At 36.5% G+C, this 57,671-nt stretch carries 48 protein-coding genes and 3 pseudogenes (1 of these 51 running past the window's edge); all 51 read left to right on the top strand.

Annotated elements, in window-relative coordinates; translation table 11 throughout:
- A protein-coding gene (flhF, locus tag ACTQ5K_RS07125) for a flagellar biosynthesis protein FlhF (protein WP_031534520.1) crosses the window boundary here: on the top strand, positions 1–977 show its 3' portion. Its footprint begins 214 nt before the window's first position; the window shows 977 of its 1,191 coding nt (coding positions 215–1,191); the start codon falls outside the window, past its left edge; the stop codon is at positions 975–977.
- Between the two features lie 2 nt (positions 978–979).
- Positions 980–1,858, top strand: a complete 879-nt coding sequence (locus ACTQ5K_RS07120) for a MinD/ParA family protein (protein ID WP_441993803.1) — start codon at positions 980–982, stop codon at positions 1,856–1,858.
- A 12-nt stretch (positions 1,859–1,870) separates the two neighbouring features.
- Positions 1,871–2,980, top strand: a complete 1,110-nt coding sequence (locus ACTQ5K_RS07115) for a protein-glutamate methylesterase/protein-glutamine glutaminase (RefSeq protein ID WP_031534523.1) — start codon at positions 1,871–1,873, stop codon at positions 2,978–2,980.
- A 21-nt stretch (positions 2,981–3,001) separates the two neighbouring features.
- Positions 3,002–5,065, top strand: a complete 2,064-nt coding sequence (locus ACTQ5K_RS07110; protein WP_031534524.1) for a chemotaxis protein CheA — start codon at positions 3,002–3,004, stop codon at positions 5,063–5,065.
- 179 nt (positions 5,066–5,244) lie between these two features.
- Positions 5,245–5,721 carry a chemotaxis protein CheW gene (locus tag ACTQ5K_RS07105; protein WP_035415917.1) on the top strand — a complete coding sequence of 159 codons (477 nt, stop codon included), beginning with the start codon at positions 5,245–5,247 and terminating at the stop codon, positions 5,719–5,721.
- A 2-nt stretch (positions 5,722–5,723) separates the two neighbouring features.
- The gene (locus ACTQ5K_RS07100) at positions 5,724–6,362 is read left to right on the top strand and encodes a chemotaxis protein CheC (protein ID WP_031534528.1); all 639 of its coding nucleotides are present in this window, start codon (positions 5,724–5,726) and stop codon (positions 6,360–6,362) included.
- Positions 6,355–6,852 carry a chemotaxis protein CheD gene (locus ACTQ5K_RS07095; RefSeq protein ID WP_081836533.1) on the top strand — a complete coding sequence of 166 codons (498 nt, stop codon included), beginning with the start codon at positions 6,355–6,357 and terminating at the stop codon, positions 6,850–6,852. The genes ACTQ5K_RS07100 and ACTQ5K_RS07095 overlap by 8 nt, the downstream gene beginning before the upstream one ends.
- 568 nt (positions 6,853–7,420) lie before the next feature.
- Positions 7,421–7,561 carry a hypothetical protein gene (locus ACTQ5K_RS07090; RefSeq protein ID WP_204375760.1) on the top strand — a complete coding sequence of 47 codons (141 nt, stop codon included), beginning with the start codon at positions 7,421–7,423 and terminating at the stop codon, positions 7,559–7,561.
- Between the two features lie 13 nt (positions 7,562–7,574).
- A complete protein-coding gene (locus ACTQ5K_RS07085; RefSeq protein WP_031534531.1) occupies positions 7,575–8,339 on the top strand; it encodes a FliA/WhiG family RNA polymerase sigma factor in 765 nt (254 codons plus the stop codon).
- A gap of 18 nt (positions 8,340–8,357) precedes the next feature.
- Positions 8,358–8,666, top strand: a complete 309-nt coding sequence (locus tag ACTQ5K_RS07080) for a hypothetical protein (protein ID WP_031534533.1) — start codon at positions 8,358–8,360, stop codon at positions 8,664–8,666.
- 9 nt (positions 8,667–8,675) lie between these two features.
- Positions 8,676–9,239, top strand: a complete 564-nt coding sequence (locus ACTQ5K_RS07075) for a hypothetical protein (protein ID WP_031534535.1) — start codon at positions 8,676–8,678, stop codon at positions 9,237–9,239.
- 150 nt (positions 9,240–9,389) lie between these two features.
- Positions 9,390–10,091: a 30S ribosomal protein S2 gene (rpsB, locus tag ACTQ5K_RS07070; protein WP_031534537.1), complete on the top strand. Its 702-nt coding sequence runs from the start codon at positions 9,390–9,392 to the stop codon at positions 10,089–10,091.
- 197 nt (positions 10,092–10,288) lie between these two features.
- Positions 10,289–11,173, top strand: a complete 885-nt coding sequence (gene tsf / locus ACTQ5K_RS07065; protein WP_031534538.1) for a translation elongation factor Ts — start codon at positions 10,289–10,291, stop codon at positions 11,171–11,173.
- A gap of 93 nt (positions 11,174–11,266) precedes the next feature.
- Complete coding sequence (gene pyrH / locus ACTQ5K_RS07060) at positions 11,267–12,001, top strand: UMP kinase (protein ID WP_031534539.1); 735 nt, start codon at positions 11,267–11,269, stop codon at positions 11,999–12,001.
- Positions 11,994–12,551 carry a ribosome recycling factor gene (frr, locus tag ACTQ5K_RS07055; RefSeq protein WP_031534542.1) on the top strand — a complete coding sequence of 186 codons (558 nt, stop codon included), beginning with the start codon at positions 11,994–11,996 and terminating at the stop codon, positions 12,549–12,551. The genes pyrH and frr overlap by 8 nt, the downstream gene beginning before the upstream one ends.
- Before the next feature lie 711 nt (positions 12,552–13,262).
- Complete coding sequence (locus tag ACTQ5K_RS07050) at positions 13,263–14,039, top strand: isoprenyl transferase (RefSeq protein WP_031534544.1); 777 nt, start codon at positions 13,263–13,265, stop codon at positions 14,037–14,039.
- A 17-nt stretch (positions 14,040–14,056) separates the two neighbouring features.
- Positions 14,057–14,839: a phosphatidate cytidylyltransferase gene (locus ACTQ5K_RS07045; RefSeq protein ID WP_031534546.1), complete on the top strand. Its 783-nt coding sequence runs from the start codon at positions 14,057–14,059 to the stop codon at positions 14,837–14,839.
- A 38-nt stretch (positions 14,840–14,877) separates the two neighbouring features.
- Positions 14,878–16,020: a 1-deoxy-D-xylulose-5-phosphate reductoisomerase gene (gene dxr, locus ACTQ5K_RS07040; RefSeq protein WP_031534547.1), complete on the top strand. Its 1,143-nt coding sequence runs from the start codon at positions 14,878–14,880 to the stop codon at positions 16,018–16,020.
- A 15-nt stretch (positions 16,021–16,035) separates the two neighbouring features.
- On the top strand, positions 16,036–17,301 hold the full coding sequence (gene rseP, locus ACTQ5K_RS07035) for an RIP metalloprotease RseP (protein WP_031534548.1): 1,266 nt from the start codon (positions 16,036–16,038) through the stop codon (positions 17,299–17,301).
- A 120-nt stretch (positions 17,302–17,421) separates the two neighbouring features.
- Positions 17,422–19,128 (top strand): annotated as a pseudogene (locus ACTQ5K_RS07030) (proline--tRNA ligase).
- 156 nt (positions 19,129–19,284) lie between these two features.
- Positions 19,285–22,203: pseudogene (locus ACTQ5K_RS07025) on the top strand (PolC-type DNA polymerase III); the annotation flags it as partial.
- A gap of 737 nt (positions 22,204–22,940) precedes the next feature.
- Positions 22,941–23,159 (top strand): hypothetical protein, encoded by a 219-nt coding sequence (locus tag ACTQ5K_RS07020; protein WP_031534554.1) that lies wholly within the window; start codon positions 22,941–22,943, stop codon positions 23,157–23,159.
- A gap of 179 nt (positions 23,160–23,338) precedes the next feature.
- A pseudogene (locus ACTQ5K_RS07015) lies at positions 23,339–24,742 on the top strand (PolC-type DNA polymerase III); the annotation flags it as partial.
- Positions 24,743–25,018: 276 nt separating this feature from the next.
- Complete coding sequence (rimP, locus tag ACTQ5K_RS07010; RefSeq protein ID WP_192840931.1) at positions 25,019–25,492, top strand: ribosome maturation factor RimP; 474 nt, start codon at positions 25,019–25,021, stop codon at positions 25,490–25,492.
- 98 nt (positions 25,493–25,590) lie between these two features.
- Positions 25,591–26,721 (top strand): transcription termination factor NusA, encoded by a 1,131-nt coding sequence (gene nusA, locus ACTQ5K_RS07005; RefSeq protein ID WP_031534559.1) that lies wholly within the window; start codon positions 25,591–25,593, stop codon positions 26,719–26,721.
- Between the two features lie 15 nt (positions 26,722–26,736).
- The gene (rnpM, locus tag ACTQ5K_RS07000) at positions 26,737–27,021 is read left to right on the top strand and encodes an RNase P modulator RnpM (RefSeq protein WP_031534561.1); all 285 of its coding nucleotides are present in this window, start codon (positions 26,737–26,739) and stop codon (positions 27,019–27,021) included.
- Positions 27,018–27,320 (top strand): YlxQ family RNA-binding protein, encoded by a 303-nt coding sequence (locus ACTQ5K_RS06995; protein WP_016201165.1) that lies wholly within the window; start codon positions 27,018–27,020, stop codon positions 27,318–27,320. The genes rnpM and ACTQ5K_RS06995 overlap by 4 nt, the downstream gene beginning before the upstream one ends.
- 19 nt (positions 27,321–27,339) lie before the next feature.
- Positions 27,340–29,511 (top strand): translation initiation factor IF-2, encoded by a 2,172-nt coding sequence (infB, locus tag ACTQ5K_RS06990; protein ID WP_441993802.1) that lies wholly within the window; start codon positions 27,340–27,342, stop codon positions 29,509–29,511.
- Positions 29,508–29,789, top strand: coding sequence for a DUF503 domain-containing protein (locus ACTQ5K_RS06985; RefSeq protein WP_441993801.1), 282 nt, complete (start codon positions 29,508–29,510; stop codon positions 29,787–29,789). Before infB ends, ACTQ5K_RS06985 begins: the two co-directional genes overlap by 4 nt.
- A gap of 21 nt (positions 29,790–29,810) precedes the next feature.
- The gene (rbfA, locus tag ACTQ5K_RS06980) at positions 29,811–30,176 is read left to right on the top strand and encodes a 30S ribosome-binding factor RbfA (protein WP_031534565.1); all 366 of its coding nucleotides are present in this window, start codon (positions 29,811–29,813) and stop codon (positions 30,174–30,176) included.
- Between the two features lie 317 nt (positions 30,177–30,493).
- A complete protein-coding gene (gene truB / locus ACTQ5K_RS06975) occupies positions 30,494–31,411 on the top strand; it encodes a tRNA pseudouridine(55) synthase TruB (RefSeq protein WP_031534567.1) in 918 nt (305 codons plus the stop codon).
- A 78-nt stretch (positions 31,412–31,489) separates the two neighbouring features.
- A complete protein-coding gene (gene ribF, locus ACTQ5K_RS06970; RefSeq protein WP_031534569.1) occupies positions 31,490–32,437 on the top strand; it encodes a bifunctional riboflavin kinase/FAD synthetase in 948 nt (315 codons plus the stop codon).
- A gap of 316 nt (positions 32,438–32,753) precedes the next feature.
- Positions 32,754–33,023 carry a 30S ribosomal protein S15 gene (gene rpsO, locus ACTQ5K_RS06965; protein WP_016201171.1) on the top strand — a complete coding sequence of 90 codons (270 nt, stop codon included), beginning with the start codon at positions 32,754–32,756 and terminating at the stop codon, positions 33,021–33,023.
- Positions 33,024–33,252: 229 nt separating this feature from the next.
- Positions 33,253–35,373, top strand: a complete 2,121-nt coding sequence (gene pnp / locus ACTQ5K_RS06960) for a polyribonucleotide nucleotidyltransferase (RefSeq protein ID WP_235247679.1) — start codon at positions 33,253–33,255, stop codon at positions 35,371–35,373.
- Between the two features lie 197 nt (positions 35,374–35,570).
- Positions 35,571–36,527: a polysaccharide deacetylase family protein gene (locus ACTQ5K_RS06955; protein ID WP_031534572.1), complete on the top strand. Its 957-nt coding sequence runs from the start codon at positions 35,571–35,573 to the stop codon at positions 36,525–36,527.
- Positions 36,528–36,871: 344 nt separating this feature from the next.
- A complete protein-coding gene (locus tag ACTQ5K_RS06950; RefSeq protein ID WP_031534573.1) occupies positions 36,872–38,110 on the top strand; it encodes a M16 family metallopeptidase in 1,239 nt (412 codons plus the stop codon).
- A gap of 467 nt (positions 38,111–38,577) precedes the next feature.
- Positions 38,578–39,474 (top strand): dipicolinic acid synthetase subunit A, encoded by an 897-nt coding sequence (dpaA, locus tag ACTQ5K_RS06945; RefSeq protein ID WP_235247678.1) that lies wholly within the window; start codon positions 38,578–38,580, stop codon positions 39,472–39,474.
- 2 nt (positions 39,475–39,476) lie between these two features.
- Positions 39,477–40,073 (top strand): dipicolinate synthase subunit B, encoded by a 597-nt coding sequence (gene dpaB / locus ACTQ5K_RS06940; protein ID WP_031534577.1) that lies wholly within the window; start codon positions 39,477–39,479, stop codon positions 40,071–40,073.
- Between the two features lie 208 nt (positions 40,074–40,281).
- Entirely contained in the window at positions 40,282–41,328 is a 1,047-nt protein-coding gene (asd, locus tag ACTQ5K_RS06935; protein WP_031534579.1) for an aspartate-semialdehyde dehydrogenase, read from the top strand.
- A gap of 365 nt (positions 41,329–41,693) precedes the next feature.
- Positions 41,694–42,911 carry an aspartate kinase gene (gene dapG, locus ACTQ5K_RS06930; protein ID WP_031534580.1) on the top strand — a complete coding sequence of 406 codons (1,218 nt, stop codon included), beginning with the start codon at positions 41,694–41,696 and terminating at the stop codon, positions 42,909–42,911.
- Positions 42,912–42,958: 47 nt separating this feature from the next.
- Complete coding sequence (dapA, locus tag ACTQ5K_RS06925; RefSeq protein WP_031534581.1) at positions 42,959–43,822, top strand: 4-hydroxy-tetrahydrodipicolinate synthase; 864 nt, start codon at positions 42,959–42,961, stop codon at positions 43,820–43,822.
- Positions 43,823–44,120: 298 nt separating this feature from the next.
- Positions 44,121–45,458 (top strand): amino acid permease, encoded by a 1,338-nt coding sequence (locus ACTQ5K_RS06920; RefSeq protein WP_235247677.1) that lies wholly within the window; start codon positions 44,121–44,123, stop codon positions 45,456–45,458.
- A 194-nt stretch (positions 45,459–45,652) separates the two neighbouring features.
- Positions 45,653–47,326 carry a ribonuclease J gene (locus ACTQ5K_RS06915; protein WP_235247676.1) on the top strand — a complete coding sequence of 558 codons (1,674 nt, stop codon included), beginning with the start codon at positions 45,653–45,655 and terminating at the stop codon, positions 47,324–47,326.
- Between the two features lie 431 nt (positions 47,327–47,757).
- On the top strand, positions 47,758–48,498 hold the full coding sequence (locus tag ACTQ5K_RS06910; protein WP_441993800.1) for a ClpP family protease: 741 nt from the start codon (positions 47,758–47,760) through the stop codon (positions 48,496–48,498).
- Positions 48,495–48,707, top strand: a complete 213-nt coding sequence (locus ACTQ5K_RS06905) for a YlzJ-like family protein (RefSeq protein WP_031534588.1) — start codon at positions 48,495–48,497, stop codon at positions 48,705–48,707. Before ACTQ5K_RS06910 ends, ACTQ5K_RS06905 begins: the two co-directional genes overlap by 4 nt.
- A 97-nt stretch (positions 48,708–48,804) precedes the next feature.
- Positions 48,805–51,138: a DNA translocase FtsK gene (locus ACTQ5K_RS06900; protein ID WP_441993799.1), complete on the top strand. Its 2,334-nt coding sequence runs from the start codon at positions 48,805–48,807 to the stop codon at positions 51,136–51,138.
- Positions 51,139–51,519: 381 nt separating this feature from the next.
- Positions 51,520–52,251, top strand: a complete 732-nt coding sequence (locus ACTQ5K_RS06895) for a GntR family transcriptional regulator (RefSeq protein ID WP_031534591.1) — start codon at positions 51,520–51,522, stop codon at positions 52,249–52,251.
- Positions 52,252–52,312: 61 nt separating this feature from the next.
- Positions 52,313–53,380 (top strand): BMP family lipoprotein, encoded by a 1,068-nt coding sequence (locus ACTQ5K_RS06890; RefSeq protein ID WP_031534593.1) that lies wholly within the window; start codon positions 52,313–52,315, stop codon positions 53,378–53,380.
- Positions 53,381–53,635: 255 nt separating this feature from the next.
- On the top strand, positions 53,636–55,165 hold the full coding sequence (locus ACTQ5K_RS06885) for an ABC transporter ATP-binding protein (protein WP_441993798.1): 1,530 nt from the start codon (positions 53,636–53,638) through the stop codon (positions 55,163–55,165).
- Entirely contained in the window at positions 55,165–56,223 is a 1,059-nt protein-coding gene (locus tag ACTQ5K_RS06880) for an ABC transporter permease (protein ID WP_441993797.1), read from the top strand. The genes ACTQ5K_RS06885 and ACTQ5K_RS06880 overlap by 1 nt, the downstream gene beginning before the upstream one ends.
- Entirely contained in the window at positions 56,224–57,186 is a 963-nt protein-coding gene (locus ACTQ5K_RS06875) for an ABC transporter permease (RefSeq protein ID WP_251627942.1), read from the top strand.
- Positions 57,187–57,671: the final 485 nt, after the last annotated feature.

Below are 57,671 nucleotides of genomic sequence, written 5' to 3'. Positions count from 1 at the left end.
ACGAGGTGCGGCATCCAATATTAATAAAAGAACAACCACCTAACACAAAATCTTTTGATCAACCTAGTATAGATCAGTCAGTGAATGGGAAAGGGAGTGCTGATTATCCGGATATCGTAAAGCAACTTGATGAAATTAATCAACATGTACAAGCATTTGGAGACTTAAGTAGCAATGTCTCCTTCTCCATCCCTACTCCTATAAAAAAAGTAGTGCACCAATTAGCAAAACATGAAATAGAAAAATCCATTAAAGACAGATTGGTTAAAGAACTTGTGGCTAAATGGTATGCAGCAGGGGAAAATGTACAAGAACCTGATGTTTTTAAATGGGCACAACAGCTTCTATTAACGGAAATTTCCTCCTATTCCTTTGGAGAAATCTCTTTATCCAAAAAATATATTAATGTAATTGGTCCTACCGGTGTAGGAAAGACAACAACTTTAGCAAAAATAGCAGCAAATATAATTTTAAAGCAACAAAAAACGGTAGGCTTTATTACGACAGATACATACAGGATTGGAGCGATTGAACAGCTTAAAACATATGCAACTATTTTGGATGTTCCCCTTGAGGTTTGCTATTCGATGGAAGATTTTGAAAACGCAACAAGGAAATTAGAAAATTGCGATATTATTTTAATTGATACAGCAGGAAGAAATTTTCGAAATAAAAAATATGTTGAAGATTTGATGCAAGTTGTCGATTATAAAAGAGAAATGGAAACATTGCTTGTTCTATCGTTGACGGCAAAGCAGAAAGACTTAGAAGAGATATATCAACAATTTTCAGCAATTGAAATCGACTCATTTATTTTTACAAAATTAGACGAAACGTCTTCTTATGGAGCAATGATCAATTTAATCGTTTCATGCAAAAAGGGTGTTGCCTATATTACGACAGGGCAGAATGTTCCTGACGATATTATCCAAGCAACGCCAATAGAGCTGGTAAATAAAATAATTGAGGTAGATTAAGGATGACAGATCAGGCTTCAATCTTAAGAAAAAAAATCGAGCAATTGAATACAAATCGTAAAAATCAGTCCAATCACAAAACATTAGCCATTATAAGTGGAAAAGGTGGGGTTGGGAAATCAAATTTTTCTCTTAATTTTGCCCTCACGTTACAAAAACGGGGCTACCGTACATTGTTAATTGACATGGATATAGGAATGGGCAATATTGATATTTTAATGGGAACCCAATCTCGTTTTACAATCGTTGATTTTTTTAGAAATAATATCGGCTTTGAGAATATTATTACAAAGGGGTTCGAGGGACTAGATTATATTGCAGGTGGTTCTGGACTTAGTGATTTTGTTAATATCGAGGAGGAGAAGCTTGAAAGTTTCTTTCAGCATTTTCATATGTTGTTAAGCCAATATGATTATATCCTCCTTGATATGGGAGCAGGAATCAGTACGGATTCCTTAAAATTCATATTATCTGTTGATGATTGTATTGTCATCACTACGCCGGAACCGACATCGATAACAGATGCTTATGCAGCGATGAAATTCATTCATACGAGGAACAATACACTTCCATTGTATCTTGTCGTTAATCGTACGATAACGAAAAAAGATGGAGTGGAGACACTCCAAAAGCTTAGTCAAGTAGTGAAACAATTTTTACATCGAGATCTTATTAACCTAGGCTATATTCCAGATGATACAAATGTTGCACAGGCTGTCAGAAAACAAATTCCTTTCGTCTTTTTTAATGAAAAATCAGAAGCATCTAAAGCTTTGCGTGAAATTGCCGATAGATATGGTAAACAACAGTTTACAGAATCTCATCTAGTTAATAGACACTCTTTTGTGTCAAAATTAAAAAGGTTTTTGTTTGAAAGGTAGTTGGGGATTAAAGTGGAGAAAATAAAGGTTCTCGTTATTGACGATTCTGCATTTATGCGGAAGCTAATTACTGATTTTCTTTCTGAAGACACGAGAATAACCGTTATTGGCACCGCTAGAAATGGCGAGGATGGCATTAAAAAAGTCAAGGAATTAGCTCCTGATGTGGTAACTCTTGATGTTGAGATGCCAGTATTAGATGGACTAAGTGCTTTAAAGAGAATGATGGCAGAGCATCCTGTACCAGTTCTAATGCTTTCAAGTATAACGAAGGCGGGAGCGGAAAGTACCATTCAGGCAATGCAGGCAGGTGCAATTGATTTTATTACAAAGCCATCTGGTTCTATTTCTCTAGATTTATATAAAGTAAAGCAGGAATTAATAGAAAAAATAATTTTGGCAAGCAATGTAAAGCGAAAAACATTAATAAATCTCTCTAATGAAGGAAAAAAGACTATTCCTTCACAATCTTCTTATAGTAAAATGGAACCAAGCGAAGAAAAAGAGAAAGTAGTACAAAAGATAGGTTTTTCAGATAAATGGATGAAACCTATGAAAAAAGTAGTGGTTATTGGAACATCGACAGGTGGTCCAAGAGCGTTGCAAAAAGTTTTAACTAGTTTACCAAGTGATATAGAAGCACCGATTTTAGTCGTTCAGCATATGCCAGCAGGATTTACCCGTTCGCTTGCAAATCGCCTTAATACGTTATCGGCGATTACAGTAAAGGAGGCCGAACATGGCGAAATTATCCGTAATGGTGTTGCCTATATCGCGCCAGGTGGTTTGCATTTAAAGGTAAAGACAGCTGGAGGTCATACAGCCATTGTGTTGGACGAAGCAGCACCTCTAAACGGTCATCGGCCATCAGTAGATGTAATGTTTGAGTCTGTTAGCGAATTGAAAGCCTATGCAAAAATTGCAGTTATTATGACTGGTATGGGTTCTGATGGTACAGAGGGTTTAAAGAAATTAGCAAGACAAGGCTATCTAAAGGCTATCGCTGAGTCGCAAGAAACATGTATAGTTTTTGGAATGCCTAAAACAGCTATTGCCACGAATTATATAGATGATATTCAAAAGGTAGATCAAATTGCGGAAACTATTATGAAATATGTATAACGTCAAGGGATGTGAAGCAAGGTGGAAATGAGTCAGTATTTAGAAGTTTTTATTGAAGAGAGTAAAGAACATTTACAAGCATGTAATGAACATCTATTAGAATTGGAAAAGGATCCTGAGAATTTACAAATAGTAAATGAGATTTTCCGTGCAGCCCATACTTTAAAAGGGATGTCGGCGACAATGGGGTATGAGGACTTAGCAAGCTTAACCCATCAAATGGAAAATGTGCTTGATGCAATCAGAAATAAGAAGATTGTTTTTTCTCCAGAAATATTGGATGTCATTTTCTTAGCTGTCGATGATCTTGATGCGATGGTAGAATCAATTGCTAGTGGTGGAGACGGAAAGAGAAATGTAGAGGAAGTTGTTGAAAAGCTTGTTCAAATCGAAAAAGGTGAACCGATAAATCAACTTAAGAAAGCGGAGGTTGAGGTTGCCGCTACTACTATAGAAAAAGCTCCAGCAAGAGAAAATCATTATGATCAATTTGAAACGACCGTATTACAACAATCAGCAGATCAAGGTTTTTTTACTTATGAAATTAATATTACATTGAAAAGCGACTGTTTATTAAAAGCTGCAAGAGTATATATGATTTTTGAAGCTTTAGAATCATTAGGAGAAGTTGTTAAATCGGTGCCAGCTGTAGATGAGCTAGAGGAAGAAAAGTTTGATTATGACTTTATGGTAACTCTTATATCAAAAGAAGCAGCTAATAAAATAGAAACATCTATCATGAAAGTTTCAGAAGTAGAAAAGGTAGAAGTAAGAGAGTTTTTTGCAACTAGTATATCAGGTAAGCAAGCAGACCAATCTACAACTGAAATGAATGTGGTGGAGGAAGGGCAGGAAGAAAAGAAAAATACTCCTGTTGCAGAAAATGATGCTCCTGCAGAAAATAAGCAGCCAGAGAAACAAACGGCGACTAAAATTTCGAATAAGACCATTCGTGTTAATATTGAGCGTTTAGATATTTTGATGAATCTTTTTGAGGAGCTTGTTATAGACAGAGGAAGATTAGAGCAAATATCTTCTAATCTCAAAGATCAAGAGCTGCATGAAACCGTGGAGAGAATGTCAAGAGTAACAGGAGACCTGCAAAATATTATTTTGAATATGCGAATGGTTCCTGTTGAAACCGTGTTTAATCGTTTTCCAAGAATGGTAAGACAGCTTGCTCGTGATTTAAATAAGAAAATTGACTTGCAAATCATTGGTGCTGAAACAGAACTCGATCGTACGGTTATTGACGAAATTGGCGATCCGTTAGTTCATTTAATCCGCAATGCGCTTGATCATGGAGTGGAAACACCAGAGGTTAGAAGAGCAAATAATAAACATGAAGAAGGGACAGTCGTTCTTCGTGCATATCATAGCGGGAACCATGTTTTTATTGAGCTCGAAGATGATGGAGCAGGGATAAATAAAGAGAAAGTTCTTTCTAAAGCTATTAATAAAGGCATTGTTTCAAAAGAAATAGCTAAGACATTAACGGATTCGCAAATTGCTGAACTTATTTTTGCATCTGGGTTTTCTACCGCAGACCAAATCTCAGATATTTCGGGACGTGGCGTAGGACTTGATGTTGTAAAAAATACAATAGAATCTTTAGGTGGTTCCATCACAATCGAATCAGAAGAAGGAAAAGGATCGCTATTCTCTATTCAATTACCATTAACCCTATCGATTATTTCTGTAATGCTAGTAGAAATTCAAGCTGAAAAGTATGCCATTCCATTGTCATCGATTATTGAGACAGCCATTGTTTATAAAAAGGATGTAATGCATGCCCATAATCAGACAGTCATTGATTTCCGAGGTAAAGTGGTTCCATTATTATTCTTAAAAGATATTTTTGATGTTCCATCAACAAAAGCGGAAAGTGAATATTATTCAGTTGTTATCGTAAGAAAAGGAGAAAAACTCGCAGGTCTTGTTGTGGATGGATTTATCGGACAGCAAGAAGTTGTATTAAAGTCATTAGGTGCTTACCTTTCAAGTGCATATGCAATATCTGGGGCAACCATTTTGGGTGATGGACAAGTAGCACTAATAATGGATTGTAATGCATTAATTAAATAATTCTCTTATAAAAGATGTATGTCTATGTAGCAAACATAATACCCATTAATATGGCAAACACATCAAATGGTGGAAATGTTAATGCATGCTATAAAATGACATAAAGCATCACTTAGGTGATGATAAAGACTCTTTGGCTTTAGTATGTAGATAAGGTTAATTGGAGAGGGATGAAAAAGATGAGTGATGCAGTTTCAACAGACGAAAAATTAATAATATTTGAATTGAAAGGAAAGGAATATGCTATTTCTGTCAATGAAGTCATGTCCATTGAAAAGAATATGCATATTACTAGAATTCCAAATATCGCTCCTTTTGTTAAAGGTGTGATTAATTTAAGAGGAGTAGTAACGCCGATTATTGATTTACGGCTTCGGTTTAATTTGGAAGAAATTCCTTACACAGAAAGTACAAGAATCATCATTATTATGTTAGAAGATATGGAAGTAGGCATTATTGTTGATTCAGCCAATGATGTTGTAGATGTAGATACTGCTTTATATGAGCCAGCTCCAGAAACCATTAATGGGGATGAGGTTGATTATATTAAAGGGGTAGTCAAGCTTGATAAACGTTTACTAATTCTTGTAGATTTAGAAAAAGTGTTTGACCGCACTATTTTAAGAAATTATTCTACTACTAAAAGTGATGAATAAGCATGGGTTATATAAATGATATTGATTCAATGAAGCTTGATGTATTAAGAGAAATTGGTAATATTGGGGCAGGACACGCTGCAACCTCTTTGTCAAAGCTCCTTAATAAAAAGATTGATATGAAGGTGCCTGATGTTCAAATTGTAACATTTGATGAAATGATGGAAATGGCTGGAGGGGCAGATAATATTGTTGCAGGAGTTTTCTTAAGAATAGAGGGCGATGTTCCTGGAAGTATGTTCTTTATTCTTCCTATCGAGCAGGCAACTAAATTTGTCCAGGATATGATTGGAGATACTTCTGTTAACTTTGCACTGCCATATGATGAGTTATCTATTTCAGCATTACAGGAATTGGGAAATATTTTATCTGGTTCCTATTTATCTTCCTTATCCGATTTCACGCAGCTATCCTTATATCCATCTGTTCCAGCGCTTGCCATTGACATGGTTGGCGCGATTGTTACATATGGATTAGTCGAACATTCACAAGTAAGCGATTATGCAATTGTCATCAATACAGAATTGAATGGAGAAGATATTAAGCTTTCTGATACTGTAAATGGACATTTCTTTTTATTGCCTGATCCAGACTCTTTTAGCACATTATTTCAGTCATTAGGAGTGAAAGATGGTGACTGAACAGACTACAGTGATAAAAGTTGGAATTGCTGATATGAATGTGGTACATCCTCCTAACACGATTCGAACCTCAGGACTCGGATCCTGTGTAGGAATTGTATTATATAGTCCAATGAAATCTATTGCTGGATTAGCACATATCATGCTGCCAGAAGCGTCTATTTCAAAATCTGGAACTATAAATAAGGCTAAATTTGCAGATACAGCGATTATTGAATTAGTGGAACGTTTAGAAGGGTTAGGGGTAAAAAGACATTCCTTATTAGCCAAAATTGCTGGCGGAGCGCAAATGTTTCAGTTTAATGGAACAAGCGATGTTATGAGAATAGGTCCTAGAAATGTAGAAGCAGTGAAAAATACATTGGAAGCATTAAGGATTAAAATAGTTAGTGAAGATGTAGGGGGGAATAGCGGAAGAACAATTGAATTTTCCCCAGCTACCCATCAATTAACGATTCGTACGGTGAACAAAGGAATACATATTATCTAAGTTGGACGAAAGTAGTTTGTTTAATGAACCGAATAGGAGTGAAGAATAAGACTGTCTCTCGTTAAAAAGAATTCCTATTCTATAGGTTATTCTTTGTTAAGAGCTAGTCTTTTTTTGCTGCTTTTTTATTGAATAAATACTATAGCAGTTTAACTGGAATGCTCCCATCGAGATTCTGTGAACATATTGTGGCCGAAAAGAAAACTTCTTATTTTTGAAGCAAATTTATAATAAGTCTTTATACCTATTTTTTGTAGCGGTATTAGAAAGGATAGATAAAAAATCATGTCTTCTGCTAAAATCAATAGTGAAATATATACATAAAAAGGGACGAAGTATCTTAATTATAATTCTTATTTTTTTGCTGAATGGATAGGAATGTAAAGGATAAAAATAAAAAGCACGAAAATGAAAAAATGGGACGACCTATTCTCTGTTCCTACTCCTAAACATAAGTAAGACTCTCACTTCTTGCTTTTTATAATTCAAAAGATAACAGGGAGACGAACCGTCCTTACATGTCCGAGGATTCAGCTGACCATTAGTGGGAGAAGGGGAAAGCCTGCTGATGAGTGTTCATTTTAGTGAATGGCTTTATAAATGTAGTTTTCTTGTAGAAAAAGGAAAGGAAAGAATGAAAGTCTCTTTCTCCTTTACGATTATAGACAGAAAAGATTTAGTGCGAATGTTAATGTTCACTGTTTTTTAGAGGAGGGTATTTAATGGCCAATGAGTCAACAACAGAAGAAAAGCAAGCATGGGAATTGTGGATTAGTTCGAGAGATCAAGAAGCAGGCAACCAGTTAATAAAGAAGTATATGCCTTTAGTTAGTTTTCATGTGCAAAGAATATCCATAGGATTACCGAAAAGTGTGTCGCGAGACGAATTAACGAGCCTCGGGATGATGGGTTTATATGATGCTTTACAACGATTTGATCCAAATAGAGACTTAAAGTTTGATACATATGCATCTTTTCGGATTAGAGGAAGTATTATTGATGGCCTTCGGAAGGAAGACTGGTTATCAAGGGGGACAAGGGAAAAGTCAAAGAAGATTGAAGCCGCAATTGAAAAACTGGAACAAAAATTAATGAGAAATATCACTGCACAGGAAGTTGCTGATGAATTAGGCACAAGTGTTGAAGAAGTGTATAGTACGATGAATGAACACTTTTTTGCCAACGTGCTATCTATTGATGAGCAGCTAAATGAGGGGGAGGAGAAAGAGGCACAAAGTTTTTCAATCCGAGATGATAAAACCATTATTCCAGAAGAAAAAGTTATCAAGGATGAATTAGTGCAAGAAATGGCAGAAAAAATTCAGGAGCTAAATGAGAAAGAACAGCTTGTTATTAGTTTGTTTTATAAAGAGGAATTAACGTTAACGGAAATTGGACAAGTAATGAATTTATCCACTTCAAGAATATCGCAGATACATTCAAAAGCTATCTTTAAATTAAGGCATTCTTTAGAAAAAGTAATCTAATGAAATGGGTGAAGGCATATGAGTTTGAAGGCAATAGAAATGCAAGTTGCTCTACCAAGAACTTATGATGCAGGAAAGCTTCAAGAACAACAAGATCAGAAACATCAGCAAATGTATTCTTTCGCTGCCAAAGAAGCTGGAAAAGAAGAGGAAAGAAAAAGAATAACGGTCATAAAGGGAGAAGGAAAGGGAAAAGTCAATTCTAATAAAAAGGGAGATAAACACCTTCACGAACAAACAAGGAGTGAAGAAAAGAAGGAGTTTAACGAAATAGAGAATACCACGATACACCCATATAAGGGACAAAGTATCGACTTTAGTGGATAGAGGGATAAAATGGTTAACTTTTTACTTTTTTTAAGCATTACATTAAATTTAATCGCTATACTTAGTATTGTCATTTTATATCTTAGACAAAATCGGTTTGTCGACATAGAAAAAGAACAGAAAAAGAATATAGAGGAAATGGAAGAAATAATTTCTACCTTTATATCGGAAATTAAAGAGGATAATGAACAGTTTATCGAAAAGCTTTATTCATTCCAACCTAAAGTAATACAACAGGAGAAGCGAGAGGAAAAAGAGATGGATGATGCGACAAACGTTGACTTTAAGCCGAAAGAGTTGAAAGGGAATAAAGCCATGTTAAATGTATATAAAAATACCTCTCCTTCTCCGTCTGAACGAGAAAATAATAAAGAAGATAGACTAGAGAAGGAAGATATGGAAGAGCTGTTGAACTTAATCCTTCCGCCAGAGAAAGAAAAGAAGGAAAAGTCTATTGCTGAATTAGCCTCTGAGATGCAAGCAGAAGGAAAAAGCATTGAGGAAATAGCGAAAACATTAAATAAAGGGAAGACAGAAATGGAGCTACTCCTTAAATTTAGACAAAATTCGTAAATATACTTGATTGTATGTAGTACATATGCTATATTAACAAATGGTGTTAATACACACGCTTTTGGATTTAATCATTGGTGCTGTATTATTTACAGTTTTGATTAAAAATGAAAAAAGCGGAGGAAATCAAAACCATTAGGAGGAAAAAACATGTCAGTTATTTCAATGAAACAATTACTTGAAGCTGGTGTACATTTCGGTCACCAAACTCGCCGTTGGAACCCAAAAATGAAAAAATATATTTTCACAGAGCGTAACGGCATTTACATCATCGACCTTCAAAAAACAGTTAAAAAGGTTGAAGAAGCTTATAACTATGTGAAAGAATTAGCTGGAAACGGCGGTACAGTTCTTTTCGTTGGTACGAAAAAGCAAGCACAAGATTCAGTTAAAGAGGAAGCTATCCGTTCTGGTCAATACTATGTAAACCAACGCTGGTTAGGTGGAACTTTAACTAACTTTGAAACGATTCAAAAGCGTATTGCTCGTCTTAAAGATATCGAAAGAATGTCTGAAGATGGCACTTTTGAAGTACTTCCTAAAAAAGAAGTAGTTCAATTAAACAAAGAGCTTGAGCGTTTAGAAAAATTCCTAGGCGGAATTAAAGATATGAAGAAGATTCCTGACTGCTTATTCATCGTAGATCCACGTAAAGAACGTATTGCAGTTGCAGAAGCTCATAAATTAAATATTCCAATCGTTGGTATTGTTGATACTAACTGTGATCCAGACGAAATTGATGTTGTTATTCCTGCGAATGATGATGCAATCCGTGCTGTTAAATTATTAACTGCAAAAATGGCAGATGCAATTCTTGAAGCTAAACAAGGCGAAGAAGTAACTTCTGCTTAATAGAACCGCATGACTTGTTACGAATGAGTTTAGGATCAATTTGATTGAACTTAATGGATAATAAGTATTTGTTTAGGGACTTGTGGAAAAGGTGATAAAGAGCATCCCTCTTATCACCTTTTTTTCAAGCATCCTGCTTAAAAGTGAAATAAAATGGTAAAAAAAATAATACATAAACCTTAAGGAGGCAAATTACTATGGCTGTTACAGCTCAAATGGTAAAAGAACTACGTGAAAAAACTGGTGCTGGAATGATGGATTGTAAAAAAGCACTTACTGAAACGAATGGAGATTTAGATAAAGCGATTGACTTCTTACGTGAAAAAGGTATTGCAAGTGCTGCTAAGAAAGCAGACCGTGTAGCTGCTGAAGGTTCAACTTATATCGCTGTAGAAGGTAATGAAGCAGTTATTCTTGAAGTAAACTCTGAAACTGATTTCGTTGCGAAAAACGAAGGTTTTCAAAACTTAGTAAACGAACTTGCTACACATTTATTAGCAACTAAACCTGCAACTGTAGAAGAAGCACATGCTTCAAACATTACGGAAGGTACAACAGTTGAATCACATATCAATGCAGCAATCGCTAAAATCGGTGAAAAATTATCTCTACGTCGTTTTGAAATCAAAACAAAAACAGATAATGATTCATTTGGTGCTTATCTTCACATGGGCGGACGCATTGGTGTTCTAACTGTATTAGAAGGAACTACTGATGATTCTGCTGCTAAAGATGTTGCGATGCACATTGCTGCATTAAATCCTAAATATGTATCTCGTGACCAAGTTTCTCAAGAAGAAGTGGCACATGAGAAAGAAGTATTAACACAACAAGCGCTTAACGAAGGAAAACCAGCTAAAATCGTTGAGAAAATGGTTGAAGGCCGCTTAAGCAAATATTTTGAAGATGTATGTGCACTTGATCAAACATTTGTTAAAAACCCTGACCAAAAGGTTCGTCAATTTGTAGAATCTAAAGGTGCTACTTTACGTGAATTCGTTCGTTACGAAGTGGGAGAAGGAATCGAAAAACGTGAAGATAACTTCGCTGAAGAAGTTATGAACCAAGTAAATAAGAAATAATAATAAATAAATGATTGATTAATTCATGTTATCATAGGGGGCACCACGGTGTTCCCTATTTTTCAAGATATTTCAAATATAGCGGAGGTTTCCATGAGTAGTAATCCAAAATATAAACGTGTTGTTCTGAAATTAAGTGGTGAAGCATTAGCTGGTGAAGCTGGATTTGGTATCAATCCAAGTGTAATCAAAAACGTAGCACAGCAAGTGAAGGAAGTTGCAGATCTTGGTGTAGAAGCGGCTGTAGTTGTTGGCGGTGGAAATATTTGGCGCGGTAAAATCGGGGAAGAAATGGGAATGGACCGAGCGAACGCTGATTATATGGGAATGCTTGCTACTGTTATGAATTCATTGGCACTTCAAGATAGTTTAGAGCAAATGGGCATTGAAACACGTGTACAATCTTCAATTGAAATGAGACAGGTAGCGGAGCCTTATATTAGAAGACGTGCCATTCGACATCTTGAGAAGAAACGTGTTGTGATTTTTGCTGCAGGAACTGGAAACCCTTATTTCTCAACAGATACAACAGCTGCCCTAAGAGCTGCTGAAATAGAGGCAGACGTTATTTTAATGGCAAAAAATAATGTGGACGGTGTATATTCAGCAGATCCGAAAGTAGATAAAACTGCAACGAAATTTGAAGAACTTACTTATTTTGATGTGATTAAAGACGGTCTTGCAGTAATGGATTCAACTGCTTCATCATTATGTATGGATAATGACATTCCGTTAATCGTGTTCTCTATCATGGAAGACGGCAATATTAAGAGAGCGGTAATGGGTGAGACAATTGGAACAATCGTGAGGGGGAAAAATAATGCCTAAACAAGTTATTGCAAATACAAAGGAAAAAATGAATAAAGCGATTCAAAGCTATTCACGTGAGCTTGCAAGTATTCGTGCAGGTAGAGCTAATGCTTCCTTATTAGATCGAATTACAGTAGATTATTATGGTGCACCAACACCAATCAATCAAATTGCTGGTATTAGTGTTCCAGAAGCTAGGTTGCTTGTAATTCAACCGTATGATAAAACGATTCTTGGAGATATTGAAAAAGCAATTCTTAAATCTGATATTGGATTAAATCCTTCAAACGATGGAAGTGTTATCCGTCTTTCTATTCCAATGCTTACAGAAGAGCGTCGTAAGGAATTAGTAAAGAACGTGAAAAAAGAGTCCGAAGAAGCGAAAATTGCTATTCGTAATATCCGCCGAGACGGTAATGATGATCTAAAGAAATTAGAAAAAAACGGCGAAATCACAGAAGATGCACTACGCGGCTTTAATGAAGATATCCAAAAATTAACGGATGAATTCATTAGTAAAGTTGATGCGTTAACAAAAGAAAAAGAAAAAGAAATTTTAGAAGTATAACACTGCAAGGTACTAAGGTGTATTCTAATGAGAATTCTTTAGTTGATTCTTACAGCAATGGACACTAAACTTCTGCGGGAAGAGAGGGAAGTGGAAAAATCCCTGCAAGCTATAAGCCAAGGAGGCGCTCCTCCCATTTCTCTCCAAAAAAGCAAGTGTGTCTGGAGCGGAAATCAACGAGATTTGTTTATATGTTGATGAAACCCTCTACTATATAGGGGGTTTTTTTCTTCATCAAATTCATGTCTTTCTTTTCTAAAATTACTTTTTGTCTATTTAAGAGTAAGTTGTTTAAAGCAGATAAGAGAGGGAATAACTTCCTCCAGCTAGCAAGAATAGTGTTAAGTGATTACGTATAAATAAATCAATTTGAAAAGGATCAAAATTGTCCAAAATATTAATTTTTGTCCAAAAATAGCCAAAACTAGCTAGTTTTTTAATTCTTAGTTGCTTAAGCTGACTATTTTCCTATAATATAGAAAGGGAACTTATTGTGTTATCTTACTAGGGGATATGATAGGTTTATGGACACGAAGAATTTAATAGAAAAGTCGATCCTTGTATTATGCAATATCGTTATTATGATGATTATCTTAAAGCTAGTTGTTTAGTAGAGAATATAAACAGATACAGTTTAAATCATATACTGTATACATATAATCACTGTTAATAGTAAGATACGAAAGGGATCTATTTTGGAGGAGCTATTTTATGTTTAACAAAATAAGGTTATGGAAAAAGAAACCAATTTCTTCTAATTTCCAAGACCGCATATCTGCATTAAAAATGCGAAATATTCCAGAGCATGTTGCGATTATCATGGATGGTAATGGGCGATGGGCGAAAAAAAGAAAATTGCCGAGAATTGCTGGACATCATGAAGGAATGAAATGCGTTAAGCGGATTACAACCATCGCAAATGATCTTGGAATTAAAGTGTTAACTCTATATGCCTTTTCTACAGAAAATTGGAAAAGGCCAAAATCGGAAGTGGATTATATACTGTCCCTTCCAGAACAATTTCTTGGTACATTTTTGCCGGAATTAATAGAGAAAAATGTTCGTGTAACAGCGATTGGCTATACAGAGGGATTGCCTGAGTCTACACTTAATGCCTTAAATCGTGCTGTGGAACAAACAAAGCATAATACTGGTCTTCAATTAAACTTTGCCTTGAATTATGGTTCTCGAGCCGAAATCATAGACGCTGTTAAAGGTGTTGTAAAAGATAGTCAATCGGGGAAAATAGAGATAGACAACTTATCAGAAGAAATGTTTGCCTCTTATTTAATGACAGAAGAGATAATAGAGCCTGATTTATTAATTCGTACAAGTGGGGAAATAAGAATAAGTAATTTTATGCTATGGCAAATAGCTTATTCGGAACTTTATTTTACAGAAGTCTTATGGCCAGATTTTAGTGGCCAACATTTAATAGAAGCAATCGAAGAATTTCAAAACAGACAACGCCGTTTTGGCGGTGTCTGAAGAGAGTTGGTTTAGAGATGAAGCAAAGAATAATTACAGCAATTATTGCAATAGCCGTATTTTTGCCGTTCGTTTTAATCGGAAAGCTACCACTGGTACTTTTCACTTTTCTACTAGTCGGAATCGGCATATTTGAAATGTTTCGGATGAGAAAAATACCGTTTCTTTCTATTCCGGGAATTATTTCTTTAGTTACTGTATGGTTGATGGTACTACCTAACCATTATTTAAATATCACAAAAGTTGAAATAGGATTAATCGCTGTTTTATTGTATTTAACGTATATGGTTTTTTCTAAAAATAAATTTACATTTGATGATGTCGCATTTTCGATATTGGCTGTTATTTACATAGGAACTGGATTTCATTTCTTTATTGAAATTAGAGAAACACAATTAGCGTATCTTATTTATTCGTTATTTATTATTTGGGCAACAGACTCTGGGGCTTACTTTATAGGCAGAGCTATTGGAAAGCGAAAATTATGGCCAGAAATCAGTCCAAATAAAACAGTCGAAGGATTTGTTGGAGGGATTATCAGTGCTTTAGTGGTAGGGGTTCTATTTAGTGTGTTTGGCTACATAGAATGGTCTATAGGCTTTGCTTTTACTACCATTATCTTATCCATTTTTGGACAAATTGGGGATTTAACAGAATCAGCTTTAAAGCGCCATTATGATGTGAAGGATTCTGGTAGATTATTACCAGGACACGGTGGGATTCTGGATAGGTTTGATAGCCTTATCTTTGTCTGGCCACTGCTTTATTTTATCTTTGAACGATTTCTTGATTTAATTTAAAATAAAAGGTAGGAAATAATGGGTGTAGGAGTGAGGTAGTGAAGTATATTAGTTTGCTTGGGGCGACTGGATCGATTGGAACACAAACGTTGGATGTTATTAAAAATCATCCTGATATGTTTCAATTAGTTGCCTTTTCATCAGGAAGAAATTTAGAACTTACAAAAAAGATTATCGAAGAATTCAGACCATCACTTGTTTCCGTTTCAGAAAAAAGCGATTATGAGCAATTAAAACAAATTTTTCCGACCATTCATTTAAGCTATGGAATGGAAGGTCTAACGGAAGTAGCTGTCTTTGATAAAGCAGATATACTAGTTAATGCAGTAATTGGTAGTGTTGGGCTACATCCAACCTTACAAGCAATCGAAGCAAAAAAGGTTATAGCGATCGCAAATAAGGAGACATTAGTAACAGCAGGGCATATTGTGATGGAAGCTGCTGCAAAATATAATGTACCTATTTTACCAGTTGATAGTGAGCATTCGGCTATTTTTCAATGTTTACAAGGGGAAAATCAAAAGAATATTGAGCGCCTAATCATTACAGCCTCGGGTGGGAGCTTCCGAGATTTAAGCAGAACAGATTTAGAACAAGTGACAGTAGAAGATGCTTTGAATCATCCGAACTGGTCAATGGGTGCAAAAATTACGATAGATTCTGCAACAATGATGAATAAAGGATTGGAAGTAATTGAAGCACACTGGTTATTTGGGCTTCCGTATGAGAAAATAGATGTATTATTACATAAAGAAAGTATCATCCATTCGATGGTAGAATTTCATGATAGTAGTGTGATTGCTCAATTAGGGACACCAGATATGCGAATACCAATCCAATACGCCCTTTCCTATCCAGAGCGCCTTTCTGTTGCGAATGGGAAACGATTAGATTTGGCTACAATAGGAAAATTGCATTTTCAAGAAATGGATATGGAGAGATTTAAATGTCTTCATTTTGCTTATGAGGCAGGAAAAGCAGGCGGCACATTGCCAACCGTTTTAAATGCAGCAAATGAAGTGGCGGTTCAAAAGTTCTTAAATAACGAAATTAGCTTTCTGCAAATTGAAGACTTAATCGAAAAAGCACTAAATAGTCATCAGAATATACTAAACCCTAGTCTTGAAGTGATCCAAGAGGTTGACTTAGAAACAAGAAAAAGAGTAAGCACACTTCTATAAAAAGGTGGTTAAATTTTGTATACAGTTATAGCTTTTATCATCATTTTTGGTGCGTTAGTATTTTTTCACGAATTAGGGCATTTCGTTTTAGCTAAGCGTGCAGGTATTTTATGCCGTGAATTTGCAATTGGAATGGGACCTAAAGTTCTTTCCTTAAAAAAAGGAGAAACCGTATATACGATTCGTCTTCTACCAATTGGTGGCTATGTCCGTATGGCAGGGGAAGATCCAGAAATGGTCGATATTAAACCTGGCCATCGAATCGGTTTAATCCTAAATGAAAAGGAAGAAGTAACCAAAATCATTATTAATAATAAAGAGAAGTATCCAAATGCACGTGTTATTAATGTTGAGGATGCTGATTTAGAACATAAGCTCTTCATTAAAGGCTATGTTGAGGATGACTTGGAGGAAAAACTGCTTGTTTTTCCTATTAAAAAAGACGCGGTCTTCGTTGAGAATGGTGTTGAAACACAGATTGCGCCATATGACCGTCAGTTTGCAAGTAAGTCATTAGGACAACGAACGCTTGCTATTTTTGCAGGTCCTGCCATGAACTTTGTACTAGCTTTCCTTATTTTTATCGTTATCGCTCTATTACAAGGGATTCCTTCGAATGAAGCTAAGCTTGGTAAGCTAACAGATGATGGGGTAGCAATTAGTGCTGGGTTACACGAAGGTGATAATGTAATAAGTATTGATGGCCAGTCGGTTGGATCATGGAAAGAAGTTGTTTCTATCATTCAAAAGAGTCCAGGGGAAAATTTAGAATTTCTTATTGATCGTAATGGACAAGAAATGACGATTGATGTTACACCGAAGGAAACAGAAGTAGATGGGAAAACAATTGGGCTTGTTGGTGTATACAGCCCAATGGAAAAATCCCCATTAAAATCTATTCAATATGGAGCAACACAAACCTATACATGGACGAAAGATATTATTGGAGCAGTTGGAAAACTAGTAACAGGCCAATTTTCGATTGATGCATTAGGTGGTCCTGTAGCTATTTATCAATCAACAGATACTGTTGCTCAATCAGGCGTCTATTCCTTAATGAATTGGGCGGCTGTCTTAAGCATTAACTTAGGAATTATGAATCTACTTCCATTACCTGCATTGGATGGTGGACGCCTATTATTCTTTGCAATCGAAGCAGTTCGCGGTAAACCAATTGACCGACAAAAAGAAGGGTTGGTCCATTTTATTGGATTTGCTTTACTCATGCTGTTGATGATCGTTGTCACTTGGAATGATATCCAACGATTTTTTATACAGTAGGATACTTTTCATTCCCCTTTTATAAGGGGAATGTTGTTTTGTGGAGAAAAAATCAATCTAATCTATAGCTTTCTTCACAATAATAACAAACACATAAAAATATTAGAGGTGCAAACATAGATGAAGCAAAGTAAAATGTTAATACCAACATTAAGAGAAGTACCAGCAGATGCTGATATTAAAAGCCATCAGTTATTATTAAGAGCAGGATATATTAGACAAAATGCAAGTGGTATCTATTCCTATTTGCCACTAGCAAATAAAGTAATAAAGAAAATTGAACAAATTATTCGCGAAGAAATGGATGCTGCAGGAGGAGTAGAACTTTTGATGCCTGCCTTGCAACAAGCCGAATTATGGCAGGAATCAGGCAGATGGTTTACTTATGGACCAGAATTGATGCGTCTTAAAGACCGCAATAGTCGTGAATTTGCATTAGGTGCAACCCATGAAGAAGTCATCACAAGCTTAGTTCGTGACGAAGTAAAATCGTATAAACGTCTGCCGCTTACCCTTTATCAAATCCAAACGAAATTCAGAGATGAGAAAAGACCACGTTTTGGAATCTTGCGCGGCAGAGAGTTTATTATGAAGGATGCATACAGCTTCCATTCTTCCCATTAAAGCTTAGGGGAAGTTTATGATGCGATTTTCAAAGCATATTGCAATATTTTCGAGCGTTGCGGCTTAAATTATCGTGCAGTTATCGCAGACAGTGGTGCAATGGGCGGGAAGGATACCCATGAATTCATGGTATTATCTGATGTAGGAGAAGATACTATTGCGTATTCTACGGAATCTAATTATGCTGCAAATATTGAAATGGCTCCTGTTATTAATTCCTACGAAAAAATGAACGAGCCTGCAAAAGAACTAGAAAAAGTAGAAACGAAAGAGCAGAAATCAATTGAAGAAGTTTCTTCTTTCTTAAATGTAGCAGCAGAAAAATGCATTAAATCTCTTTTATTTAAAGTAGATGAAAAGTTTGTTCTAGTATTAGTTCGTGGAGACCATGAAGTAAATGATATAAAAGTGAAAAACTTATTAGAAGCAAATAGTGTAGAATTAGCAGATCATGCAGATACGGAAGCTGTTTTAGGAAGCAAGATTGGTTCATTAGGTCCAATTAATGTAAAAGATGTAGAAGTAATTGCCGATCATGCTGTGAAAGCAATTGTTAATGGTGTTTGTGGGGCAAATGAAGAGCATTTCCACTATGTGAATGTGAATCCTGAACGTGATTTTGCGGTTGATCAATATGCAGACATCCGTTTCATTCAAGAAGGGGACCTTTCACCAGACGGAAAAGGCACAATTACTTTTGCAAAAGGGATTGAAGTAGGACATGTCTTTAAGCTTGGTACTCGATATAGCGAAGCAATGGGTGCAACATATTTAGATGAAAATGGCAGAAGCCAGGCGCTTATTATGGGCTGCTATGGAATTGGTGTATCTAGAACGATGGCAGCAATTGTAGAGCAATTTAATGATGACAGAGGAATTGTATGGCCAAATACTATAGCTCCATTCGATGTTCATTTAATCACTGTCAATACAAAAGACGAAGCACAAAATGAATTAACAGATAAATTATATGCATCATTAAAAGTAAATCGTTTTGATGTATTAGTCGATGACCGCGCTGAGCGTGCTGGTGTGAAATTTGCTGACTCTGATTTAATTGGTTTACCAATTCGAATAACAGTTGGGAAAAAAGCATCTGAAGGAATCGTAGAAGTGAAAGTGAGAAGTACAGGAGAAATGCTAGAAGTTCATGAAAGCGAGCTTGCAGCTACCATTCTTCGCTTAACACAAGTAGAAGGATAATTGAAAAAAGATAAAAAGAAAAAGATTTAGCCAATTGCTAAATCTTTTTCTTTTTGTGTATTCGATTGTATGCTAAACTGCATTAAGTAAAAGAACAGATTTTCTGTGCTATAATTATTTTTATAGAATTTAGTAAGATTGGAAGGAGCGACATAAATGAGTGATATACAGGGGAAAGTAGATCGTTTCCAGATTTTGTTGCAGCAATTGCAATTCACAGACGATCAATATATTTCCCATTTTCGCAACGCCAGCATTGAAAAAATTGTTGTCGAAAAGCGATCCAAGAAATGGCATTTTCATTTTTTGTTTGACGATATCATTCCATTTCAAGTCTATCAATTATTTACTGCAAAGTTAAGAAGTAGCTTTTCTCATATTGCTACTATTACGTATGATATTCGAGTAAGAAATGGAATCGTCACAGATGTATTAATTCGTGACTATTGGTCTGCATGTATAGAGGAAATGCAAGGAATCTCTCCACCGCTTTTAAAATTATTAAATGAGCAAGTGCCTCAATTTAATGGAAATAAGCTAACCATTCAAGTGAGAAATGAAATGGAAGGTTTAGCGATTAAACGAAAATATGCTAACTTGATTACCGATGCCTATCAATATTTTGGTTTTCCTGCAATGAGTTTAGATACAGAAATTGTACAGGAAAAATCGAATTCAGAGTATGAACAATTTTTACTAGCGAAGCAAAAAGAGGACGAGGAAAGAGGAAAGCAAGCATTATTAGACATTCAGAAGATGGAAGCTGAAAAAGAAGCCGGCGATTCTCCAATACCTAGTGGTCCATTAACAATTGGATTAACGATTAAGGATGATAGTGACTATCGCCGTATGGAAGAGATAGTGGATGAAGAAAGACGTGTGACGGTCCAAGGCTATGTCTTTTTTGCTGAAACAAAAGAGCTTCGTAGTGGACGGACACTTCTAACCTTTAAAATTACAGATTACACAAGTTCTATTCTCGTAAAAATGTTCTCTCGTGATAAAGAAGATGCAGCACTTTTCCAATTAGTCAAAAAGGGTATGTGGCTCAGAGCACGTGGAAGTATTCAAAATGATACCTTCGTTCGTGATTTAGTGATGATTGGAAATGATTTAAATGAAATAAAGGCTGTTGAACGGAAAGATACAGCAAAAGAGGATGAAAAGAGAGTAGAATTGCATCTTCATACTCCAATGAGTCAAATGGATGCAGTTTCATCTGTTGCTACACTTGTTGGGCAAGCGAAAAAATGGGGGCACAAAGCGATAGCTATCACAGACCACGCTGTTGCGCAATCATTCCCAGAAGCGTTTGGAGCTGGAAAGAAAAACGATGTCAAAATTCTTTACGGAGTAGAGATGAATCTAGTGGACGATGGTGTACCGATTGCCTATAATCCAAAGGATATCGTGCTAGATGATGCCACGTATGTGGTATTTGACGTTGAGACAACAGGACTTTCAGCCGTATATAACACGATTATTGAGCTTGCAGCAGTGAAGATTCATAATGGGGAAATCATTGATCGATTTGAGTCATTTGCAAATCCGCATCATCGCCTTTCTGCGACAACGATAAATTTAACCGGTATTACTGATGATATGGTAGAAAGTGCACCTGAAATTGATATTGTCTTACGTAAGTTTGCAGAGTGGACAGGCGATAGTATTTTGGTTGCCCATAATGCTTCGTTTGACGTTGGGTTTTTAAATGTCGGTTACCAGAAAGCGGGATTGCCAAAATCGACAAATGCGGTCATTGATACATTGGAATTAGGTAGATTCTTATATCCGGAAATGAAAAATCACCGGTTGAATACATTAGCGAAGAAATTTGATATTGAATTAACCCAGCATCACCGCGCGATATATGATGCAGAGGCGACGGGGTATCTTGCGTTGAAAATGCTGAAGGATGCTTCTGAAAAGGGAATTCTTAATCATAATCAATTAAATGATAATATGGGGCAGGGAAATGCATACCAAAGAGCTCGTCCTTATCACTGTACCGTCCTTGCACAAACCGAGGTTGGCTTAAAAAATCTATTTAAGCTCGTATCAATTGCCCATATTAATTACTTCTATCGTGTTCCCCGTATTCCGAGATCTGTGTTGGAAAAATATAGAGAAGGTTTGCTAGTAGGCTCAGCCTGCGATAAAGGGGAAGTCTTTGAAGCGATGATGCAAAAGGCTCCTGAAGAAGTAGAAGATATTGCCCCATTTTATGATTATTTAGAGGTAATGCCAAAAGAGGTTTATGCTCATTTAATCGAAATGGAGCTAGTGCAAGATGAAAAAGCATTAGAAGAAATAATCGGTAATATCGTAAAGCTAGGCGATAAATTAGACATACCTGTTGTCGCAACGGGAAATGTTCATTATCAAAATCCAAATGATAAGATTTATCGAGAAATTTTGGTTGGATCACAAGGTGGAGCGAATCCACTGAATCGCCATAAGCTTCCAGATGTACATTTTAGAACAACGAATGAAATGTTAGACTGTTTCACCTTCCTCGGCAAAGAAAAGGCAAAGGAAATAGTCGTCACAAATACAAATAAAATCGCTGATATGATTGATGTCATTAAACCAATCAAGGATGATCTTTATACACCAAAAATTGAAGGCTCTGAAGAAGAAATGCGGGAAATGAGCTATGGAATGGCAAGACGGATTTATGGGGATGAACTTCCTGAAATCGTAGAAGCCCGTTTGGAAAAAGAACTGAAGAGTATTATTGGTCATGGATTTGCCGTTATTTATTTGATTTCTCATAAACTCGTGAAAAAATCATTAGATGATGGATATTTAGTAGGTTCCCGTGGATCTGTTGGTTCTTCTTTTGTCGCCACGATGACAGAAATAACCGAGGTAAACCCACTTCCTCCTCATTATATTTGCGCAGAATGTAAATATTCGGAGTTCTTTAATGATGGTTCTGTTGGTTCTGGATTTGACTTGCCGGATAAAAATTGTCCTAACTGTGGGGCGCGGTTGAAGAAAGATGGTCATGATATTCCGTTTGAAACGTTCCTTGGATTTAAAGGGGATAAGGTACCTGATATTGATTTGAGTGCGCCACGTTATCAATTGAAAAGATTGGTCACTAGCTTTTGCTAGGAGAACTGTTAACTCAAAGTGTGGAATGATAGGGTAACGCCTTGAAACACACTCACTGAATCTGCGGCAAGCGAAGGAAATAATGTAAATAGTTAAACTCGTTTGAAGCCCGCTAAAGTCGGCTGAAGTTTACCCTAACACATAATGGTGAGGCAAGACCCTAATAGAGTTGTAAACGATAGGCCGGGTGTCTACAAAACTTCTATGGTTAGTATGGATAGAGTTATCTGGACGAATCCTCGACTGACTCTTCGTGAATGTCACTAAGTAGAAATGCTTAGGGGTCCTAATAGGACTTTCTAGTGTGGATGAGTAAACGTTAGGTTATGAAAATCCATATAGCTTTATAGGAGCTATCAAGCTAGACGGAGTTTAGAGGAAACCTACGGAAGTATGTATAGATAGAGTTAACGGAACGTGGGAAGCTTCGGAGACTTGAGGTGATTACACACCGATTGAAAGTCGTTCTTCAAAAAGCTCAGCTTGAGTATAATGAAGATTTGTCGAAGTGGCAGTAAAGCCGTAGTACCGATTGTAGGAACTGCTGATGACGACCAAATATACTGAATAGGTCCGAGGGAAAAACAGTTCTGAGGGAAGGGCTTGAGTAGTCTTTTACGATACAAATCCTACACAAGTCAGTATTCTTGTATGACTAAATAGAAACGAAAGCCTTTCTTGGAGGTGATTAGTTGGCTGACTTAATGGTTCAAAAGCTAAGAAATAACGAATATTTCAATGTTCAAGACACATTTGACCATTTGTATGCTGAAAGTAAAAATGGAAGGTATTTTAATAAGCTGTACGATTTAATCATCTCAGAAGAAAATATTCTTCTCGCTTTCCAAAACTTGAAAAGGAACACTGGAAACAGAACAACTGGTCAAACTATTATCATGTCAATACACTAGACGCCAAAGCATTAAAGAAACTCAATGCACTACGCAAGGTAGTAGGATTCCGAGCGGTAGTGATCTAATTATCGTAAATATAAAGACGATAGAGCGCCGTATGACACCGAAAGGGTCACGTACGGTGTGGGGCAGGGGAAAAGCTAGAGATGACATCAAAGGCTTACCTATTGCCATATTTTTCCGGTGAATATCAGCCAATCGCCCATAACTATACAAAAGTACTGTTTGGTGATGAGTATGTATACCGTGCAGGAACAATAGGTACTGTAGCTGATAAAACAGCATATGGTTATGTTAAGGCATATCAAAACGATAATAATTTGCAAATTCGCGGTGCGGAAATTGACCGATTAGCATCTGGCTGTACGGGTGTTAAGCGAACAACTGGACAGCATCCAGGGGGAATCATTGTTATTCCGGATTATATGGATGTTTATGACTTTACGCCGATTCAATTTCCAGCAGATGATCGAAATTCCGAATGGAAAACAACCCATTTTGATTTCCATTCTATCCATGATAATGTACTGAAGCTTGATATTCTAGGACATGATGATCCGACTGTTATCAGAATGCTTCAAGATTTAAGTGGGATTGACCCTAAGACAATTCCGACAGATGATCCAGAAGTAATGAAAATATTCAGTGGTACGGAGTCACTTGGGGTAACCCCAGAACAAATTTATTGTAAAACAGGTACATTTGGTATCCCTGAGTTTGGAACAAAATTTGTTCGACAAATGCTAGAAGATACAAAGCCGACAACGTTTTCTGAGTTAGTACAGATATCTGGTCTATCTCACGGTACAGATGTTTGGCTAGGCAATGCCCAAGAACTTATTCATAATAATATTTGTAACTTAAGTGAAGTAATAGGATGTCGTGATGACATTATGGTTTATCTAATCTATCAAGGACTGGATCCAAGTTTCGCTTTCAAAATCATGGAAAGTGTGCGTAAAGGGAAAGGTCTATCAGATGAGATGGAAGAAGAAATGAGAAAGAACGAAGTACCAGAATGGTATATTGATTCTTGCAAAAAGATAAAATATATGTTCCCGAAGGCGCATGCCGCTGCTTACGTATTAATGGCAGTAAGGATTGCTTATTTCAAAGTGCATCATGCATTGCTTTATTACGCTGCATATTTCACTGTTCGTGCCGATGATTTTGATGTTGATGCAATGGTGAAAGGCTCCCATAGTATTAAAGCAGTAATAGATGATATAAGTGCAAAAGGGTTAGACGCATCAACGAAAGAGAAGAACTTATTAACTGTAATGGAGCTAGCCTTTGAAATGGTAGAAAGGGGCTATTCCTTTAAAAAGGTTGATTTATATAAATCTAGTGCTACTGAATTTATTATTGAAGGTAATTCTCTTATTCCACCATTCAATAGTATCCCAGGATTGGGAACAAATGCTGCAATAAATATTGTGGAAGCTAGAAAAAATGGGGAGTTTTTATCAAAAGAGGATTTACAGCAACGGGGAAAAGTTTCTAAAACCATTATGCAATATCTTGACAATCACGGTTGCTTGGCAGATATGCCAGACCAAAATCAGCTTTCCTTATTCTAATAGATTTTTTAGAAGTCGGAAGAAACGTTGTAATAACGGACTTTCATTTGCATAAATGAAGCGGTTATGGTATAGTTTAATTGGAAATACTAAGGATAACTTTCGCGAATGGAGAGTGGGGCAACCCACTCTTTCCTGTTTGTATTAGGGTTTTTTCCTAAAATCAGAAGTGAATGGTATCACACTAATTTGAGAATTGAGCAACAAGTGTACATATTTTAGTTTACTAAGTTGACTCTAAAAACATAATAAGGTTCCTTGCTTAAGGAGGGAAAAATTTTGAGCAAAGTAACACAAATAGTGGAAGAAATGGCACATCCCATTTTAGATGAACTACATTTAGAATTAGTAGATGTTGAATATGTAAAAGAGGGACCAAACTGGTTTTTACGTGTTTACATTGACAAAGAAACTGGCGTGGATATTGATGAATGTGCAGTTGTTAGTGAAAAACTAAGTGAAAAGCTAGATGAAGTCGATCCGATTTCAGAGAACTACTTTTTAGAGGTTTCTTCCCCTGGAGCAGAACGACCATTAAAAAAAGACAAAGATTTCGAAAAGGCAATCGGGAAAAATGTTTATATTAAAACATATGAACCAATTGAAAACGAAAAAACCTTTGAAGGAATCTTAACAGCTTTTGATGGAAAAATGGTGACAGTCGAAGTCAAAATAAAGACAAGAAAGAAAACGATTGAGATCCCATACGAAAAAGTTGCTAAAGCAAGGCTTGCAGTTACTTTTTCATAATTTATAAAGGACCTTAATTAAGAAGCTTTAAGAAAAAGCTTCGCTAACTTACGGTCATTTCATTATTGATAATAGAGAATAAAGGGGGATACACGCTCATGAGCAGTGAATTAGTTGATGCTCTAGTGTTACTTGAAAAAGAAAAAGGAATATCACGAGAAGTGATCATGGATGCAATGGAAGCGGCATTGATCTCTGCTTATCGCCGCAATTTTAACCAGGCACAAAATGTGCGAATTGATTTGAATTTAGGTGCAGGTTCTATGCGTGTATTTGCTAGAAAAGAAGTAGTAGATGAGGTATTTGATCCACGTCTGGAAATTTCTTTGGAAGATGCACAAAAAATTAATCCGAACTATGAAGTAGAAGATATTGTGGAATTAGAAGTTACACCAAAAGATTTTGGTCGTATTGCAGCGCAAACTGCAAAACAAGTAGTTACACAAAGAGTTCGTGAGGCAGAAAGAGGAATTATCTATTCCGAATTTATCGATCGCGAAGAAGACATCATGACAGGGATTGTTCAACGTCAAGATAGTAAATTTATTTATGTAAGCTTAGGAAAAATTGAAGCAATCTTGCCTACAAATGAACAAATGCCAAATGAACATTATAAACCACATGATAGAATCAAAGTATTCTTAACAAAAGTGGAAAAGACAACAAAAGGTCCACAAATCTTTGTTTCTAGAACACATCCAGGTTTACTAAAAAGATTATTTGAGATGGAAGTGCCAGAAATTTATGATGGCACAGTAGAAATCAAATCGGTTGCTCGTGAAGCTGGTGATCGTTCCAAAATTTCCGTTCATTCAGAAAATGAAGAAGTAGATCCAGTAGGTTCATGTGTAGGTCCTAAAGGAACTCGTGTGCAGACGATTGTAAATGAGTTAAAAGGGGAAAAGATTGATATTGTTAAGTGGTCTAGTGACCCAACAGTATTTGTCGCAAATGCATTAAGCCCTTCAAAAGTATTAGAAGTAATTGTGAATGAAGAAGACAAAGCAACTACTGTGATTGTTCCAGATTATCAATTGTCATTGGCAATTGGTAAGAGAGGCCAAAATGCACGCTTAGCAGCGAAGCTTACTGGCTGGAAAATTGATATCAAATCTGAATCGGAAGCAAGAGAAGTTGGAATTTATCCAACAGAAAATTCATTAATTAAATTTGATGATGAAGTAGAAGAAGAGGATGATTTTCGTTTAAGCACGGAAGATTTCGAGTGATAGAGGTGAATGTGTGTGAACAAACCAAGAAAAGTACCAATGCGTAAATGTGTTGCTACCGGTGAAATGAGGCCGAAAAAAGAATTAGTTCGCATCGTTCGTTCCAAAGAAGGGGATGTATCCGTCGATTTAACAGGGAAAAAATCCGGTCGTGGAGCATATCTTTCATTGGATAGAGAAGCAGTACTATTAGCCAAGAAGAAGAATATTCTTTCTAATCAGCTAGAAGTTACAGTAGATGATTCTGTCTATGAGGAGCTGTTAGAACTAATAGATAAGGAGCAAAGACAATCCAAATGAACGATAACAAGTGGATGTCATTACTTGGCTTAGCAAATCGAGCACGGAAAATAACCTCAGGTGAGGAATTGACCGTAAAAGAAATTAGAAGCGGTAATGCAAAGCTAATATTATTGTCGGAAGATGCGTCACAAAACACGACAAAGAAAATCACGGATAAGTGCCGTTCCTATAAAGTACCAGTGAAGCTTGTTTCAAATAGGGAAATCCTCGGGAAAGCAATAGGGAAAGAGCAAAGAGTGGTTGTCGCTGTTTTGGATAATGGATTTGCAAAAAAACTTTTAACGCTGCTCGATTAATTCTAGCGGGGGTGAAATGATGAGTAAAGTGCGAGTATACGAATACGCAAAACAATATAACATTTCAAGCAAGGATGTTATTGCTAAATTAAAAGAGATGAACGTAGAAGTCTCAAACCATATGACAACATTGGAAGAGGAAGCAATAAAAAAACTAGATCGTGTATATAATAAAAAGAACGAAGAAAATAAGCCAAAAACACCGGCTCAAAAAGCGGTTGCTAAAAATATCGCAGACGAGTATGAAAAAGAAAGCGATGAAATGGCTGAAAAGGGGAAAGTAAATCAATCTGTGAAAAATACTAAAGATAATAAACCAGGGTTTAATAAACCAAAAAACAATAACAACAATAATAACAAAAATAGAAATAACAATCGCAAAGGGAAGCAAAATGCTGCTCCAGTTGCTCCACCTGCTCCGAAAAAAGAAAAAGAATTACCAGAGAAAATTACATTCAGTGAGTCTTTAACTGTTGCTGAATTAGCAAAAAAATTACATCGTGAACCATCTGAAATCATCAAAAAATTATTCCTACTTGGTGTAATGGCAACGATCAACCAAGAATTAGATAAAGATGCGATCGAGTTAATCTGTACAGATTACGGGGTAGAAGTTGAAGAAGAAATTAAAATAGATACAACGGACCTAGAAGTATACTTTGCAGATGATGAAAATGCAGAATTAATAGAGCGCCCATCTGTTGTTACAATCATGGGACACGTTGACCACGGGAAAACAACATTACTTGACAGTATCCGTAATACAAAGGTAACAGCAGGAGAAGCTGGTGGTATTACCCAGCATATCGGTGCATACCAAATTGAGGAAAATGGCAAGAAAATTACGTTTCTTGATACACCAGGACACGCAGCCTTTACTACAATGCGTGCACGTGGTGCGAAAATTACAGATATCACCATTCTTGTTGTAGCTGCTGACGATGGTGTTATGCCACAGACAATCGAAGCAATCAACCATGCGAAGGCTGCTGAGGTTCCTATTATTGTGGCAGTCAATAAAATGGATAAACCAACTGCAAATCCTGATCGAGTAATGCAGGAATTAACAGAACATGGATTAGTACCAGAAGCTTGGGGTGGGGAAACTATCTTTGTTCCACTTTCCGCATTAACTGGTGAAGGTATTGATTCTTTACTGGAAATGATTTTATTAGTAAGTGAAGTAGAAGAATATAAAGCTAATTCAAATCGTAATGCAGTTGGAACTGTTATTGAAGCAGAGCTAGATAAAGGGAAAGGTTCTGTCGCAACTTTACTAGTTCAAAATGGTACATTGCGCGTAGGAGATCCAATTGTAGTTGGAAATACATTTGGTCGCGTTCGTGCAATGGTTAACGATTTAGGTAGACGTGTGAAATCAGCAGGACCATCAACACCTGTTGAAATTACTGGTTTAAACGAGGTTCCACAAGCTGGTGATCGATTTGTTGTCTTCAATGATGAGAAAACAGCAAGACAAGTCGGAGAAGCTCGTTCTACACAAGCAATTCAAGCTCAAAGATCAGAAAAAACAAGAATCAGTCTTGATAATCTGTTTGAACATATGAAACAAGGGGAAATGAAAGATATTAATATCGTTCTTAAAGCCGATGTTCAAGGTTCAGCAGAAGCATTAGCTGCCGCTCTTTATAAAATTGAAGTAGAAGGCGTAAATGTTAAAATTATTCATACTGGTGTAGGTGCCATTAATGAATCAGATATTACACTTGCAGCTGCATCTAATGCAATTGTTATCGGATTTAACGTTCGACCTGATGTTAATGCGAAAAGAGCTGCAGATGCTGAAGAAGTAGATGTACGTTTACACCGTATTATCTATAAAGTAATTGAAGAAATCGAAGCGGCAATGAAAGGGATGCTTGACCCTGAATTCCAAGAAAAAATTATTGGTCAGGCTGAAATTCGTCAAACTTTCAAGGTTTCTAAAATCGGTACGATTGCAGGTTCCTATGTAACAGACGGAAAAATTACAAGAGATAGCGGCATTCGCTTAATCCGTGACGGTGTTGTAATTTTTGAAGGCGAAATCGATGCATTAAAACGTTTTAAGGACGATGCAAAAGAAGTAGCTCAGGGTTACGAGTGTGGGATTACAATCAAAAACTTTAACGATGTTAAAGAAGGCGATATTATCGAAGCATATGTTATGGAAGAAATTGAGCGTAAATGATAATTGGTTTAATGACAGTGGAATGCATTATTTATGATGCCCACTCATTAAAAGAAAAGCGGGCGGTCCTACAAAGGATTATGACCCGCTTAAAGCAAAAATACAATATCTCTATTTCAGAGATAGACTTTCAAGATACTTGGCAAAGAACAAAGATTGCTATCGTTACAGTTGCTTCTGCACGTGTCTCCGTTGAAGGTGTGTTGCAGCAAGCACAGCAGTTTATCGATTCTTTCCCAGAAATAGAGAGAACGGTAACAGATATAGAATGGCTTTAATAAAATGAGGTGAATTGCGCGATGAGTCTAAGACCAAATCGTGTTGGTGAACAAATGAAGAAGGAATTGGGCGAGATTATTACTCGTAAGATAAAAGATCCTCGCATCGGCTTTGTAACCGTTACAGATGTTAACGTTACAGGTGACCTTCAACAAGCAACTGTGTATATTTCCGTACTTGGCGATGAGGAACAACGTGAAAATACACTAAAAGGATTAGCAAAAGCGAAAGGTTTTATCCGTTCAGAGATTGGACAACGCATTCGTTTACGCAAAACTCCTGAGATTACTTTTGAATTTGATGAGTCGATAGATTACGGAAATAGAATTGATACATTATTGCATCAAATCGCAAAAGAAAATCCGTCTAGCAACGACGAAAGATAAGATGTAAAAATAAGTATGCTCCTATCGGACTTTTTCCATGATGGTTATGGATATGGACGATAGGAGTTTTTTTATAGAGGCTTAAATAAAGTTAACTTTCGAACAAAGCGCGTTGATTTCCGTTACAGGAACTTGCTTTCCGCGGGGAGGGATGAGAGCCTCCTCGGCTTTGCCTGCGGGTCTCTTATTTCCCTCATCTCCCGCAGGAGTCAAGTTCCCTCAATCAACTCAGAATTTTAAATGACATTACAAGTAAAGAGCAAGATCTATTTTCGCATTAATTATTTAAATTTATAAATGAATAAAGGATGAGGTATATGGAAGGGATTTTACCGTTATGGAAGCCGAAGGGGCTTACTTCGCATGATTGTGTTTTTCGTTTGCGAAAGATATTACATATGAAGAGGATTGGTCATACTGGCACACTCGATCCAGATGTAACAGGGGTATTGCCGATTTGTTTAGGAAGAGCGACGAAAGTAGCGGAATATATAACAGATGCTGGCAAAGAATACGTAGGAGAAGTAACGATAGGCTACTCTACTACTACAGAAGACCGTTCTGGAGAAAAGGTAGAGGAAAAGGAAGTAACAGAAACGATTACGAGAGAAAGAATCGAGGCAATATTACAAGAATTAACAGGGACAATTACGCAAACACCGCCAATGTATTCTGCCGTAAAAGTAAATGGAAAAAGGCTTTATGAATATGCAAGACAAGGATTAGTGATTGAACGACCTTCAAGACAAGTGACTATTTATTCTTTAGAATTAATAGAAGAATGGAAAGAATTAAAGGGTGATATCGTATCCTTTCGATTTAAAGTAAGCTGCAGTAAAGGAACATATATCAGAACGCTCGCTGTGATGATTGGAGAAAAATTAGGGTATCCTGCCCATATGTCAGACTTAAGTCGAACACGTTCTGCAACATTTACGGAAAAAGAATGTGTGACCTTTGAAGAGCTTGAAGAATATGTAGAAAAAGGGATTGTTGATAAGCTTATTTATCCGATTGAAGACGCGCTTTTACATTTGCCGAAATATGAAATAAATGATACATTAGCAATGAAGGTACGAAACGGAACGGTATTAGAAACTCCTGCTCATTTAGTAGAAGAACAGGAGCCAATTGTCATTCAAACAACAACAGGTGAAGCGTTAGCTATCTATGTTCAGCATCCAACAAAAAATGGTTTAATAAAACCGTCAAAAATATTGAAAATTTTGGAATAGTGAATAATGCGTCGTACACCTTGAAACAGTGTGACAAAAGGGATAAAGAAATTAGAGCTAGAAAAGGTGAGTAGCGTAGTGAAAATAGTTAGAATCAATCATTCAGAACGAAATAAAGAGCAAGATTATCCGCCAATTTCCATTGCGTTAGGTTCTTTTGATGGTGTACATCTTGGTCACCAAAAAGTAATCGGAGAAGCAAAAAATATAGCAGATCAAAATGGATGGAGCAGTGCTGTTATGACGTTCGATCCCCATCCTTCTATCGTGCTAGGTGGAAAAACGAAAAAAGTAGAGTATTTAACCTCTTTTGAATCCAAAGTGGAAGAATTAGCAAAATTAGGAATTGATTATTTATTCATTGTTGATTTCACTATTGAATTTGCTAGTTTGCCACCGCAAGAATTCGTAGATACGTATTTAATTGACTTAAATGTGAAGCATGTTGTAGCAGGTTTTGATTATACTTATGGCAAGAAAGCTCAAGGAACGGCTGGAACACTTTCGGAACATTCACGAGGTAAATATGAAACAACCATTATTGGAAAAGAAACCATTGGGGGAGAGAAAGTAAGTTCCACATTGATTCGTTCCCTTATTAATAATGGAGATATGGAAAAAGTTCCTTCCCTATTAGGCAGATATTATACGATAAAAGGCACTGTCATTCATGGCGATAAGCGGGGAAGAACAATCGGTTTTCCTACAGCAAACGTAAAGCAAGCAAGTGATGTTATTTTGCCACCACTTGGTGTATATGCGGTCCGATTATTAGTAAATGGAAAGTGGTATGAAGGGGTATGTAATTTAGGCACAAAACCAACCTTCACTCCAGAAGAGAAAACAGCCAGCATTGAAGTCCATATTTTCGATTTCCATCAAGACATCTATGGACATTCCGTAACAGTAGAATGGCATAAACGAATCAGAAGTGAACAAAAATTCAATGGAATCGATGAACTAGTAGCCCAAATAGAAAAAGACAAGCAAACGGCATTACAATATTTTTATGATAACGCACAATAAGAAAAAAATGAAAGTAATACGGAATATTCTAAATAGATTTGGAAATACTGGTTAAATATATTCCAACAGGTAAATAGAAAGAAACAAGTAATAGTAAGGAAACTTTTATTTGTTTCTATTAGAATCGATGTTTGGCCAGACTCTCTTTTGTGTTCTTTGCTTATTTTAAAAAATAAAAGGTTATGTCTTGATTTTTCACAAGAAAACAGGTATTCTTAAATACGTACTAAAAACAACCTTTGCTTGGCAAATCGAATCACCAACGTTTTGCTCGGTAAATGGGGATTAGTGTAATAGAAATAGGAGGTGAAACAGGATGGCAATCACTCAAGAACGTAAAAACGAACTTATCAATGAGTACAAAACGCATGAGAACGATACTGGATCTCCAGAAGTTCAAATCGCTGTCCTTACTGAGTCAATCAATAACTTAAATGAACATTTACGTACACATAAAAAGGATCATCACTCACGTCGTGGTCTTTTGAAAATGGTAGGTAGACGTCGTAATCTTTTAACTTACCTACGTAATAAAGACGTTCAACGTTACCGTGTTTTAATTAACAAACTTGGTCTACGTAGATAGTTAAAAAAGCGGGATATTTTTCCCGCTTTTTTATTGTAAATAAATGCGAATCTAACATATGGTTTCTATAGATTACATAAATTAATTTCGTTTTTTAGTTACATAAAATGTGTATACTAGTAGAAGAGAAAATTTAAAGGTAGTATTCTTTATTTTATAAAATAGTAGGTTTTAGGTAGTATTTAACCGGAAACCTCCATGAAGTGAATGAGTAGAGAGGGGTTTATGAATGGGACAAGATAAGCATGTCTATTCCATTGACTGGGCTGGAAGAAAGCTTACAGTCGAAATTGGACAATTAGCAAAACAAGCAAATGGCGCAGTACTTGTACGATATGGTGATACTGCTGTATTAAGCACAGCGACTGCTTCAAAAGAACCGAAAAACTTAGACTTCTTTCCATTAACAGTAAACTATGAAGAACGCCTATATGCAGTTGGTAAAATCCCAGGTGGCTTTATAAAAAGAGAAGGACGTCCAAGCGAAAGAGCGATTCTTGCAAGCCGTTTAATCGACAGACCGATTCGACCATTATTTGCTGATGGCTTCCGTAATGAAGTGCAAGTAGTCAGCATGGTTATGAGTGTGGATCAAGATTGTACATCTGAAATGGCAGCAATGTTTGGGTCATCACTCGCATTATCTGTTTCTGACATACCATTTGGCGGTCCAATCGCTGGTGTATATGTTGGAAGAATCGATGGCGAATTTGTAATCAATCCTACAGTAGAACAAGCAGAGAAAAGTGATATTAATCTTGCTGTTGCAGGTACAAAGGATGCAATCAACATGGTTGAGGCTGGTGCAGATGAAGTGCCAGAAGAAGTAATGCTTGAAGCAATTATGTTTGGTCATGATGAAATTAAACGTCTAATTGCTTTCCAAGAAAAAATTGCTGAAGAGATTGGCAAAGAGAAAACGGAAGTTGTTCTATACGAATTGGATAAAGACATCGAAGCAGATGTGCGCGCATTATGTGAAAACGAAATGCTAGAAGCCATTCGAGTACAAGAAAAGCATGCTCGTGAAGCAGCTATTAAAGTGGTAAAAGATTCTGTTATTGCAAAGTATGAAGCAGAAGAAACAGAAGAAGAAGAATTAAAGCAAGTGAAAGCAATTTTAGATAAATTAGTGAAAAATGAAGTTCGCCGTTTAATTACGGAAGATAAAGTTCGCCCAGACGGACGTGGATTAGAAGAAATCCGCCCACTATCTTCAGAAGTTCATTTATTACCAAGAACACATGGTTCTGGTCTGTTCACTCGTGGACAAACGCAAGCATTAAGCATTTGTACATTAGGTGCTCTAGGAGACGTACAAATCTTGGACGGTCTTGGAGTAGAAGAAGAAAAACGGTTTATGCATCACTATAATTTCCCTAACTTCAGTGTTGGTGAAACAGGACCAATGCGTGGACCTGGACGAAGAGAAATCGGCCATGGCGCACTAGGGGAAAGAGCCTTAGAACCGATCATTCCTTCTGAAAAAGACTTCCCATATACTATTCGACTTGTATCAGAAGTATTAGAATCCAATGGTTCTACTTCACAAGCTAGTATTTGTGCAAGTACGCTTGCTATGATGGATGCTGGGGTGCCAATTAAAGCACCAGTTGCAGGTATTGCAATGGGTCTGATTAAATCTGGTGAACACTACAGTATTTTAACAGACATACAAGGAATGGAAGATCATTTAGGAGATATGGACTTTAAAGTTGCTGGTACTTCTAAAGGGGTTACAGCACTTCAAATGGATATTAAAATTGATGGACTATCTCGTGAAATTTTAGAAGAGGCATTACAGCAAGCAAAAATTGGTCGTATGCAAATTTTAGAATCCATGATGGCAACAATCAATACTCCTAGAGAATCTTTATCTTCTTATGCGCCAAAAATCTTAATGATGTCTATTAACCCAGACAAAATTCGCGATGTAATTGGACCAAGTGGTAAACAAATCAATAAAATCATTGAAGAAACTGGAGTTAAAATTGATATCGAGCAAGATGGTACAGTATTCATTTCTTCTATTGATGATGAAATGAATAACAAAGCAAAACAAATTATTGAAGATATTGTTCGTGAAGTAGTTGTCGGACAAATGTATCTTGGCAAAGTAAAACGAATCGAGAAATTCGGTGCATTCGTTGAAATCTTTAACGGAAAAGACGGCCTTGTTCATATTTCTGAGCTTGCTGAAGAAAGAATTGGCAAAGTAGAAGACGTCGTAGCAATCGGTGATGAAATCCTTGTGAAAGTAACAGAAATTGATAAACAAGGAAGAGTTAACTTATCACGCAAAGCGGTTTTAAAAGAACAAAAAGAACAAGCTGAGAATGCTAAAAACTAACTAAATAACAAAAAGAAAAAGATGACTTTGATAAAAGCTGTTAATGGTTTAACAGATATTTTATCAAGTCATCTTTTTTTGTGGAATGAAATGATTCATCTTGAACCAAAATAAAAAATAAGGATAAGCAATGTCCATATTTCTGCGTTCTACCTTGTCCTTGATTATCATATTGTAATAACTAGGGGGGAAAGGTGATGAAGAAAATAGTTTCACTAGTAGGGATTGTTGTTGTCTCTTGGTTTTTAGTTAATAATCCTTTAGCAGATACATATGTTAGCACCTTGCAAGAAAAATCAGTAACCGTAACAGCAAATGGTTCCTTATACACAACTATTAGTGAAAAAGCAAAAGAGTTTGAAAAAGCACCAATAGATGCAAAGTTAGATCCAGTATGGAAAGCAATTCCTGGATTAAACGGGCTAAAGGTCGATATAGATGCATCATATAAAAATATGAAAAAAGAGAAGAAATTCAATGAACAAAAATTAGTTTTCCAACAAGTGAAACCAGAAATTACTTTAGCTGATTTGCCGCCTGCTCCTATTTATAAAGGAAATCCAGACAAAGAGACAGTTAGTTTTATTATAAATGTAGCATGGGGCAATGAATTTTTGCCTGATATTTTAGCTACCTTGAAAAAACATCATGTGAAGGCTAGTTTTTTCTTAGAGGGTAGATGGGTTCAAAAAAACCCAGATCTTGCAAAAATGATTGCAGAAGCTGGGCATGAAATCGGAAATCATTCCTATACACATCCTGATATGAGTAAAATTAGTAGCAGCAAAATTCATGAGGAAATAGTTAAAACAAATGATGTGATAGAAGCAACAACAGGAGAGCAAGTCACGTTGTTAGCACCACCAAGCGGATATTTTAATAATGAAGTAGTAAAGATTGCAGATCAGCAGAAGTTGAAAACAGTAATATGGTCTGTAGATACAATCGATTGGCAAAAACCAAGCCCAGATACATTGCTTAATCGAGTTCTTGCAAAAATCCATAATGGGGCACTTATCCTCATGCACCCTACAGAAGTAACGACAAATAGTCTCGAGCGATTAATTATTGAAATTGAGAATAAAGGGTATAAAATTGATACGGTTAGTGACATGCTTAGTGAGGAGCGGGAAAGCTATAATACAAAAAAATAGTAGTTCCATCCATCTTATAGTATTCTATAAGATGAAATGTATTTTAAATGCTGTTGCTTTATTTTTATGAAGGCTTGAATTAATGGATGTGTAAGGAATAGTTTCTTCGGGAATGAAGGAAATGGGAGCGGCGCCAGTAAAGCGGAAATCAACAGGGAGCATACGAAAAGTAAAAATAACATACTTATCTTCTCTTCATACGGGAATGAAACGTTATTCATCTTTTAAACCTTCCTATGTTATGATTATAATCAAACAATGTTTTGGAAAAAATAAGAGGAATAAGATATACTAGCAGTCGCAGCTATATTTAACAACTTGGTAGAAGAACAGGAGGAACATAATTGATCAAAAGATATACTTGCCAAAATGGAGTAAGAATAGTATTGGAAAACATTCCAACCGTTCGCTCTGTAGCTATTGGCGTATGGATAGGAACAGGATCACGGAAAGAGGATGAAAAAAATAATGGTGTATCCCATTTTTTAGAGCATATGTTTTTTAAAGGAACAAAAACACGTAGTGCAAGAGAAATAGCAGAATCATTTGACAGTATTGGTGGTCAAGTAAATGCTTTTACTTCAAAGGAATATACTTGCTATTATGCAAAGGTGTTGGATACACATGCTGATATGGCATTAGAAGTGTTAGCAGACATGTATTTTAACTCAACTTTTGATGAAGAAGAGTTAAAGAAAGAGAAAAATGTTGTATATGAAGAGATTAAGATGTATGATGATACACCAGATGATATTGTCCATGATTTATTAAGTCAGGCAATCTATGATAAACATCCATTAGGCTATCCAATTTTAGGTACAGAAGAGACGCTTGCTACCTTTAATGGAGATACGTTAAGAGAATATATGTTTAATCATTATACACCAGATAATACAGTTATTTCGATTGCTGGAAATATTACAGATACATTTATTTCCCAGGTAGAGAAGTATTTTGGAACATATGAAGCGGGTAAATCAGAAATAGAAATTGTGAAACCTTCTTTCCATGCCAATAATTTTTCTCGAAAAAAGGAAACAGAGCAAGCCCATCTATGCCTAGGCTTTAATGGATTACAAGTGGGCGATGAGAAAATGTATACACTTGTTTCCTTAAACAATATTCTCGGTGGTAGTATGAGCAGTAGACTGTTCCAAGATGTTCGTGAGCAAAAAGGCTTAGCTTACTCGGTTTTCTCTTATCATTCTGCATACCAAGATAGCGGGATTGTAACAATATATGGCGGTACAGGAGCAAAACAGCTAGATGAACTATTTGATACGATTCAAAGTACGCTTGCTACCTTGAAAAAAGAAGGAATTACTGAAAAGGAGCTTCTAAATAGTAAGGAGCAATTGAAAGGTAGCTTAATGCTAAGTTTAGAGAGTACAAATAGCCGAATGAGCAGAAATGGCAAAAACGAATTATTATTAGGTAAACATCGTTCCTTGGATGATATTATTGCTGATATAGACCGAGTTACGAAAGCGGATGTCGATCAAATGGCAAAAGATATTTTCACTGACACATTCTCTGTGTCTTTAATCAGCCCAGACGGACAACTGCCAAAACCACTTCAATAAATGGCACTACATATATAAAATAAAAACTAGGAAACAGAATTTATTTCTGAATTCCTAGTTTTTTTGTGCCCCTACCTTTGAACTAGTAGATTGCTTTCTACAACGAAATGATGGCATTGTTTCGTTTTGTCCTCCATTCTATCCGCTTTTACAACTTCCCGTGGGTAACTTATTTTATGAAGGTAATGAAGAACAGAAAGATAAAGGGATGCATAAATCGAATTAGATGAGAAATTTTGAAGTAAAAAAGGCTTTTAAGTAGCGGACGCTCGAGCTAGTTCGATTAGAAACTAGGACAGGAAGGTTACGAAGCTTTCCCTTCTTAGTTAGTTGTTCTAAATAAAGAAGAAATCCTTCTTTTTGAGGAATTCCTCGAAACAACTCACCTAATAATATGTAATCACATAAGATGTTGAAGTAGCGAGCTATGAAAACAGGATCTTTAAAAAAAAGAAGGTGAAATATTCATGCTGAAAGGGATGAAAATCGCGGTTACCGGCGGTGATGCAAGGCAGCTAGAAATTGTTCGCAAGTTAACCGAACAAGAGGCAATCCTTTCATTAATTGGGTTCGAGCAGTTAGACCATGCATTCACCGGAGCTACAAAAGAAAAAATCGATAACGTAGATTTTTCGAAAATAGATGCTATTATCTTACCCGTTAAAGGTACCGATTTAAATGGGCAAGTTGATACAATCTTTTCGAACGAAAAGGTTTTTTTAACAAAAGAAATACTAGAAAAAACCCCAGAGCATTGCACCGTATATTCAGGAATAACGAATGAATATTTAAATTTGCTAATTAAAGAAACAAACCGAAAACTCGTTCAATTATTTGATCGAGATGATGTAGCAATATTAAATTCCATTCCAACAGTAGAAGGTACGATTATGATGGCAATCCAACATACAGATACAACGATTCATGGTTCTAAAGTAATCGTGCTAGGGCTAGGACGTGTAGGAATGAGTGTTGCTCGAACTTTCCACGCATTAGGTGCGAAAGTAAAGGTTGCAGCTAATCAAAGTGAACATATTGCACGCATTATAGAAATGGGATTAAGCCCTGTACATTTAGATGATTTACAAATCGCGGTGGAAGAGATCGATATATGTATCAATACGATTCCCCATCTTGTCGTAACTTCTGATGTCATTGAAAAAATGCCTCTACACACTTTGGTGCTCGATTTGGCATCTAAACCAGGTGGAACGGATTTTCAATATGCAGAAAAAAGAGGGGTTAAGGCATTACTTGCACCAAGTTTACCAGGAATTGTAGCCCCGAAAACAGCAGGGAATATACTCGCAGATGTCTTAGCTCAATTACTTGCTGATCAACCGCAACAAGGAAAGGAGAAATAAGCATGAGTAGTTTACAAGGAAAAAGAATAGGATTTGGAATTTCAGGATCCCACTGCACATATGCAGAAGTAGTACCACAGGTAGAGAAATTAGTATCACTTGGCGCAGAAGTAGTACCAGTTGTCACAGGAAATGTTAAAAATACAGATACTCGTTTCGGCAAGGGGAAGGATTGGGTTAGCAAAGTAGAAGAAATAACTGGGCAGCCAATAATCGATAGCATCGTAGCAGCAGAGCCTCTTGGACCGAAAGCACCACTCGATTGTATGGTAATCGCTCCATTAACAGGAAATAGCATGAGCAAATTTGCTAATGCTATGACAGACAATGCAGTACTAATGGCAGCTAAAGCTACATTAAGAAATCAAAAACCAGTTGTGTTAGGAATATCAACAAATGATGCATTAGGATTAAACGGCATGAATCTTATGCGCTTGATGGCAACAAAGAATATTTTCTTTATCCCATTTGGTCAGGATGATCCAGAAAAAAAACCAAATTCCATGGTAGCAAGAATGTCTATGCTTGCAGAAACAATTGAAGCAGCATTAGAATATAAACAGATTCAGCCAGTAATTGTAGAGAAATATTTAGATTAACGAGTGTTTTTTTATAATCACCGATAAAACAAGGCGCTTTTTGTAATCCAATTGGAGCTCTTTAGCGCCAATCGGTGTTTTTTGAAAGAATCTGATAAAAGTTTCTTTTATTGCTGCTTGAATATGTTAAAATAGATAATATTATTTAAGGCGGTGCATGACGCTAGCCTATTATTATTAGAGAAAGCCTTTGGAAGGAGAACCATTAATGGATCAATTAAAAGGATATAACGTAGCAGTAGTTGGAGCAACAGGGGCTGTTGGTCAGCAAATGATCAAAACATTAGAAAGCAGAGATTTTCCTATTTCAACATTAACACTTTTGTCTTCAAAACGTTCAGCAGGGACAAAAGTTCTTTATAAAGATAAGGAAATAGTTGTACAAGAAGCAACTCCAGAAAGCTTTAAAGGAATCGATATTGCGCTATTTAGTGCAGGTGGCGGGGTTTCAAAGGAGCTAGCACCACATGCGGTAAGACATGGAGCAATTGTTGTTGATAATACAAGTGCATTCCGTATGGACAAAGATGTGCCATTAGTAGTACCAGAAGTAAATGAAGAAGATCTTCGCAACCATAACGGAATTATTGCAAATCCGAACTGTTCTACTATTCAAATGGTCGTAGCTCTACAACCATTGAAAGAAAAATATGGACTATCTAAAGTATTAGTGTCGACATATCAAGCTGTGTCTGGATCAGGAGCAGCAGCAGTAGAGGAATTAAATAGCCAAACGCAAGCGATTCTTAACAACGAAGCATTTGAGCCAAAAATTCTTCCAGTTAAAAGTGATAAGAAACATTATCAAATTGCTTTTAATGCGGTTCCGCAAATTGATGTGTTCACTGAAAATGGATTTACTTATGAAGAAATGAAAATGATTAACGAAACAAAGAAAATCATGCATGCAGAGGACTTAAAAGTTGCGGCAACATGTGTACGTATACCAGTTGCAACAGGTCATTCTGAATCTATTTATTTTGAATTAGACAATGACCAAGTAACAGCTTCAGAAATAAAAGAGTTATTACAAGTTTCTCCTGGCATTGTGCTACAAGATGATCCGAATAATCAAATCTATCCAATGCCTGCAGATTGTGTAGGGAGCAATGATGTTTTTGTCGGACGTATTCGTCAAGATTTAGACGTGAAGAACGGATTTCATATGTGGGTAGTATCAGATAACTTATTAAAGGGTGCCGCATGGAACTCTGTTCAAATCGCAGAAAGCCTAATTAAATTAGGACTTGTATAAGTAAATTAAGAAAGGCAAGACTTAAAAAGGATTAGAATGCAGGAAAATGCCTGTAAGTAGAGTTCTAATTTTTCTACATACAGGAAGTACAAGTTTGGACACAGCAATATACGCATCGTTTCCAAAATCTTGTCTTTCTTAACAAATGAGTATTTTTAGAAGAAAGAGATCCTTTTTTTAACGAATACTACAATTAAATGGCTCAAAGCTTAACTAGAGTCAAACAACAAGGGATCCTCCTAGTAATATGATGTCTGAGGTGAATCTAATCTATAGAGTTAAGGATTTTGAGAATCCTCCAATTGTTCTAGAAAAAGGCACCCTTATATTTACACTCATTTAGAAAGTGTTCAGAGGTGTTTACTGTGAAAATAATGGTTCAAAAATTTGGTGGAACATCCGTAAGAGATGAAAAAAGCCGAATTCAAGCAAAAGATCATATTAAAGATGCATTAAGTGAAGGGTATAAAGTGGTTGTAGTTGTTTCAGCAATGGGCCGTAAAGGAGAACCATATGCAACGGACACACTATTATCATTAGTTGGCGGAGCAGAAACAAGTATCAGCAGAAGAGAAAATGATTTGCTAATGTCATGCGGCGAAATTATTTCAAGTGTTGTGTTCACACAGCTATTGCTAGAAAATCAGATTTCAGCTACAGCTTTGACAGGTGCTCAAGCTGGATTTAAAACGAATAATGATTTTACGAATGCAAGAATAATGGAAATGGACTGCAGCCGTATTCTACAAGAATTGGAAAACCATGATGTAGTCGTGGTAGCTGGCTTTCAAGGAGCAGCACTAAATGGAGATACGACAACATTAGGAAGAGGCGGAAGTGATACTTCAGCAGCCGCTTTAGGATCTGCCCTAAACGCAGAATATATTGATATATTCACAGACGTAGAAGGAATTATGACAGCTGATCCAAGAATTGCTGAAAATGCTCGACCATTATCAGTGGTCACGTATTCAGAGGTATGTAATATGGCATACCAAGGGGCAAAAGTAATACATCCGCGAGCAGTGGAAATTGCGATGCAGGCAAAGGTGCCAATTCGAATTCGTTCTACGTATTCAAAAGGTACTGGTACCCTCGTTACATCTAGTAATGCAGAGAACAGAGGTAGCGACATTAAAGAAAGACCTGTTACTGGTATTGCGCATGTAGCGAATGTAACACAGATTAAAGTATTTGCAAAAAAAGATCAGTATGATTTGCAGGCACAAGTATTTAAAGCAATGGCAAATGAAGAAATAAGTGTCGACTTTATCAACATATCACCAAACAGTGTTGTCTATACCGTAACAAATGAAATGACCAATAAAGCAATAGCTGTTCTTGAAAATATGGGCTACGAACCTGTTATGGAAAGAGAGTGTGCGAAAGTTTCAGTAGTTGGTGCTGGAATGGCCGGTGTACCAGGTGTTACATTTAAAATTGTGACGGCACTATCAAATAAAGGAATTCGAATCCTACAATCAGCTGATAGCCATGCAACGATATGGGTCCTTGTGAAGCAGGATGATTTAGTAAACGCGGTGAATGTACTACATGATGCGTTTGAGCTAGAAAAAGAATAGAATAGATATAGATACGACAAGATCGAGATGAGAATAGGAGTGGAACGATGGGTTTATTTGGTAGGGTGTCAACGGCCATGATTACACCATTTGATGCCAAGGGACATATAGATTTTCCAAAAACAACACAGTTGATTAATCATTTAATTGAAAACGGAACGGATTCTTTAGTAGTAGCTGGTACAACTGGAGAATCACCCACATTATCCAAACAAGAGAAGATTGCGTTATTTAAACATGTGGTAAAGGTAGTGGAAAAGAGAGTTCCAATTGTTGCAGGAACAGGTAGTTATAACACATATGAGTCCATCGAATTGACGAAACAAGCTGAACTTGCAGGTGTGGACGCTGTTATGGTAGTTGGACCATACTATAACAAGCCAAACCAAGAGGGATTGTTTCAGCATATTAAAGCAGTTGCAGAATCTACAAAACTACCCGTTATGATATATAATATTCCAGGTCGTTCTGTTGTTAATATTGAACCAGATACTATTATTCGATTGTCTGAAATTGAAAATATAGTAGCAGTAAAAGAAGCTAGCGGAAATTTAAATAACATCACGAAAATTATTGCGTCAACCCCAGATGATTTTTACGTTTACAGTGGCGATGACGGTTTAACATTACCGTTATTATCTGTAGGGGGAACAGGAATAATCTCTGTTGCGTCCCATATTATCGGCAAAGAAATGAAAGAAATGGTGAATTCTTTCTTAGCTGGGAATATAGAGGAAGCTTCAAAAATGCATCAGAAATTACTTCCGCTTATGTTAGCCTTATTTAAAGCACCTAACCCTGTGCCTGTAAAAACGGCGCTTCAATTAAAAGGATTTGATGTTGGTTCTGTTCGATTACCATTAGTTCCTTTAACAGAGGAAGAACGCAAAGAACTAGCAGAATTTTTATAAGGTGTTAGTCTTTATCCGCAATTAGGATTAACATGATAAAACAGCTTGTTTTGCAAGGTTAAAAGAATGTTACTAGTCAGAAGAGTTCAGCTATCTCTTATTACTAAGAATGTACCAATGCTAAAATTGGTTCGTTCCACCGTGAGATAACTAGCTCTTCTGACTTTTTTGTTTGATTCCATAATAAGAAGAACTTGTTTCTAATCCAGTAATTGATTATGATTGGATACATAGTAAATGTTCGATTTATGGAAAAATCTTAATTGCAAGTAAATGGAAGAAGTACGGAGGAGAAAGTATGACGAATAATAAGTTACAGAAAAATTTATTGCCAAGACATATCAGTTTAATGGCAATGGGAGGAGCTATTGGTACTGGAATATTTAAAGGAAGCGGCGAAACCGTATCGATTGCTGGCCCAGGCGTTATCTTTACATACATATTTGCAGGGCTATTATTACTCGTAGTAATGGGAAGCATTGCGGAAATGGCGATTATTTATCCAAATACAAATATGAAAGGCTTTATCGGAAAAGCTTTTGGCGATCGAATGGCATTCATCATTGGCTGGATGTATTGCATTTTATGGCTTGCTGTATGCGTGATTGAGGTTGTTGTAGCCGGAAGCTTTTTACAATTTTGGTTACCAGACGTACCACTTTGGATATTAAGCATTATTTGTTCCATTATTTTAATCGCTGTAAATACAATGAATGTGAAAAATTATGGTGAATTTGAGTTTTGGTTTGCAGGAATTAAAATTGGGATGATTATTCTCTTTATTATTCTAGGAGCAGCTGTTTTATTCGGTATTATTCCATCTGGCGAAACCAATTATTTGCAAAATTACACAGAAAACGGTGGGTTTTTCCCAAATGGCTGGATGCCTGTCTTTTCAGCATTATTAATTGTTATGTTTTCCTATGGTGGCTCTGAACTTATTGGGGTTACCGTAACAGAAGCAAAAGATGCAGAGAAAATACTACCGAAAGTAATTAAAAGCTTTATCTTACGAATCATATTATTTTACACACTACCAATATTAATTATATGTGGTCTTATTCCTTGGAATAAGCTAAATGATGCTTCTAGTCCATTTGTACAAGTGCTGACTATTTCAGGATTATCTGGCGCAGCTCATATTATGAACTTTGTCTTGATTATTGCGGTGTTATCTGCGGCGAATTCGGGTATATATGGTTGTACAAGAATGATGTATTCTCTTGCGTTAGAAGGACAAGGACCAAAGGCGTTCAGCAAGGTAAATAAAAATGGAGTTCCTTTATATAGTTTAATGCTTACAGCTATTATTTTAATTGCTGGCTCCATGATTGCGTTAGTAAAGCAAGAGGAAGTATTCGCTTTGCTTATGGCATTCCCAGGTTTTGTCGTTTCGATTGTTTGGATTACTATTTGTTTAGCCCAAGTAAAGCTTCGAAAATCTTATCCGTTTGAACCAAGCTTTAAAATTTGGGGATATCCGTACATACCTATAATTACGGTTATTTGTTTAGCTATTATTAGTATCAGTTTCTTGTTTGATGAAGCAAATCGAATTAGCATCATGGCATGTTTAGCCTGTTTCTTTGTTGTAATCGTTATTTCTATTTTTAAATTTAAGTCAAATAAGCGTTAAAAAATGATTATTACTATGGAAAAGCCGATAAAATAAGGAAAAATCCAATAATGGAAATGCTTTATTTTCTGAAAAAAACATTTTTAAAAAAGAAGATTTCATAAAATTGGTTGTAAACATTTTTAAACATCAAGTATAATAAGCATAACTGATCAATGGTCGGCTTAACTCAACATAGGAGGAAACAAAAATTTATGAAGAATGAAAAAATAAAGCTCGTTGCACTCGGTGGAGTGGGCGAGAACGGAAAAAATATGTTTGTAGTCGAAGTGGATGAAGACATATTTGTAATTGATGCTGGATTAATGTATCCACAAAATGAAATGCTGGGGATTGATATCGTTATTCCGGATATATCGTATTTAAAGCAAAACAAAGACAGAGTAAAAGGGATTTTCTTAACCCATGCACATGAAGACCATATAGGAGGTTTATCTTATATATTAAGAGATTTGGACGTGCCCGTTTTTACGACTCTTTTAACAGCTGAACTAACAAAGGAAAAGATGAAAGAGCAGGATTTCAAAGGACAAGCACAATTTGAAATTATTACCTCTAAATCAGTTCTTACGTTTGCTTCATCAAAAGTGTCCTTCTTTAAGACGAATCATAGTATCCCAGATAGTATTGGTATCGTTATTCATACATCAGAAGGTGCAATCGTACATACAGGAGATTTCAAATTTGACCAGACAGCAAGTGATTTATATAAGCCCGAGTATGGCGAGATGGCAAAAATTGGAGAAGAAGGCGTTTTAGCATTATTATCTGATAGTACAAATGCAGATAAACCAGGCTATTCAACTACAGACTTTGTCGTAACGCAAAGCTTAATTGACGCCTTTTTACAAACTAACGGCCGAGTCATTGCAGCGTGTTTTGCAACAGACTTAAATCGAATTCAGCATATCATTGACGCTGCAGAGAAAACGAATCGCAAAGTTGCCATTATCGGAAAAAATTTACAAAGAGTATTGCAGATTGCGATAAAGAACCAGTATTTAGTAGTAGATGAGGAAACAATCGTTACCTACAATGAGCTTCAAGAGTATGCACAGGATCAAATGGTCATTATCACAACTGGAACAAAAGGGGAGCCAATTGAAGCCCTACAAAAAATGGTGAGAAAAAATCATAAGCAAGTGAGCATTATGCAAGGGGATACCGTGTTATTTGCAGCATCTTCTTTCTTAGGCAGTGAAGTGTTTGTCGGAAAAACAATTGATAAACTATATAGAGCTGGTGCAACACTTCTTGCAGGCTATAAAACATTTAATAGCTCCAATCACGGCAGCCAAGAAGAATTAAAATTCATGATTAATATGATGAAGCCGAAATTTTTCTTGCCAATCCATGGTGAATATCGTTTATTAAAAGCCCATGAAAAAATTGCGGTCGAATGTGGGGTTGCTCCTCAAAATATTTATCTTCCTGAACAAGGAGAGGTTCTTGAATACAAAGAAGATACACTTCGAGTGGGTGGAAAGATTCCAGCAGGCAATGTATTAATTGATGGCAGTGGTGTTGGCGATGTCGGCAATATTGTCCTAAGAGATCGTAAGCTATTGTCACAGGATGGTATCTTAACAGTTGTCGTAACCTTAAATAAGATAGAGAGAAAGATTTCTGCTGGTCCAGAAATTATTACAAGAGGATTTGTATATGTTCGCGAATCAGAGAAATTACTTGAAGAAGCGTCTGACCGAGTAAGAGATATTGTCGAAAAAAGCATCAGCAAGGACAGTTTTGACTGGACTGGTATAAAGCAAGATATAAGAGACACATTAAACCAATTCCTATATGAAAAAACAAGACGCAGACCAATGATTCTGCCGATTATTATGGAAGTAAAACCAGTTAGAAAATAAAAGTTACAGCCTCCTTTGTTAGGGGGCTGTTTTTTTGTAATGGAGGAATGGCTTAGTAAACAGATAAAGAGATGAACGCTTTAATATGGAGAGAAGAAAGAAAAAGAGGTGTTCAAAAGGCAGATGAAAACCATTATGTGGTGAGAGGTGAGATAAAATGGTGTTCATCAAGAAAATCTAACCACATAATATCGAGACATCCAGAAAAAGGCAGTGCTCATAATAGCTAAAACCCCTCCACTATTCCAAGCCCTCCCTATAAAAATACATCCATAGCAATGCTCCCCGTCTATTGATTCAAATAACCCCTTTTATAATGCTGTTCCTTCCATCATTACTATAAACCCGATTTGTCTTTTGATTTCAACCGCATGAAATAGTGTCTCTCGCTTCATACTAATATTATTATGGTTTTAGGAAGGGAGAACATCATGGTTTCCGTAAATAATAATAATCAGCCTGAAGAACAGCCGAAAGAGGATAAACCAACAGGTGGTTTAATGGAAAAAATCCAACAGTTGGGTCAAACCAATGTCCCACAGCTTTCTCAGGATTCCAAAATACATTGTTTAACGATTGTTGGTCAAATTGAAGGACACTTACAATTACCACCTCAAAATAAAACGACGAAATATGAGCATTTAATTCCGCAAATTGTTGCAATTGAACAGAACCCGAAAATCGAAGGGGTACTGGTTATTTTAAATACAGTTGGAGGAGATGTAGAAGCTGGGTTAGCTATTTCCGAAATGCTTGCATCTCTTTCTAAACCAACTGTTTCTCTTGTCTTAGGTGGAGGACATTCTATCGGTGTACCAATCGCTGTATCCTGTGATTATTCTTATATTGCAGAAACTGCAACGATGACCATACATCCAATACGATTAACAGGGCTCGTTATTGGAGTGCCTCAAACATTTGAGTACTTAGATAAAATGCAAGAAAGAGTCGTTAATTTTGTTACAAAACATTCCAAAATAACCGAAGAAGATTTCAAAGATCTTATGTTTGCAAAAGGTAATTTAACAAGAGATATTGGAACAAATGTAATTGGGATAGATGCTGTTACTTCGGGGCTTATAGATGATGTTGGTGGGGTAGGAAATGCAATGAAAAAGCTCAATGAGTTAATTGATGCAAATAAAGAACAGACAGAAGGGATTATTCAATGATTATGTATACAATGATGCCAGAAGAATTGATTTTTCCAATGAGTCAAGACATATATGAAAAGCAACAAGTTATAAATTATAATGGAATACCTATATTAGTAGCAAAAAATGAAGCAAATGAATTAGAAGTGGTGAGAGTGCTTAGCACTGACCCTAGTCATTTTCTCCATATAGGCATGCAGCCCGGAACAAAAATTCCAAACATATAATCTGTTTTTTCTAAACTATGGTATAATATAGTAATCAATAAAGAAGCAGCCTAAAGGCTGCTTCTTTATTACAAATGATTATATTAGGTGATATAAAATGGCGAAAAGGAAGAGAAGAAAAAAAAGACAAAAACAAGCGCTAAAATTAACAATACAATATGAACTTGCAGCACTTGTCATTATGGCGTTGAGTTTTATCTCCATTCTACAGCTTGGTGCAGTTGGTGCAACAATGGTATCCTTTTTCCGTTTCTTCTTCGGAGAGTGGTATATGCTTTGTCTGATTGGACTAATCGTATACGGTGGTTATTTAATGTGGAAACGAGAAAAACCATATATGTTTCATACTAAATTGAATGGCATCTATTTAATTGTTGCAGCTATTTTGTTATTAAGCCATGTGACATTATTTAAACTGTTGGCCAGTCAAGGAGCTTTTACGAATCCAAGTGTAATTTATAACACATGGGAATTATTTTGGATGGAAGTAGATAAACAAGCTACGAATATTGATCTTGGTGGTGGAATGATAGGAGCCGTTTTATTTGCCCTATTCCATTATTTATTTGATACAGTAGGTACACAAATCATCAGCTTTATTGTGATTGTGATTGGCTTTATCTTATTGACAGGCAAAACTTTAAGTGGTGCCTTTAAAAAGGTATTATCAGGTATTTGGAATTTTATTCAGGATCAATGGTCGGCGTTTGTGCAGGATTTGAAAGATTGGAAAGAATCCATGCAAAAAAATAAGGAAAAACGCCAAGCGGATAAACAAGCAAAGAAAGAAAGCAATCAGCAGGAGGAAAATACGAGTCCGCAGATTATCGTGAATACTCCGCAAGAAGAAGAGCCCTACATACAAGAGCCAATTATCAACACATTTGCAGAGAGAGCATATCAAGATGAAATCATTCAGGAAGAGCCTGTTTCAAAGACGGAAGAACCGCTGGATGAAGAGGATGTTGTTGTTCCAATAACATTTACAGAACTAGAAAATAAAGATTATAAGCTTCCTCCATTAAAACTATTGAAGCTACCAAGAAAAGCAGATCAGAGTGGGGAATATGAACAAATCCATGCAAATGCTGCTAAACTAGAAAGAACCTTTCATAGTTTTGGTGTAAAAGCAAGAGTGACAGAGGTTCATTTAGGTCCTGCTGTAACAAAGTATGAAGTTCATCCAAGTGAAGGGGTAAAAGTAAGTAAAATTGTCAATTTAAGTGATGATTTAGCATTAGCATTAGCAGCAAAGGATATTCGGATTGAAGCGCCGATTCCTGGGAAATCAGCAATCGGGATAGAAGTGCCAAATTCAGAAGTTGCTGTCGTTTCCCTTAGAGAAGTGTTGGAATCTAGTAAAAATGATAAGCCAGATTCCAAGCTGATGATTGCATTTGGACGGGATATAACAGGTGAAGCAGTATGTGCAGAATTAAATAAGATGCCTCATTTACTTGTTGCCGGAGCAACGGGAAGCGGAAAATCAGTCTGCATTAATGGAATCATTACAAGCATTTTAATGAGAGCAAAGCCTCATGAAGTAAAATTGATGATGATTGACCCAAAAATGGTGGAATTGAATGTGTATAATGGGGTGCCTCATTTGCTTGCACCTGTTGTGACAAATCCGAAAAAAGCATCGCAAGCATTGATGAAGGTAGTAAGTGAGATGGAAAGAAGATATGATTTATTTTCCCATACGGGCACAAGAAATATTGAAGGCTATAATGAATATATAAAACGCATTAATGCAGAAGAACAGGAAAAGCAGCCACTTCTTCCATTTATTGTTGTGATTGTGGACGAGCTTGCTGACTTAATGATGGTAGCATCGTCTGATGTAGAAGATGCCATTACGAGACTTGCTCAGATGGCTCGTGCAGCGGGTATCCATCTTATTATTGCAACACAACGTCCTTCTGTTGATGTCATCACAGGTGTTATCAAAGCGAATATACCATCTCGAATTGCGTTCGCCGTATCCTCTCAAACAGACTCACGCACGATTTTAGATATGGGTGGAGCAGAAAAGCTATTAGGAAGGGGAGATATGTTATTTTTCCCTTATGGGGCTAGTAAACCGGTTAGGGTGCAAGGTGCTTTCCTATCAGATGAGGAAGTAGAGGAAGTAGTTGACTTTGTAATTGGACAGCAGAAAGCACAATATCAAGAAGAAATGATTCCTGATGAAATTGTCGAAGTTACAGGGGCAGTTGAAGATGAATTGTATAATGATGCGGTGGAATTAATCGTTGAAATGCAAACAGCTTCTGTCAGTATGCTACAAAGAAGATTCCGTATCGGCTATACAAGAGCGGCAAGATTAATTGATGAGATGGAAGCTCGCGGAGTAGTAGGACCATATGAAGGTAGTAAACCGAGAAACGTCCTTATTCCAAAGGGGTCGGAAGAAATGAACATCCAGTAAAGAACAAGCTAAATTAGTATGGATTAAATAAAATCCTAGCAGTTTTAGTATGAAAATTTTTGTTTAAATTAGATAGAAAATAATCATATTTAAGAAGAGAACCTGAAATAGTATAGCCTATTTCAGGTTCTCTTTTTATCGTATATTCGGAACAATCCTTCGAGTGGCGGAAGAAAAAGAGTAGAAATGCCTGGAATTTTTACAGGAATATACAAATGAAACCGATTGATTTCCGAACAATCCCTCATTTCTGTTTTTTTTCGACGAAATTCTTAAAAGTCTATTTATTTATTAGTCAAAAAGTGTTATAGTATTTTCGATTAGTAGGAATGATTGAACATCAGAGGTCTGATGTCTTAGAAATGTTTGGAGGAACATCATATGCTAATTAAATCGGATACGAGACATTTATATTTGCAAGTGGTTGATCGTCTAAAGAAAGATATTCAGAAGGGAATATTCAAAGAAAAAGAAAAATTCCCCTCAGAATTCGAGCTTGCAAAGACTCTAGGTGTAAGTCGTGCCACTTTAAGAGAGGCATTACGTACATTAGAAGAAGAAAATGTGATTGTCAGAAGACATGGCGTTGGCACTTTTGTTAACAGTAAACCATTGTTTAATTCTGGCATCGAACAATTGAATAGTGTCACGAATATGATTAAGCAGGCAGGAATGAATCCAGGCACCATATTTCTAAGTTCAAACACGATGTTTGCCACTGAAGAAGATACGACACGCTTCTCTACTGTGCAAGAGGAAGAACTACTCGTTATTGAAAGAGTTCGAACAGCTAATGGCGAACCGGTTGTTTATTGTATTGATAAATTGCCACAGAAAATCTTACCTGAACGTTTTTCATACGATCAAGAATCGATCTTTCAATTCTTGGAATCGGATAGTCAAAGACATATTACATACGCTGTTGCACAAATCGAACCAATTGGATATCACGAGAAAATATCTCCCATTCTGCAATGTGAGCCCGAAACTGCTCTGCTTGTTCTAAAGCAGATGCACTATGATGAGAAGGATGAACCGATTCTTTATTCAGTAAATTACTTTCGATCAGATAAGTTTAGCTTTCAAGTATTAAGAAAACGAATTTATTCGTAAAGGCTGGACAAACTAATCACAAACGTTCTTTAAATTACAAAAAATCTAGGGGGTACAAGCTTTGAAGAAGCGTAAATTTGGCTTAGCACTATCTTTAGTATTAGCTGCTGGTACTGTATTAAGTGCTTGTGGAAGTAATGACAAAGGTAACGACAATGCAGCAGAGGATGATAAAGAGAAAGACTCATTTCAAGTTGCAATGGTAACAGATGTCGGTGGAGTTGATGATAAATCATTCAACCAATCTGCTTGGGAAGGTTTACAAGCGTTTGGTGAAGACAATGGTCTTTCAAAAGGTAATGGTATTGATTACCTACAATCACAGTCAGATGCAGATTATGCTACTAATTTAAATAGCTTAACTCGCCAAGGTAATGATTTAGTATTTGGTATTGGATTTATGATGGAAGGTGCAATTTCAGAAATTGCTCAACAACAAACAGATGCTCATTTTGCAATCGTTGACGCTGTAGTAGATCAACCAAATGTAGCAAGTATTACATTTAAAGAGCAAGAAGCTGCTTTCTTAGCTGGTGTAGCAGCTGCCCATGCTACAGAGTCGAAGAAAATCGGTTTTATCGGTGGGGTTGAAGGAGAAGTTATCGGTCGCTTCGAAGCTGGATTTGTTGATGGAGTTAAAGCAGTAGACCCTGATATTGAAGTAGATGTACAATATGCTGGTGCTTTTGATAAACCTGAAATTGGTAAAACAATTGCAAGTAAAATGTACTCTTCTGGTGCAGATGTAGTATTCCATGCTTCAGGTGGTACTGGTGCTGGATTATTCTCTGAAGCACGTGATTTAAAAGAAAAAGATCCTGAAAAATACATCTGGGCAATCGGAGTTGACTCTGATCAATCAGCTGAAGGTGCTGTTGGGGATCATAACATTGTGTTAACTTCAGCATTAAAAGGTGTTTCAACTGCAGTACAAGATATCTCTACAAAAGCAAAAGAAGGTAATTTCCCTGGTGGCGAAACTACTGTTTACGGCTTAAAAGAAGATGGTGTTGGACTTGCAGCAATCAATGAAGAAGTAGAAAACAAAGCAGAAATCGATGCAGCTGTTGAAGAATGGACTGCAAAAATTAAAAACGGTGAGTACACTGTTCCTGATACTGTTGAGTAAATAGCATATGCTAATTTTCCAGGAATAAGTGGTTTGCATTGCAAACACTTATTCCTTTTTTACGACAAAAAATAGAATTTTAACTAAAGAGTAGAAGTATTATTCTAGTCTTTATTAAAAATTTTATAGGATGAAATTATCGTGGTATAAAATTACATAATTTCTTTGTGGATGGTTTTAGAACATTATTTCTTTGACATCATACGTATTTTTTAGCTTTATAATTTGTAAGGCAAGTAAGAAGGAGTGGATTAGATGGAATATGTAATCGAGATGTTAAATATTCGAAAAGAATTCCCTGGTATTGTTGCAAACAACAATATCACCCTTCAAGTTAAAAAAGGTGAGATTCACGCGCTTTTAGGGGAAAATGGTGCAGGAAAATCTACGCTTATGAACGTACTTTTTGGGTTATATCAACCAGAAAAAGGCGAAATTCGTGCGCGTGGGAAAGTCGTTAATATTTCAAATCCGAATATTGCTAATGATTTAGGAATTGGAATGGTCCATCAGCATTTTATGTTGATTGATACCTTTACAGTAACGGAAAACATTATTTTAGGAAAAGAAACAGTTAGCAAAGGAAAAATCGATCTAAAAAAAGCAGAAAAAGAAGTGCAGGAAATCTCTGAGCGATATGGCCTAGCGGTAGATCCGAAAGCAAAAGTTGCCAATATTTCTGTAGGGATGCAACAAAGAGTAGAGATTTTAAAAACTTTATATCGCGGTGCAGAAATTTTAATTTTTGATGAACCGACAGCTGTTTTAACACCACAGGAAATTACAGAATTAATTGGCATTTTCCGCAAGTTAATTGAAGAAGGAAAGTCCATTATCTTAATTACTCATAAATTAAAAGAAATTATGGAAGTTTGTGACCGAGTGACCGTTATCAGAAAAGGGGAAGGTATCGGCACATATAATGTTAAAGATACAAACCCAAATGAGCTTGCAAATTTAATGGTTGGTCGTGAAGTTTCCTTTAAAACAGAAAAGAAAGCCCCAAATCCGAAAGATACGGTATTAAAAATTTCTGATTTAACGGTGAAAGACAATCGTGGTGTTCATGTAGTGAATTCTCTCAACCTAGATGTAAAAGCAGGGGAGATTGTCGGAATTGCTGGAGTAGACGGAAATGGTCAGTCTGAATTGATTGAGGCAATTACTGGTTTAATGAAAAAAAATAATGGCAGCATCACCCTTAACGGTAAGGATATTAGTGTCCTAACACCACGTAAAATAACGGAAAGTGGCATTGGCCATATCCCGCAAGATAGACATAAACATGGTTTAGTACTTGATTTTTCGATTGGCCAAAATATGGCATTGCAAACGTATTATAAAAGACCATTTTCTAATTATGGCTTCTTGAATCAAACAGAAATGGAGAAAAAAGCAAGTGAATTAATTGAAGAATTTGATGTGAGAACACCAAGTATTCACACACCTGCAAGAGCTCTTTCTGGCGGAAATCAGCAAAAAGCGATAATTGGTAGAGAAGTAGATCGTGATCCTGATTTGCTTATAGCAGCTCAGCCAACGAGAGGACTGGATGTTGGTGCGATTGAATTTATCCATAAACGTTTAATTGAACAACGAGATAAAGGAAAGGCAGTCTTGTTAATTTCTTTCGAATTAGATGAAATTTTAAATGTGAGTGATCGAATCGCAGTTATTTTCGACGGGAAAATCATTGCAACTGTGGATCCAAAAACAACAACAGAACAAGAATTAGGGCTATTAATGGCAGGATCGAAAGCTAAAAAAGTGGGTGTGGAGAAATAATGTCTAATACAATAAAGAAAATTAGCATTCCGATTATTTCCGTATTATTAGGGGTTATTGTTGGTACAATTATAATGCTTGCAACAGGATACAATCCTGTAGACGCATATACTGCGCTATGGAATGGTGCATTTGGCGAAATCTATTTCACTGGAGAAGTTGTTCGTCAAATTACACCATTGATTCTTGCAGGTCTTGCAGTTGCCTTCGCTTTTCGTACCGGACTATTTAATATTGGGGTAGAAGGACAATTAATCGTTGGCTGGCTTGCTGCAGTTTGGGTAGGGATTGCTTTTGATTTACCAAAAATCATTCACTTGCCACTTGCTGTATTAGCGGCCGCAGTTGCTGGAGCCCTTTGGGCATTTGTGCCAGGATTCTTAAAGGCAAGATTTAGAGTTCATGAAGTTATCGTAAGTATTATGATGAACTATGTTGCGTTACATGTATCCAATTATTTAATTCGAAATGTCCTAACAGATAAGGCAGACCGTACAGAAACGATTCCACCATCTGCTAGCTTGCGCTCTGATTTTTTAGCTAGCATTACCGACTATTCTCGCCTTCATTGGGGAATTTTAATCGCCATCGGCTGTGTGATTCTAATGTGGGTTATTTTAGAAAAGACGGTAAAAGGATATGAGTTAAAATCGGTTGGTTTTAACCAAAATGCATCTCAGTATGCTGGAATGAACGTAAATCGCAACATTATTCTATCCATGGTTATCTCTGGTGCTTTTGCAGGTCTTGCAGGAGCGATGGAAGGTTTAGGAACCTTTGAATATGTAAGTAATAAAGGTGGATTTACAGGTGTAGGATTTGATGGAATTGCCGTTGCCTTGCTTGGAGCAAATGGCCCTGTGGGAATCTTGCTAGCTGCTTGCTTATTCGGTTTCTTAAAAGTAGGAGCATTAAATATGCCACTTGAAGCGGGTGTTCCAAATGAGATGGTGGATATCATCATTGCTTTAATTGTATTCTTTGTTGCTTCAAGCTACATGATTCGCTTATTCCTGGACAGATTAAGTAAAAATAAAAGTAAAAAGGGGGAGAAGTAAATGGGATTAATGGATGTTTTATTAATTGTCATACCCTCTTCGCTATTGTTTGCTGCTCCACTAATATTTACTGCACTCGGCGGTAACTTTTCCGAACGAGCTGGAGTTGTAAATATTGGATTAGAAGGTTTAATGGTTATGGGGGCTTTCTCTTCCATTGTGTTTAACTTAACTTTTGCAGATAGTCTTGGTGATTGGACACCTTGGATTTCATTGCTTGTTGCAATGGTTGTTGGTGCGATTTTCTCTGTGCTACATGCCGTGGCAAGTATCACATTTCGTGCCGATCAAACCGTTTCTGGTGTAGCGATTAACTTGCTTGCTGCTGGACTAGCAATGTTTTTAGTGAAATTAATTTATGATGGAAAAGGACAAACAGGTACCATTCGTTATAGCTTTAAAAAAATTGATATTCCGATATTAAAGGATATCCCTGTGATAGGTGATTTATTTTTCTCTAACACGTATTGGACTTCTTACTTAGCAATTATAGTTGCAATTATTGCATGGTATGTGATGTATAAAACGCCGTTTGGTTTGCGTTTACGTTCTGTTGGGGAACATCCTATGGCAGCAGATACGATGGGAATTAACGTAATAAAAATGCGCTATATCGCAGTTATTCTGTCAGGTGCTTTTGGCGGAGTTGGCGGTGGGGTATTTGCCCAGTCTATTACGAATGATTTTACACACGCTACAATTAGTGGACAAGGGTTCATGGCACTTGCTGCCCTTATTTTCGGAAAATGGAATCCACTGGGTGCAATGGGTGCAGCGATTTTCTTTGGCTTTGCTCAGAGCTTAAGTATTGTTGGAAGCAGCTTACCATTCTTAGAAAGCATTCCAAGTGTATATCTATTAATTGCACCATACGTATTAACGATTATTGCGTTAACTGGCTTTATTGGTCGCGCAGATGCACCGAAAGCTTCTGGTGTACCTTATATTAAAGGTAGCAGATAATATGAATTTTTAGGAAATGAGAAGAGGCTGGGGCGTAGGTACTCCAGCCCAAGTTATAGCCAAACAATTACACGAAACCTTCGTATAATTGTTTGGCTTTTTTTGAAAATAATGTTCCTGAAGTTGCTATTACGCGCAGCTAAAATACACTATTTCTGGTATGACCGCTCGCTTTGCATGGGGAGAGCGCCGAGTCTCTTCACAGTTCACTGAGGGAATGAAAACCACTTTTGATAATTATTCGCTCTTACAGATCTTCTATTTAGTTATTTTCCATTCTCGTTCCTATTCTCGGGAAAAAATCCTTTCTAACCTATGATTTCTTATTCCTCATGTGTATTAATCGCTTTCGTCTTTATTTCTTTATCTAATAACTCAACTTTCGCAGAGTGATATCGGCAAATAAGCCTTGATATAATTAGGAAGGCCAGCGATCCACTGTTCAAGTTGACTTTGAATTATTTTTTTGATTTTCTTATTCGTTT

Source organism: Niallia sp. Sow4_A1, assembly GCF_052116745.1.
Taxonomy (GTDB): Bacteria; Bacillota; Bacilli; order Bacillales; family Cytobacillaceae; genus Niallia; species Niallia hominis.
Note: the sequence above shows the minus strand (reverse complement) of the source record. Positions and strands in the feature narration are given on the sequence as shown.

Excerpts from the sequence above, each read along its gene's own strand:
- ACTQ5K_RS06885 (WP_441993798.1), top strand. The coding sequence starts at position 53,636 with ATGGAATATGTAATCGAGATGTTAAATATTCGAAAAGAATTCCCTGGT.
- ACTQ5K_RS07075 (WP_031534535.1), top strand. The coding sequence starts at position 8,676 with ATGGTTAACTTTTTACTTTTTTTAAGCATTACATTAAATTTAATCGCT.
- rpsB (WP_031534537.1), top strand. The coding sequence starts at position 9,390 with ATGTCAGTTATTTCAATGAAACAATTACTTGAAGCTGGTGTACATTTC.
- ACTQ5K_RS07050 (WP_031534544.1), top strand. The coding sequence starts at position 13,263 with ATGTTTAACAAAATAAGGTTATGGAAAAAGAAACCAATTTCTTCTAAT.
- asd (WP_031534579.1), top strand. The coding sequence starts at position 40,282 with ATGGATCAATTAAAAGGATATAACGTAGCAGTAGTTGGAGCAACAGGG.
- ACTQ5K_RS07100 (WP_031534528.1), top strand. The coding sequence starts at position 5,724 with ATGGGTTATATAAATGATATTGATTCAATGAAGCTTGATGTATTAAGA.
- ACTQ5K_RS06985 (WP_441993801.1), top strand. The coding sequence starts at position 29,508 with ATGATAATTGGTTTAATGACAGTGGAATGCATTATTTATGATGCCCAC.
- ACTQ5K_RS06955 (WP_031534572.1), top strand. The coding sequence starts at position 35,571 with ATGAAGAAAATAGTTTCACTAGTAGGGATTGTTGTTGTCTCTTGGTTT.
- ACTQ5K_RS06900 (WP_441993799.1), top strand. The coding sequence starts at position 48,805 with ATGGCGAAAAGGAAGAGAAGAAAAAAAAGACAAAAACAAGCGCTAAAA.
- dpaB (WP_031534577.1), top strand. The coding sequence starts at position 39,477 with ATGAGTAGTTTACAAGGAAAAAGAATAGGATTTGGAATTTCAGGATCC.
- rbfA (WP_031534565.1), top strand. The coding sequence starts at position 29,811 with ATGAGTCTAAGACCAAATCGTGTTGGTGAACAAATGAAGAAGGAATTG.
- tsf (WP_031534538.1), top strand. The coding sequence starts at position 10,289 with ATGGCTGTTACAGCTCAAATGGTAAAAGAACTACGTGAAAAAACTGGT.
- dapA (WP_031534581.1), top strand. The coding sequence starts at position 42,959 with ATGGGTTTATTTGGTAGGGTGTCAACGGCCATGATTACACCATTTGAT.
- ACTQ5K_RS07105 (WP_035415917.1), top strand. The coding sequence starts at position 5,245 with ATGAGTGATGCAGTTTCAACAGACGAAAAATTAATAATATTTGAATTG.
- pnp (WP_235247679.1), top strand. The coding sequence starts at position 33,253 with ATGGGACAAGATAAGCATGTCTATTCCATTGACTGGGCTGGAAGAAAG.
- dpaA (WP_235247678.1), top strand. The coding sequence starts at position 38,578 with ATGCTGAAAGGGATGAAAATCGCGGTTACCGGCGGTGATGCAAGGCAG.
- ACTQ5K_RS06920 (WP_235247677.1), top strand. The coding sequence starts at position 44,121 with ATGACGAATAATAAGTTACAGAAAAATTTATTGCCAAGACATATCAGT.
- ACTQ5K_RS06880 (WP_441993797.1), top strand. The coding sequence starts at position 55,165 with ATGTCTAATACAATAAAGAAAATTAGCATTCCGATTATTTCCGTATTA.
- ACTQ5K_RS06915 (WP_235247676.1), top strand. The coding sequence starts at position 45,653 with ATGAAGAATGAAAAAATAAAGCTCGTTGCACTCGGTGGAGTGGGCGAG.
- ACTQ5K_RS06910 (WP_441993800.1), top strand. The coding sequence starts at position 47,758 with ATGGTTTCCGTAAATAATAATAATCAGCCTGAAGAACAGCCGAAAGAG.
- truB (WP_031534567.1), top strand. The coding sequence starts at position 30,494 with ATGGAAGGGATTTTACCGTTATGGAAGCCGAAGGGGCTTACTTCGCAT.
- ACTQ5K_RS07085 (WP_031534531.1), top strand. The coding sequence starts at position 7,575 with ATGGCCAATGAGTCAACAACAGAAGAAAAGCAAGCATGGGAATTGTGG.
- pyrH (WP_031534539.1), top strand. The coding sequence starts at position 11,267 with ATGAGTAGTAATCCAAAATATAAACGTGTTGTTCTGAAATTAAGTGGT.
- rpsO (WP_016201171.1), top strand. The coding sequence starts at position 32,754 with ATGGCAATCACTCAAGAACGTAAAAACGAACTTATCAATGAGTACAAA.
- nusA (WP_031534559.1), top strand. The coding sequence starts at position 25,591 with ATGAGCAGTGAATTAGTTGATGCTCTAGTGTTACTTGAAAAAGAAAAA.
- ACTQ5K_RS07080 (WP_031534533.1), top strand. The coding sequence starts at position 8,358 with ATGAGTTTGAAGGCAATAGAAATGCAAGTTGCTCTACCAAGAACTTAT.
- infB (WP_441993802.1), top strand. The coding sequence starts at position 27,340 with ATGAGTAAAGTGCGAGTATACGAATACGCAAAACAATATAACATTTCA.
- ACTQ5K_RS07120 (WP_441993803.1), top strand. The coding sequence starts at position 980 with ATGACAGATCAGGCTTCAATCTTAAGAAAAAAAATCGAGCAATTGAAT.
- ACTQ5K_RS06905 (WP_031534588.1), top strand. The coding sequence starts at position 48,495 with ATGATTATGTATACAATGATGCCAGAAGAATTGATTTTTCCAATGAGT.
- ACTQ5K_RS06875 (WP_251627942.1), top strand. The coding sequence starts at position 56,224 with ATGGGATTAATGGATGTTTTATTAATTGTCATACCCTCTTCGCTATTG.
- frr (WP_031534542.1), top strand. The coding sequence starts at position 11,994 with ATGCCTAAACAAGTTATTGCAAATACAAAGGAAAAAATGAATAAAGCG.
- ACTQ5K_RS07090 (WP_204375760.1), top strand. The coding sequence starts at position 7,421 with ATGAGTGTTCATTTTAGTGAATGGCTTTATAAATGTAGTTTTCTTGTA.
- ACTQ5K_RS06995 (WP_016201165.1), top strand. The coding sequence starts at position 27,018 with ATGAACGATAACAAGTGGATGTCATTACTTGGCTTAGCAAATCGAGCA.
- ACTQ5K_RS07045 (WP_031534546.1), top strand. The coding sequence starts at position 14,057 with ATGAAGCAAAGAATAATTACAGCAATTATTGCAATAGCCGTATTTTTG.
- ACTQ5K_RS06895 (WP_031534591.1), top strand. The coding sequence starts at position 51,520 with ATGCTAATTAAATCGGATACGAGACATTTATATTTGCAAGTGGTTGAT.